The 41,772-nt window shown below is 37.1% G+C and carries 38 protein-coding genes, 3 tRNA genes, 1 rRNA gene and 1 riboswitch; of the genes, 37 read left to right on the top strand and 5 right to left on the bottom strand.

Features of this window, described 5'->3' with window-relative positions:
* The first annotated feature begins 63 nt into the window (after window positions 1-63).
* The 11 genes from rrf to MF646_RS20510 all read left to right on the top strand — a co-directional run bounded on the left by rrf (window position 64) and on the right by MF646_RS20510 (window position 9,718).
* A 5S ribosomal RNA gene (gene rrf, locus MF646_RS20560) occupies window positions 64-179 on the top strand.
* Window positions 180-800: 621 nt separating this feature from the next.
* On the top strand, window positions 801-1,832 hold the full coding sequence (locus MF646_RS20555; protein ID WP_250098377.1) for an alcohol dehydrogenase catalytic domain-containing protein: 1,032 nt from the start codon (window positions 801-803) through the stop codon (window positions 1,830-1,832).
* Between the two features lie 73 nt (window positions 1,833-1,905).
* Window positions 1,906-2,316: a VOC family protein gene (locus MF646_RS20550; RefSeq protein ID WP_250098376.1), complete on the top strand. Its 411-nt coding sequence runs from the start codon at window positions 1,906-1,908 to the stop codon at window positions 2,314-2,316.
* Between the two features lie 239 nt (window positions 2,317-2,555).
* Window positions 2,556-3,584, top strand: a complete 1,029-nt coding sequence (locus MF646_RS20545; RefSeq protein ID WP_250098375.1) for a DctP family TRAP transporter solute-binding subunit — start codon at window positions 2,556-2,558, stop codon at window positions 3,582-3,584.
* Window positions 3,585-3,706: 122 nt separating this feature from the next.
* Window positions 3,707-4,180, top strand: coding sequence for a TRAP transporter small permease (locus tag MF646_RS20540; RefSeq protein ID WP_250098374.1), 474 nt, complete (start codon window positions 3,707-3,709; stop codon window positions 4,178-4,180).
* Window positions 4,181-4,287: 107 nt separating this feature from the next.
* A complete protein-coding gene (locus MF646_RS20535; RefSeq protein WP_250098373.1) occupies window positions 4,288-5,568 on the top strand; it encodes a TRAP transporter large permease in 1,281 nt (426 codons plus the stop codon).
* Window positions 5,569-5,662: 94 nt separating this feature from the next.
* Window positions 5,663-6,406 (top strand): MBL fold metallo-hydrolase, encoded by a 744-nt coding sequence (locus tag MF646_RS20530; RefSeq protein WP_250098372.1) that lies wholly within the window; start codon window positions 5,663-5,665, stop codon window positions 6,404-6,406.
* 91 nt (window positions 6,407-6,497) lie between these two features.
* Window positions 6,498-7,199: a GntR family transcriptional regulator gene (locus tag MF646_RS20525; protein ID WP_250098371.1), complete on the top strand. Its 702-nt coding sequence runs from the start codon at window positions 6,498-6,500 to the stop codon at window positions 7,197-7,199.
* 38 nt (window positions 7,200-7,237) lie between these two features.
* The gene (locus MF646_RS20520) at window positions 7,238-8,380 is read left to right on the top strand and encodes a mandelate racemase/muconate lactonizing enzyme family protein (RefSeq protein ID WP_250098370.1); all 1,143 of its coding nucleotides are present in this window, start codon (window positions 7,238-7,240) and stop codon (window positions 8,378-8,380) included.
* An 85-nt stretch (window positions 8,381-8,465) separates the two neighbouring features.
* Complete coding sequence (locus tag MF646_RS20515) at window positions 8,466-8,759, top strand: putative quinol monooxygenase (protein WP_250098369.1); 294 nt, start codon at window positions 8,466-8,468, stop codon at window positions 8,757-8,759.
* A 53-nt stretch (window positions 8,760-8,812) separates the two neighbouring features.
* Window positions 8,813-9,718: an AEC family transporter gene (locus MF646_RS20510; protein ID WP_338035522.1), complete on the top strand. Its 906-nt coding sequence runs from the start codon at window positions 8,813-8,815 to the stop codon at window positions 9,716-9,718.
* Between the two features lie 113 nt (window positions 9,719-9,831).
* On the opposite strand, the gene MF646_RS20505 is transcribed toward MF646_RS20510, so the two are convergent.
* Window positions 9,832-10,827: a DUF3231 family protein gene (locus MF646_RS20505; RefSeq protein WP_250098367.1), complete on the bottom strand. Its 996-nt coding sequence runs from the start codon at window positions 10,825-10,827 to the stop codon at window positions 9,832-9,834.
* 586 nt (window positions 10,828-11,413) lie between these two features.
* On the opposite strand from MF646_RS20505, the gene MF646_RS20500 reads away from it, so the two are divergent.
* The 5 genes from MF646_RS20500 (at window position 11,414) to MF646_RS20480 (ending at window position 16,081) form a co-directional block, all read left to right on the top strand.
* Window positions 11,414-12,568, top strand: coding sequence for a Gfo/Idh/MocA family protein (locus MF646_RS20500; protein WP_250098366.1), 1,155 nt, complete (start codon window positions 11,414-11,416; stop codon window positions 12,566-12,568).
* Between the two features lie 400 nt (window positions 12,569-12,968).
* Window positions 12,969-13,547 (top strand): TetR/AcrR family transcriptional regulator, encoded by a 579-nt coding sequence (locus tag MF646_RS20495; protein ID WP_250098365.1) that lies wholly within the window; start codon window positions 12,969-12,971, stop codon window positions 13,545-13,547.
* Between the two features lie 62 nt (window positions 13,548-13,609).
* Complete coding sequence (locus MF646_RS20490) at window positions 13,610-14,551, top strand: SDR family NAD(P)-dependent oxidoreductase (protein WP_250098364.1); 942 nt, start codon at window positions 13,610-13,612, stop codon at window positions 14,549-14,551.
* Between the two features lie 148 nt (window positions 14,552-14,699).
* The gene (locus MF646_RS20485; protein WP_250098363.1) at window positions 14,700-15,476 is read left to right on the top strand and encodes a MerR family transcriptional regulator; all 777 of its coding nucleotides are present in this window, start codon (window positions 14,700-14,702) and stop codon (window positions 15,474-15,476) included.
* Between the two features lie 227 nt (window positions 15,477-15,703).
* Complete coding sequence (locus MF646_RS20480; protein ID WP_250098362.1) at window positions 15,704-16,081, top strand: DUF1761 domain-containing protein; 378 nt, start codon at window positions 15,704-15,706, stop codon at window positions 16,079-16,081.
* A gap of 165 nt (window positions 16,082-16,246) precedes the next feature.
* Here MF646_RS20480 and MF646_RS20475 read toward each other — a convergent pair whose 3' ends face one another.
* Both MF646_RS20475 and MF646_RS20470 read right to left on the bottom strand, forming a co-directional pair.
* Complete coding sequence (locus MF646_RS20475; RefSeq protein ID WP_250098361.1) at window positions 16,247-16,525, bottom strand: thiamine-binding protein; 279 nt, start codon at window positions 16,523-16,525, stop codon at window positions 16,247-16,249.
* A 229-nt stretch (window positions 16,526-16,754) separates the two neighbouring features.
* Entirely contained in the window at window positions 16,755-18,035 is a 1,281-nt protein-coding gene (locus MF646_RS20470; RefSeq protein WP_250098360.1) for an alpha/beta hydrolase, read from the bottom strand.
* 684 nt (window positions 18,036-18,719) lie between these two features.
* Here MF646_RS20470 and MF646_RS20465 point away from each other — a divergent pair.
* Window positions 18,720-19,946: a dicarboxylate/amino acid:cation symporter gene (locus tag MF646_RS20465; protein ID WP_250098359.1), complete on the top strand. Its 1,227-nt coding sequence runs from the start codon at window positions 18,720-18,722 to the stop codon at window positions 19,944-19,946.
* Between the two features lie 109 nt (window positions 19,947-20,055).
* On the opposite strand, the gene MF646_RS20460 is transcribed toward MF646_RS20465, so the two are convergent.
* A complete protein-coding gene (locus tag MF646_RS20460) occupies window positions 20,056-20,511 on the bottom strand; it encodes a DinB family protein (protein ID WP_250098358.1) in 456 nt (151 codons plus the stop codon).
* Between the two features lie 213 nt (window positions 20,512-20,724).
* On the opposite strand from MF646_RS20460, the gene MF646_RS20455 reads away from it, so the two are divergent.
* The 15 genes from MF646_RS20455 (at window position 20,725) to MF646_RS20385 (ending at window position 37,431) form a co-directional block, all read left to right on the top strand.
* Window positions 20,725-21,954: a Bcr/CflA family efflux MFS transporter gene (locus tag MF646_RS20455; RefSeq protein WP_250098357.1), complete on the top strand. Its 1,230-nt coding sequence runs from the start codon at window positions 20,725-20,727 to the stop codon at window positions 21,952-21,954.
* A 280-nt stretch (window positions 21,955-22,234) separates the two neighbouring features.
* The gene (locus MF646_RS20450) at window positions 22,235-22,663 is read left to right on the top strand and encodes a DUF4430 domain-containing protein (protein WP_250098356.1); all 429 of its coding nucleotides are present in this window, start codon (window positions 22,235-22,237) and stop codon (window positions 22,661-22,663) included.
* Between the two features lie 2 nt (window positions 22,664-22,665).
* Window positions 22,666-23,181: an ECF transporter S component gene (locus MF646_RS20445; RefSeq protein WP_250098355.1), complete on the top strand. Its 516-nt coding sequence runs from the start codon at window positions 22,666-22,668 to the stop codon at window positions 23,179-23,181.
* 410 nt (window positions 23,182-23,591) lie between these two features.
* A riboswitch (TPP riboswitch) is annotated at window positions 23,592-23,703 on the top strand.
* A gap of 63 nt (window positions 23,704-23,766) precedes the next feature.
* Window positions 23,767-24,540, top strand: coding sequence for an ABC transporter permease (locus MF646_RS20440; RefSeq protein ID WP_250098354.1), 774 nt, complete (start codon window positions 23,767-23,769; stop codon window positions 24,538-24,540).
* A gap of 26 nt (window positions 24,541-24,566) precedes the next feature.
* Complete coding sequence (locus MF646_RS20435; RefSeq protein ID WP_250098353.1) at window positions 24,567-25,598, top strand: ABC transporter substrate-binding protein; 1,032 nt, start codon at window positions 24,567-24,569, stop codon at window positions 25,596-25,598.
* A gap of 18 nt (window positions 25,599-25,616) precedes the next feature.
* A complete protein-coding gene (locus tag MF646_RS20430; protein WP_250098352.1) occupies window positions 25,617-26,360 on the top strand; it encodes an ABC transporter ATP-binding protein in 744 nt (247 codons plus the stop codon).
* A 24-nt stretch (window positions 26,361-26,384) separates the two neighbouring features.
* Window positions 26,385-27,053 (top strand): thiaminase II, encoded by a 669-nt coding sequence (tenA, locus tag MF646_RS20425; protein ID WP_250098351.1) that lies wholly within the window; start codon window positions 26,385-26,387, stop codon window positions 27,051-27,053.
* 170 nt (window positions 27,054-27,223) lie between these two features.
* Window positions 27,224-27,559, top strand: coding sequence for a hypothetical protein (locus MF646_RS20420; protein ID WP_250098350.1), 336 nt, complete (start codon window positions 27,224-27,226; stop codon window positions 27,557-27,559).
* Window positions 27,560-27,841: 282 nt separating this feature from the next.
* Window positions 27,842-30,076, top strand: a complete 2,235-nt coding sequence (locus MF646_RS20415; protein WP_250098349.1) for a sensor histidine kinase — start codon at window positions 27,842-27,844, stop codon at window positions 30,074-30,076.
* A gap of 383 nt (window positions 30,077-30,459) precedes the next feature.
* On the top strand, window positions 30,460-30,984 hold the full coding sequence (locus MF646_RS20410) for a DUF2179 domain-containing protein (RefSeq protein WP_250098348.1): 525 nt from the start codon (window positions 30,460-30,462) through the stop codon (window positions 30,982-30,984).
* A gap of 204 nt (window positions 30,985-31,188) precedes the next feature.
* The gene (locus MF646_RS20405; RefSeq protein ID WP_250098347.1) at window positions 31,189-32,493 is read left to right on the top strand and encodes a putative bifunctional diguanylate cyclase/phosphodiesterase; all 1,305 of its coding nucleotides are present in this window, start codon (window positions 31,189-31,191) and stop codon (window positions 32,491-32,493) included.
* A 333-nt stretch (window positions 32,494-32,826) separates the two neighbouring features.
* Window positions 32,827-34,122 (top strand): DUF2254 domain-containing protein, encoded by a 1,296-nt coding sequence (locus MF646_RS20400; RefSeq protein WP_250098346.1) that lies wholly within the window; start codon window positions 32,827-32,829, stop codon window positions 34,120-34,122.
* Window positions 34,123-34,283: 161 nt separating this feature from the next.
* Window positions 34,284-34,787: a MarR family winged helix-turn-helix transcriptional regulator gene (locus tag MF646_RS20395; protein ID WP_250098345.1), complete on the top strand. Its 504-nt coding sequence runs from the start codon at window positions 34,284-34,286 to the stop codon at window positions 34,785-34,787.
* A gap of 202 nt (window positions 34,788-34,989) precedes the next feature.
* The gene (locus MF646_RS20390) at window positions 34,990-35,466 is read left to right on the top strand and encodes a CBO0543 family protein (RefSeq protein WP_250098344.1); all 477 of its coding nucleotides are present in this window, start codon (window positions 34,990-34,992) and stop codon (window positions 35,464-35,466) included.
* A 153-nt stretch (window positions 35,467-35,619) separates the two neighbouring features.
* On the top strand, window positions 35,620-37,431 hold the full coding sequence (locus MF646_RS20385; RefSeq protein ID WP_250098343.1) for a LysM peptidoglycan-binding domain-containing protein: 1,812 nt from the start codon (window positions 35,620-35,622) through the stop codon (window positions 37,429-37,431).
* A 102-nt stretch (window positions 37,432-37,533) separates the two neighbouring features.
* On the opposite strand, the gene MF646_RS20380 is transcribed toward MF646_RS20385, so the two are convergent.
* Window positions 37,534-39,405 carry an ATP-binding protein gene (locus MF646_RS20380; RefSeq protein ID WP_250098342.1) on the bottom strand — a complete coding sequence of 624 codons (1,872 nt, stop codon included), beginning with the start codon at window positions 39,403-39,405 and terminating at the stop codon, window positions 37,534-37,536.
* Between the two features lie 213 nt (window positions 39,406-39,618).
* On the opposite strand from MF646_RS20380, the gene MF646_RS20375 reads away from it, so the two are divergent.
* The 5 genes from MF646_RS20375 (at window position 39,619) to MF646_RS20355 (ending at window position 41,625) form a co-directional block, all read left to right on the top strand.
* Window positions 39,619-40,362 carry a LytR/AlgR family response regulator transcription factor gene (locus MF646_RS20375; protein WP_250098341.1) on the top strand — a complete coding sequence of 248 codons (744 nt, stop codon included), beginning with the start codon at window positions 39,619-39,621 and terminating at the stop codon, window positions 40,360-40,362.
* A 205-nt stretch (window positions 40,363-40,567) separates the two neighbouring features.
* Window positions 40,568-40,942 (top strand): DNA-binding transcriptional response regulator, encoded by a 375-nt coding sequence (locus MF646_RS20370; protein ID WP_250098340.1) that lies wholly within the window; start codon window positions 40,568-40,570, stop codon window positions 40,940-40,942.
* A gap of 421 nt (window positions 40,943-41,363) precedes the next feature.
* A tRNA-Ala gene (locus MF646_RS20365) sits at window positions 41,364-41,439 on the top strand.
* Window positions 41,440-41,444: 5 nt separating this feature from the next.
* Window positions 41,445-41,518: transfer RNA gene (locus tag MF646_RS20360), tRNA-Ile, on the top strand.
* A 14-nt stretch (window positions 41,519-41,532) separates the two neighbouring features.
* Window positions 41,533-41,625 (top strand) — tRNA-Ser (locus MF646_RS20355).
* The last annotated feature ends 147 nt before the right edge of the window (window positions 41,626-41,772 follow it).

Raw genomic sequence — 41,772 nt, 5'->3', positions numbered from 1 at the left:
GATACGTTTCTATAAAGCATTATCTAGTTTTGAGAGAACCATTTAGGTATTTTCTCAAAATAGTCTGGTGGCGATAGCGAAGAGGTCACACCCGTTCCCATGCCGAACACGGTCGTTAAGCTCTTCAGCGCCGATGGTAGTTGGGGGATTCCCCCTGTGAGAGTAGGACGTTGCCAGGCACCCCAAAGCATTCCGTTGAGGAATGCTTTTTTATGTGCATAAATAGTAGAGGGGTGCTGAAGAGCTCTGTTCCGAAGGAACAGAATCTTCCTCGAATGGGCCGATGGTTACTACGTGAGTATACTTCTCTGAAAAAACATCATGTCCCCCTGTGAGACGAACCCTTTCTCTTCGTAACACAACGTGAGTTACTTCTTAGAACAACTCCATGAGTAATCATCCCCGTAGAAGAGAAAGGGTGAGCCAGGACGTTGCCAGGCAGGGCACGCTAAGCATGGAAATAGATGTGATGGTATCCAAGCTGCATGTTAGTAGAACGCCCGAAGGAGCAACATCTTCTCCGAGTAGGCCGATGGTTACATCGTGAAAAGGCACCCTGAAACTACTCCATGTCCCCCTGTAAAATAAATATTGACAATTTTGAGAAAATTAATTAATATTTAATCAACGGCAAAATAAACTGTCGACAGTTTAACAATCGACGAATTACAACGCAGCTTTCATCCTAGCACTTTACCTCACAAAGTTCACACCTCAGAAAAAAATACCAGTACTCTATTTCTTTGAAATCACATCATAGTGTTTCCGACCACAATAGTTGTTCAAAAAGGGGGAATAAAATGAAAGCGTTAACAAAGAGTGAAAAAGCACCCGGAGCAAGTATGCAAACTAAGGTTATGCCAGAGCCAAGGGCCAATGAAGTATTAGTCCAAGTGAAAATTACTGCTATCTGTGGTACAGATATTCATATTTTTAACTGGAACGATTGGGCTGCAGGTTTGGGAATTGAGCAAGGAAATGTTATGGGACACGAATGTGTAGCAGAGGTAGTTAAACTTGGAGAAGGAGTAACTTCGCTCTCAGTAGGGGATCGAGTTTGTATTGAAACTCATATTCCGTGCCGAGATTGTAGGTTGTGCCATAATGGGAATATGCATATTTGTGAGAATGAGACGATCTTCAGTGTTCACACTAATGGATGTTTTGCTGACTACGCTGTTGTTCCTGCAATATGTGCTCGCAAGGTCCCTGAATCTATTCCTGATGAAATAGCATCAATTATGGAGCCTGTCGGAGTTGGGGTACACGCAGCTCAAATTGGCGACGTTAAAGGGAAAAATGTAGTTGTTTTAGGAGCAGGACCAATTGGGTTGTTTTCTGCATGCGCTAGCTTAGCTTTAGGAGCAAAGCAGGTTACTATTAGTGATATAAAAGATACAAGATTAGAAGTAGCTTCCTTATGTGGGGATTTTCAATTGTGGAATCCTCTGAAAACATCTGCATATTCTCTATTTGACACTTCGGCCTCTGCGTCAGGACCTGAAGTTATTATTGAGACCACAGGAAGCAATAGGGCGGTATCTGACATACTACCGTACTTACGTAAAAAGGGAACAATGGTTATGGTTGGTCTGTTTCCTGGTGATGTATCCTTAAACTTTTCTCAAGACATTATTTTCAAAGAAGTGACGATTAAAGGAGTTCACGGTCGTATTATGTGGGACACTTGGGAACTTATGGAAAAGTTGATTCAAAATGATAAATTAAATGTTCAACCAGCAATTACTCACCGTTTCAAGCTAGAAGAGTATGAAGAGGCTTTTCGAATTGCAGCTAGTGGTGAGGGGACAAAAGTTTTGTTACGACCTTAACGGTTTTCATTGATTTTGGTTCTTAAAAATAATTTAGACTAAAGTATTTAAATTTCAAGGAGAGTGGAATTAAATGAAAATAACATTACATCACGGGAATTTTAGTACTTCTAATATTGATAAAATGGCAGATTTTTATATAAAAGTTCTTGGTTTAAAGGATAAAAATGAGATTGGCGATTCTAGGATTACAAACCAATATGGTGGAAACGTCCGTTTTTTAACAGCTGAGGAAGGGGAAGCGGAGCTTCACATTGCCAAAAATGAACCTAATCTACCTTTTACTACAGGTCATTTTGTTAATCCGCTTCTAAAAGGTCATCTTGCGTTCCGTGTCGATGATATAGAAGAAATAAAAAGTCGACTGAAAGAGAATGAAATTCCTTTTGCTGATTATGGAGAGTGGTCAATTAAGGGATGGTATCAGATCTTTTTCCACGATCCGGATGGTAACGTTATAGAAGTATCACAGATTGATAATTAATTATTAGTTTAATCTAGAGGAACAGCCTTCATCCCATTTAGGAGCTATTTCATGTTTGAGTCATGTGAAATAAAAACTGTTAACCAACTAATCTAACAGTTCTTAAGGGGTGAAGGTTTTGTTCAATAAAAATCTAATAGCGTTTTCATTAAAAAAGAGAAGCTTCAGTCATTCACATAGTTACGAGGTTCTCGGTATGATTGAAATTAAATAAAGGGGAAAATAGGGAGGTCAATAAGTTGAGAAAAATTCTAAATTCTATCATGCTGTCAGCAGTCGTTGTACTTGGCTTAGTTGCTTGTGGAAATGGTGGTAGTGAAAATACTTCTACTAACGCTAACAATTCCGGAGATAGTAATGTCAGTCAGGATATCTATAACGTTAGGTTTGCCCATGTTGGAAATACAGAAAGTTACTTTCATAAACTTGCAGAAAAGTGGAAAGAGCTTGTTGAAGAAAATTCCGAAGGTAGAATTGAAGTTGATATATATCCAGGTGGTCAATTAGGTCATGATAGACAGTTAGTCGAAAGTTTACCAACTAATAATATCCAAGTTGTTATTACCGGTGGTACACTTCCTATTCTTGACACTAGATTCTCTGTAGTAGATATGCCATATATTTTTACAGATACAGAAGACGCACGTTCAAAGCTTGGTGGCGACCTTGGGAATGCATTGTTTGATTTGTTACCAGATCACAAGATTAAAGGGTTGGCATGGGGAGAGAATGGTTTTAAAAACGTTACGAACTCCGTAAGGCCTATTCATTCACCAGATGATTTAAAAGGATTAAAGATAAGAGTAGCAGAAAACCAAGTCCACATAGATTCTATGGAAGCCCTTGGGGTAAACGTTGTTCCGATGCCCTTTACAGAGCTATTCACTGCACTTGAGCAGAAAGTAGTAGATGGTCAAGAAAATCCAGTTGGACTAATCCACAGCTCTAAGTTTCAGGAAGTTCAGAGTTACTTAAGTCTAACCGAACATTTTTATAATACAGGTGCGTTACTTATGAGTCTTGATTTCTATGAAGGACTTCCAGATGATCTACAGAAGGTTGTTGATGAAGCTTCACTTGTTGCACGCGATTATCAGTATGAAATTATCGATCATGATATAGAAGAAAGTCTGAAGAAATTGGAAGAAGAAGGAATGGAAATTGTTAGAGAAATAAACAAAGAGCCTTTTATAGAGCTTACCCAATCTGTTTATGAAAAATATGGAGATCAAATTGGAGAAGAATTACTTGAGTTAGCGAGACAATAAACCCTATTTTGGGGAAGTGTCTAACAACATTTCCCCATCTTCTTTATAAAACCTTGATCCCCTTTCTACCTTCTAGTAATGAATAATTCGTAAGGAATTTTTTCTTCGAAAGGAGAGTGTTTATGCTTAAGAAATTTTCAATATTGAATAAGGTTCTAAACTACTCGATGGCTACTTGTATGGCACTGATTGCCATCCTTGTATTTATGAACGTAATATTACGATATTTTAACCTTGGTATTACTTGGGCAGAAGAAATATCTCAATTCTTATTTGTTTGGCTCGTTTTTCTCGGAGCGGTTATAGCTTTAGTAGACAATCAACATTTACGTATAGACTTCTTAACGAAAAGGTTACCTACAAATCTTAGAAGAGGGGTAGCCATTCTTGTCAACCTTATTATCCTTTATATACTGTGGATCATTTTAGCTGGGAGCTGGAAACTTACTATATTAAATATGAATATGAGGGCACCTGTTTCTGGTTTACCCTATTCATATTTGTATGGAGTAGGTATTGTAATGAGTCTTGGTATGGCAATCGTCATTATTATGAACATTTACAAAGCTATTTTTCAAAAGGATTCATTTTCCTAACGGTAGTGATTAGTAGTGTAGTACACCGATTTATTCAAACATTTTTTTACCACCCCTTTAAAATGTGATGTTTCACATGATTTAAAAAGGATACGGAGGTGACAGATGTGTCAACGGCAATTTTTCTTATTACGCTTTTAGGTTCGATCTTATTAGGGATTCCGGTAGCATTTGCCTTGTTAGTCAGTGGAATTAGTTTGATGTTTTTCCTCGATATTATGGATACACAAAATGTCGCTCGAAGTCTGATAAATGGTGCTGGTAGTTTTACACTGTTGGCTGTTCCTTTCTTTATTCTAGCAGGTCAATTAATGAACTACGGTGGGATATCAAACCGAATTGTGAATTTCGCCCTTGCTCTTTTTGGTCATGTGCGTGGAGGATTAGGATATGTTGCTATTTTAGGTAGTATTCTTTTTGCCGGTTTGTCTGGATCTGCTGTAGCTGATACTGCCGCACTTGGAGCTATCTTAATTCCAATGATGGTAAAAGCAGGTTATGATCGGAATCGGTCAACAGGATTAATTGCCGGAGGAGGAATTATTGCCCCGATTATACCTCCGAGTATACCAATGATTATATTTGGGGTAACGAGTGGGGTATCTATTTTACAACTGTTTATGGCTGGGATTGTCCCGGGGCTTATGTTAGGTTTAGGCTTAGCTGTCGCTTGGTCGATTATGGTTCGCAAGGATAAGGTAGATGTCCTGCCGCGAAAGTCAATGAAAGAAATTTTAAAAGCTACTCAACAAGCAGTTTGGGCATTATTTTTACCTGTGATTATTATTGTTGGTTTACGTGGAGGGGTTTTTACACCTACTGAAGCAGGGGTGATCGCCTCGTTCTATGCTCTGTTTGTTGGGGCGATCATTTATCGAGAGTTAAAAATGCCAGAGCTATATAAAGCTTTAATTGAAACTGTAAAAATAACAAGTGTCGTAATGTTTCTTTATACGGGTGCGATGGTGTTAGGTTGGGGAATGACCGTAGCGAATATTCCTTCTGCCATTGCAGGATTACTTGAACCTTTCAGTGACAACCAGTTCTTACTACTCTTGCTAATTGTCTTATTTACATTGCTAATTGGTACAGCTATGGATTTAACAGCTATTATTTTAATTTTAACACCTATCCTAATGCCAATCATTCAAATGGCGGGCATTGACCCAGTCTATTTCGGGGTAGTATTTATACTTGCTGCTTGTCTAGGCATGCTAACGCCTCCGGTTGGAACTGTATTAGTAGTGGCAAGTGGAGTTGGAAAAATATCCATGGAGAATATGTTACGAGGTGTCTGGCCGTTCTTACTTGTCCACATCATTGTCTTATTGTTACTAATTTTGTTCCCTGCAATTGTTACCGTCCCGTTGGAATGGCTTATGAAATAGTTAACTCTAGTATATTTAGATAATCGAAATGTTACGTTAAAAATTGGTAAAAAGGTGATAAAATGGTTTAGGAAGATGGAGGTGGCATATATTTTTGAAAAAAAAAGAAAATATTAAAGGTTCGAAGATCATTCCCTTATTTTTTGGGTTTCCTGCAGCTTCCAGTAGAGGGGCATTAGGCTGGAGTAGCATTTACCTTATTCAACTTAATGGTAAGAATTTTTTATTTGATACTGCTGGTTATAATGAGCGGTTAGTATTATTAGAGAAATTGAAAGCTTTAGGAATTTATAAGGAAGATATTAATGGTATTTTTTTAAGTCACCTGCATTTTGATCATGCTTTAAATTGGACACTTTTTCCAAAAGCAACGATCTATCTGAACAAAAAAGAATTGTATTATGGTCTTAACAGTAAAAGTGATGTATTTGTTCCTGATTTTCATCCTGAACAAATACAAAAGTGGCAAAGTCTTCATTTTGTGTTTGATGGTGAAGAAGTGGACGGGATGACTATTCTACATGTACCTGGTCATACCCCAGGAATGATTGCACTTGATATTAATGGGAAGCTTTTAGTAAGCGATGCTATAAAAAATAGATGTGAACTCATACATGGGCCATTAGGAAATACGTGGAATAAAGAATTAGCCAAAAAGTCCATTCAAAAAATTAAGGATAGAGCTCAAGTCATTTATCCTGGTCATGATGTCCCTTTAATGAGAAAGAATGATCAATGGATAGCAATGGAAGAAGCGATAGAAACTATTTATCTTGGTAAAGATCTTGTTTCATCCCAACAAAAAAATCAAATTAAGATACAAGTTTATGAATGCTAGATTAACGTTTTGGTAGTGATTAAAATTCTTATTTTCCTAGAAATTCAGCTGTTTTTTTTAGCTGATCCAAGAATAAGGAAGAGGGGACAACATGGAAACGATGAATAATTCATTTTGGAAAGAAATTGGCCGTCCGAAAAGCCTTCGACAACAGGTTGCGGACCAAATTATCAATGCCTTATCTCAAGGTCTTTTGGAACCAGGGAAACGAATTGTGGAGGTGGAACTTGCACAAAACCTTGGAATTAGTAGGGCACCAATACGTGAAGCGCTAAGTCAGTTAGAACAAGAAGGCTTAGTTAAGACGATTCCATATAGAGGTACATTTGTGATGGATCTCAATCGCAAAGATGTTTGGGAACTATATACACTAAGAGCTACGTTAGAGGAATTTGCGATGAGGCAAGTCTTTGAACGAAACTTGGATGAAACGATAAATTCGCTTAGAGAAATTCATAAAGCAATGGGAGAAACAGTACACTCAAAAAATAAACTAGAGCTTGCTGAACTTGACTCTAGATTTCATGAAGTACTGGTCCGAGCTGCAGGCCATGAACAACTGTATCGTTCTTGGCACCCACTTCGTTATAAGCATGTGTTTTATACAATTACGATTGATCCCAATTACTCTAAGTCATTTGAGTTTGTCGTTGATGTTCACGAAGAATTAATTCGTGCTATGGAAAGTGGAGAACTAGAAAAAGCTTGTGAGGAAATTAAAAGCCACATAATAGACGCTGGAAAGTCACTACTGAGTCGCATTCAGGATACAGAAGGTGATGAAAAAGCATAACCATTTTGGAAAATCTATCATGTGAAAGGAAGTTATAAATGAAAATAACCAAAGTAATTTCACAATGGGTACGAATTCCTTTAGAAAATCCAGTAGGTTTCTCTATCAAAACGTTGAAGCACCGCGAACATTTAATGGTCCGTATACAAAGCGATGCAGGAATCGAAGGTGTGGGATTCTGTCTACAAGATACAAGTGCAAAGCCTGCAAAAGCTGTTGTAGATGAATTATTAGGTCCGATGTTAATTGGGGAAGATCCTAGGGATATAGCAAAACTATGGGATCGAATGTATTTTCAAACGGTTAGAGCAGGTCGGCGTGGAAATGTATTGGTCGCTTTATCTGCCATTGACATAGCCTTATGGGATCATCAAGCGAAAGCAGCAGGGATGCCATTACACAAATTGCTTGGATCTTTCAGGGATGAAGTACCATGTTATGCTTCGGGTGGTTACTATTACGAGGGTGCGGATATGTTTCCTAGACTCGAACAAGAAATTCGAAGTTATGTAAATTTAGGGTATAAGGCTATAAAAATTAAGGTCGGTCGTCTCGATGCAAGTACAGAAGCAAAAAGGGTGGCATTGACTCGAGACATTATCGGTCCAGATATAAAGCTTATGGTTGATGCCAATCAATCTTATTTGGATGTGAATGAGTGTATGGATCTTTGTAAACGGATTGAAGAACATGATATTACATTTTTTGAAGAACCAATGCCTATGGATATGATAGAAGGCTATAATCGCTTAAAAAGACAAACATCCATCCCGTTAGCTACTGGTGAAATTGGGGCAACCCGTTGGGAATTCCAAGAAATGATTAAGCAAGGATGTTTGGATTACGTTCAGCATGATGCAACACAGTGTGGGGGTGTTTCGGAATGGATGAAAATTACTACGTTAGCTGGGGCACAAGGTGTGACAGTTGCTCCACATTATTTCTGGGATGTTCACGTTCATCTTGCATGTGCTGCAAGAGAAGTAGCTTATGTTGAGAAGTTTATTGGAACAGATGTAACGAATTTTGATTTAGTGATTTCTAATCCATACCAACTCACACCTAGAGGAACATTAGCACCACCAAATAGCCTAGGGCTAGGAATTGAATGGGATGAAGAAGCAATTAAACATTATTTAATGGAAGAAAGCATAATAGATCAAACTACTGTAAGTGTATAACAGTTTTAATATACAAAGCTCTCAATATTAAAAACAGCCTGTTTATAAAAAAGACAACAGGCTGTATGAACGGAGCAAAGGGTTCATGGTTATTATTCACGCCTACCTACATGTCTTGTCTGACAAACGAATACAATTCTTAAATATGACTAATGAAATTGTGAAGTATTCTCGAGAAGAGGAAGGGAATATTAGTTATGAATTATTAGAATCAGCGAAGGACCCGAACCTATTCGTTCTAGTTGAAAAGTGGAAGGACGAAGGTTCACTGACGGTACACGAGGGATTTGAATACTTCAAAAAATATGTATCTAAAATCACTGATGTTTTGGCTGAACCAACAAAAGTGGAAGCATTTTATGCAGAACAAGTGAGATAAGAGAACTGTGAACCAGCAAATGCTGGTTTTCTTGAGTTGGGGGGTGTGAATCAATCATTCATTTTTTACTAATTATCCTTTCTGTTTTTTCCGTTTTTGCTCTTGGTTTTGTAATAGGGAAACGAGTACAACTAGATATTCGCTCCTTATCCTTTGTTGCTATTAACGTTTTTTTTCCTATTCTAGTGTTTCTCGCATTCTATGAGACCCCTTTAACAAGAAACCATTTAAATATTTTTATTGCTATTGGAAGTCTTTATATTCTTTTATATTTAAGTATCGTTATAATTTCTCGTCTAACGGGTAGCAGTAGGAAGAGAAAACATGCCATGGTCCTATCAGGTTTATTTATGAATGGTGGTAACTACGGAGTCCCTGTAGTTTTATTTGCATTAGGTCAAGATGGATATGTGTATGCGCTCATGATCATGGTAATGATGGATTTGGTAATGAACACTTTCGGCGTTTATATTGCTGCTAGTGGAGGGGACGATCATGTATCTTTTAAGAGTTCCCTTATTAAGACCATTAAGATGCCTGTTCTACTCGCAAGTTTTTTAGGGATTTTTTTTCAGGTTGCTGGTGTTCCATTACCTTACCTTCTTATAGACACAATGACCTTGTTATCTCAAGCAGCAATTCCTTTAATTATGATTGTTCTAGGTATACAGCTATCAACTATTAAAGCTAAGAAGATGGAGTGGACGCCTGTTGGTTTAGTGGCTGGACTTAGGCTTTTAATCTCTCCATTATTTATGATAGGAATTATTTCATTAATGGGCCTATTAGGTACAATGTTAGGAACCGTTCTCTTGATTATTTCAGCAATGCCTTCTGCTGCTAATACAACAATGTTTTCACTACAGTTTAATGTTGATCCTGATTTCGTTTCACTGTTAACATTGCTTACGACCACCTTAAGCTTGATTACCTTGCCTTTATTGTTTTTATTTCTTTAATTTACAAGCTGGGATTCACGTATAAATAAAAAATATCCGCTTTGTCAGTAGAATGTACGGACCTATATCCATGAAAAACAGTCCTATCTTACCTCAATGTAAGATAGGACTGATTAATGCTCTCGTTTAATTGTTTGAGGAGGTTCTTCTAACCAGCTGTTCTCAATCATGATGTTCACACCATTACTAGCGTAGGTTGCCACTTCTGCTGCTAAACGAACGTATGTAGTGCTTATATCTGTTCTTAAGCTAGCTGCTGCAGCTGTTGCATAGTTTGATGTACTTGACTGTATTAGCAGAGATGATTGAAACATAATTAGTTTCTCTGAGAATGGAGCTAAAGTTGAGTTGGAAACTTCAAGGTCAGATGGCATTGGGACTTGAACATCGTCTTTCGTTAAAATGGATGAGAATTCTTTTATATGTTTTTGGGCTATATCGACCCCTTTTAAGCAATATTCACGAACATTCTTAGGTTTAGCAACTTGAGCAAGACCCATTAAAAGAATTTGTCCGATTAAGTTTGTCTCTATATTGGCATAAACATGGGTGATCTCAATCACATTTACGGGTCTACGATTTATATTTAATAGACCACCTTTGTAATTCTTTTGATCAATAAAATCTACTTCAGCAGGAGTTGAAACATAAGGTGGTCTAACGAAAAGCCCCTTTGATAATAAAAGGTCCGCTGTTTTATTGTATAGATCTGTAGAGGATTGTATTGCTTGACTTAAAAATTCTCGGACGCTTGGTTTAGCGCTTGTTGCCAATGCAACCCCGTAAACAGACAGCCCAACTTTTGCCATGTTTTTAAGATAATACAAATAATACGTATCTGAATATAGGCGTGGAGCAGAGGGACTTACATCCTTATTTGAAAAACCAACTGGGATTGGCTGGTTATCTTCCTTAAGAATTTTTTCCGATTGGCTAAGGTTTTTTTCTGATATCTTAAGTGCATAGTCAACGATGGATTCAATTTCTGGGTCATCAACATTTTCTATAAAATACTTAAAAATACAGACCGACATGCTATTGTTTTGAAAACTACTCCAAAGTGCGGCAATTTCTGAAGACGTTAACCGAGTGTGGTGATTTTCATTCATCTAATGTCTCTCCTTATGTACAACATCTAATGATATAGTCTGGCTGTGTTTTACATATTTATTCTTTGCTTTGAGTGAAAGAATAAAATAAAGGAGATTATTCATATATAATTAAGTGTTAAAGGCGAAGAAAATAACACACAATTCATCGTTAGTGTTAAATAGAAAAAGCTTAGGGGATATTCCTCTAAACTTCTAAGTATCTACACTATGTAATCTTCTTTGAAGATCATTATTTTGATTAGAGGTAAGGGTCTGTCTAAAAAGTCGTAAAAGAGCTCTGTTCGCTAGTCGTTTAGAGAGGAGAAACCCACTTCTTTCAAGGCTTTTAAAAGATGTAGCGACTTTTTAGACAACCCCTCTTGTTGTTTAGGAGATTATAAAATACGAGTTATGGATAAGTGTTGGATAGAATATTTAATTAAAGGTTAGCGGCGGAAGTGTTTCAATTTTACTTTCAACACTGATGAAGTCTTGAAAATACAAAGTTAAGTCTTGATTTTATAAAGAGGTTTCTTCTTATTGTGAGCTATAATCTTCATAAAGATAGTTTTATTAAATGATTTATGTTACAGGAGGGATTCGTTTGAAACCGTTCAAAGTGGGGCTACTAGGTTGTGGTGATATAAGTGACATCTATTTTCAAGTATGTGAAACGCTTGATATTATTGAAATTACGGCTTGTGCAAGTCGTAATATTGAAAACGCCAACAGGAAAGCAGAGGAGTATAATATTCCAAAGGCTTGTACGATAGATGAATTAATTGCTGATCCTGACCTGGATATTATCTTGAACCTAACTATACCAGAGGTGCATGCAGAATATAACCTTGCAGCTCTTGAGGCAGGGAAGCATGTGTATACAGAAAAGCCTCTTGCATCCAATTTAGAAGACGCGAAAAAAATCATTGAGCTTGCAAAAGAAAAAGGGCTTCGTGTAGGATGTGCACCTGATACGTTTTTAGGCGGAAGACTCCAAACCGCTCGAAAAGTAATGGATGAGGGACTAATAGGTGAGATTGTAGGGGCAAGTGCATTTGTCGGGCATCGAGGTCCAGAATTATTTCATCCGAACCCAGATTTTTTCTATAAACCTGGAGGAGGTCCTCTTTTAGATATTGGTCCTTATTATATGACTGCACTCATTTCGTTGCTTGGTCCGATATCTAGTTGTTGTGGATATGCTAGAAGGACTTTTGAAGAGAGAGCGGTTCATACTGAGTCAAGGTTAGGGGAAACGATTGATGTAGAAGTTCCAACTCATATTTCTGGTAACTTTCAATTTGAAAATGGGGCCGTTGCAACGATTATGGCTAGTTTTGATGTTTGGGATTCTGAGCTACCAAGGATGGAAGTCTATGGGTCTAAGGGGACGTTACTCATTCCTGATGTCGACCCTCTTGACGGACCGAATCTCTTTGGGGGGCCTTTACTAGTTAGAACTAATGAAACATCACGTTGGCGTACGTTGCCAAGAAGTGAAAGTCCAAAGACATGGGAAGAAGTTCAGGTTACACATGGGTTTAATGAAGACTCTCGCGGATTAGGTCTTGCAGACATGGCGTATGCTATACGTGATCATCGACCGGAACGAGCCAGTGCTGAAATGGCTTATCACTCACTTGAGGCAATGATCGGCCTGCTAGAATCCTCTAGCAAAGGGAAGTTTTATACTCTTACCAGTACTTGTGAAAGGCCAAGTCCTTTGCCAGTAAATTTCCCTTCTAGTGAAAAAAGTTAGTCAATATCTATGGTGTAAAATAAAAGACAGCAAGAGCATTCGCATTTTGGGAATTGTTTTATTGTTCTTAACGTTATTAAAAGTTATCTTTGTATCAATTGAAGCCATTTCAATGATTGTAAGAGCTCTTTTATTTTAGTGTAGGGGGCTTTCTAGGTTTTTTATAAGAATTAAAGGTTCGCATTGGTGTCGAGCCTTTTAATTTTGGGGCTTGGATAGCAAATTAACGAGTTTGGACAGTAAATTGAACAGTTCCGACAGAAAATCCCTCAACTTGGACAGTAAGATTTTTTTATAATCGAAATATTGAAACATCAATTCCGGAAATTCCGCTTGAAATATCCATATCTTTACATTACAATCTTATTAACCGGTGGTTAATTAAGTTAAGGAGGAGACTATGTCACCCCGCAAACCAACTTCACAGGAACTTACGAAAGAAATGATCATAAATGAAGCACGAACTCAATTTGTTGAGAAGGACTTTCATCAAGTATCCATGCGTAGTATCGCTAGACAACTTGGTTGTAGTCATGGTGCGCTTTATTATCATTTTCAAAACAAAGCAGAACTATTTTATGCGGTGATAAAAGAATATTTTCAGAACTTGAATAAGCTGATGGAAGAATTTGTTGATGGTCCTGGTGAGCCTCAGGCTAAACTTCAAAGTATTTTTCTCCGCTTTATTGAGTTTGGCTTAAATAATCAAAGTCAGTATGAACTGATGTTTATGATGAGAAATAACGAGGTAGATGGATTATCGCAAGAAGCTGCAAATCTTTGTTATCAAAAATTCTCCCAGTCAGTTCAATCCTTATCAGATAAGCAATTAAAGATTAGTGAGATTTATTCAGCGTTTATTTCGTTACACGGTTTTGTATCTCATTATCGTGGATATGTAGCTAATTTTGAAGAAGCAAAAGACGTTGCTCACTTACACGTAATATTTATTGCTAAAGCTCTAAGTCAACCTTCTTGATGTTAGAGCATATATTTTTAGTATTATTGACCAGTGGTTAATTAAGAGGGGGTTAGGTGGGAATGAAAAAAGCATTAGTAGTTGGGGCAACAGGTGGAATGGGATATGCGTTAGTTCATGAGTTACTCTCAAGAGGGATTGAAGTAGTGGCCTTCTCAAGAGGAAAAGAAAAGCTCGAATCTCTTTATAAGAACCTATCCAATGTAACCATTTTTCCTGGGGATGCATTAAAACAAGGTGAATTAACGCGAGCAGCTAATGGTGTTGATGTAATGTTTCATTCCGTGAGCTTTCCATATCCAGATTGGGATGAAACTCATCTTCCTTGTATTGATGTTATGTTAGATGTGGCGAGAGCTAAAAAGGCAAAGATTGCATTGGTGGATAACGTCTACGCATATGGAAGACAAAACAAACAAATGGTGACCGAGCAGATGAAGAAGGAGCCGCATACGAAAAAAGGAAAAATAAGGTTAGAGATGGAAAGTCGATTGAAAGAAAGTGATGTGCCGACGTTGATTGTTCATATGCCTGATTTATATGGACCCAACTGTGGAAATACCATTCTCCACGAAACGCTTAAGTACGTCGTAAAAAATAAAAAAGCAAACTTCGTTGGAAGTAAGACCGTAGGCAGAGAATATCTCTACAACCTCGATGGAGCAAAAGCGATGGTTGAATTGGCACTTCGGGAAGAAACATACAATCAAAATTGGAACGTTCCGTCAACACATCCCATAACAGGGGAAGAGTTGATGACTATTATAAAAGACATCACAGGGTACAAAAAAGCGGTCAGGTCAGTATCAACTAATATGATTCGTATGATCGGTATTTTTTCACCTTTTATGAGGGAAATGGTGGAGATGATGTATTTAACTGAACAGCCAGTCATTCTTAGTGGTGAGAAATATGAAAAGGAAATAAACTCATTGCCTCGGACTCCATACAGAGAAGGCATCGAGGCGACGATAAATTGGATGAGGGAAAAGGAAACAAACTAGATTTTTTTGAGGGCATAAGCTTCTGGTCTATCCCTATGGTCAAATTCAGACCTTTTTGGGATAGACCGTTTTTTTATGAAAGTATAGTTTCTCTCTTGACCCTGACGTAATGTAAAGGTTTATGATAAGAATTGTCAGGGGGGAAGATATGGAATATACAGTTAAGAAATTGGCACAGCTCTCAGGGGTTAGTAGCCGTACACTTCGCTACTATGATCAAATTGGACTACTGAAGCCGGCAAGAATCAATTCTTCTGGTTATCGAATTTACGGGCAAAAAGAGGTAGACCGGCTGCAACAGATTTTGTTTTATCGCGAATTAGAAGTAAGTCTAGATGAGATTATTAACATAATTAATCAGCCAACCTTTAATCAAATCGCCGCATTAAAAGACCATTACAGCCATTTAGAAAAGAAACGTGCCCGTCTTGACACATTAATGGCGACGGTAGAGAAGACCATCATAAGTAAACAAGGAGGTAAGCCGGTGCCGGACAAAGAAAAATTTGAAGGCCTGAAAGAGAAGATGATTAAGGAAAACGAACACAAGTATGGGGAAGAAATTCGTAAAAAATATGGAGAAGATACTGTAAATAATAGCAATGCAAAATTAAGGGGCATGTCTCAAGAAGACTATGAGGCTATGACGAACTTAGGAACTGAAATTTTAGTGTTGCTTAAAAGAGCACATGAAACCCAAGACCCCGCATCCGATATTGCACAGGAGCTAGCTGCAAAGCACAAAGAGTGGCTTTTGTTTTCATGGCCTAGCTATTCCAAAGAAGCACATGCTGGTCTTGTAGAAATGTATGTGGCAGACGAACGCTTCACGGCTTTCTATGACAAGACAGTTAAAGGTGGAACGCAATTTTTGCGGGAGGCTGTTTTGATTTATTTAGGAATGGATAAAGAGGGAACGTCATGAATAACAGGCTGAGCGGAGTAATAGCAAATAAGGCGTTTTATGATCAAATCTCAGGATTTGGTCTTTTTCATTTAATGTTAGTTTAATTTGGGTAAGGAATCAGCAAAAAGGTCATCATTTGTGATAATATATTTCAAGTAATAGGAAAGGGATAAGAGTATTCAATAAAGTTATGACAAAATTACCTCTGACCTGTGATTCATAAAAAAGTGAAAGTAGGGATTTATGTGATATTAGCAGTCTTAACCGGAGTCATAATATACATGGTAAGTGGAATGATCTATTATTCTGTGTTAGGAAATCGATGGGTAGATCTATTAAATATTAAGCCCGAACAACCCAATTATGGGATGCTAACTTTGGTGACGTTATTCACCTCTATTGTAATGTATGGCGTTCTACATTTATCACAAGCGCAAACCTTAGTAGATGGAGCATTACTTGGTGGTGCAGTAGGGATCATAGTAGCTCTTGCCTATGCTAAAGACTTTATCTTTGGATTAGGAACAAATAGTAAAAAACCTACAACGATTTATTTGATCGCAGTAGGGTATCATTTCATTGCTCTTACAATCATTGGAACGGTTATGATGTTTTTTATTTAGTGATAGCTTTTATGGTGTGGTTCTTCTCGTTGCATAAGGGAGGGATAACGGACAATGCTAGCTGACGATAATGGTTTCGCGGCACAAAAAGTACGCTCGGGATTGAAGCTTATGTTATTCCCGAGCGTTTTTGTATGCAAATGTACTCTTAATTACTTGGTATCTCTAATACATTTTATCCTCTATCGCAACACCGCTTGGTTTATAATGCACCTTTATATTCGTAATGCATTCAGGTGCACCTCCAATAAATTGTGCTTCCTTAATTACTTCGAATACTTCTTCTAACTCTCCTTCAATTACGGTTTCCATTGGACCAATATGAAATTCAAGTCCTGATTCTTTCACTAAATTAAGTACTTCGGGGATTATTCCACCAGTATGCATATCTTTTCCATTGGGTAAAATTTGGAACCCGGCTGTAACAGTAGCCATTAAATTCATCCATCCCTTCTGTATCGTTATCGTTTTTATGTTTTATATTGCTTAACTGGTTTCCCGGAAGTAAATCTCTTGAGTGCCAGTATGGAGGTCAATGATCCTACTAGATTCGGTCACTTTTTAGATGGTGCATTATGACCAACTCCTTTCGTATATGTAATAGTCTTATACCCTATTTGTTTTTTGTAAAACGCTAATATAATTAGACCTCCCAAAGACATCTCTTTGGGAGTTATTGATGTTGATACATAAACCGTTCCATATAATACATAAATACTTGGTTGTAGTAGCCTGAGAAATATGTATTGCTCGCATGACCAGCAAGTGGAAGCAATATTAAAGCAGATTTCGATTTTTCGGAATAGGTTTGGTTGAATTTTTTTGATACAGATTGATCGACGAAACCATCGTGAGTTCCCTGGTAGATTAAAGCTGGCGGGCTATCTTCTTTCACTAAAAGGCTTGGGTCTATTATTTCCCTTGTTCCTTCTATACCAGCTTTTTTTGATAAACCGTTGGCTGGATAAACAGATATAATTCCTTTTATTGTAAGGTTTCGATTTAAGACGTTGTGTTGTCTATTTTTTGATCCTAGCCCAACAGCGTTCGCTATTTGTCCCCCTGAGGATCTTCCGGAGATAAACACAGAGTCTAAATTTGCTCCATATTCCTCATAGTGTTCTGCTAAATAGTCAGTAAAGATGCCAATATGACGAACCATGTCATCAACGGAAAAGCCGGCAACTTTATTTGCTGGTACTTCGAGAAATTCAAAAAGCCGTTCTTCGTTACTGAGACCATGCTGCACATCAAACACGACATAACCGAGGCTTGCAAAATGTTTATTTATTTGTGCTCTGTTTAAGTGACCTTTATCACCTGCTGTCCAAGCACCACCATGAATTCTAATTAATACTGTATGATTCCCAGGAAGTTCCTCAGCATGTTTAGGTGGCATATATGCATCAAAGTGAAGCCGAATCCCTTTATCAATACCAGTTGTTCCTTCAAAATAGAGAATGTCTTGTTTTACTTGATGATCCCCTGATGCTGCGCCAAAAAAATAATCAGGAAGCACAAAAGGAGTATCTGTGAAGTACTGCTTTTTCTCTGCTGGAATAATGTCGGCTGATTTGACTCCAAATGCTTTCATATAGTTAGATTCAACATTTTGGATAGTCGCTAGTGTTATCACTAAAGGTAAGCTGAAAATAACAGTTAATGAAAGCCCAATGATGATAACTGTTGCTTTCACGAATGCTTTCGTTTTTTTATGCAACATTTTTAATATGAGTATTGAAATAGTGAAAAAAATGATACTGATAAATAAAGAGGTTGTCGGAAGTACCATTTCAATTTTATCAGCGCTTCGTCCTGTAATTAATTGATACGCTAAATAAATTCCTAGTACTAAAAAAGCACTTAGTAAAATTTGAATGGTAATCCTCAGTGTACGGTTTATTTCATATGATGAAGCTTCGTCTGTCTTTTTGAAAGGTCGTAATTTCAACACTGCTAAAACCCCCCCAAGAACGAGTAGAGATAAAAGCAAAGTTATTGAAATAACACTGCGTGATGTTGTGTTCAAAACATCTTCAGACGCATTTCTATTCAGTAAAGGTAGGAGTAGCATTGAAATAATAGTAAGAACTAAATAAATATAATCTAAGCTTCTGTGTTTGGTGTGAAATAGCGTGGCAGTGACGTTTCCTAAAAGTGTAATGAGCAGGAGTACTCCATATATATTCCACAAGCTATGTGACGTCTTCGTTATGATGTAAATGAGGCCTAGTAAAATGGATGCGCAATTGGCGATGATTAATGCTCTTATGAAAAAGTGTAAATATTTATTGTTATGAATTGGGCTATTTACCATTTGGGTTCTCCTTATCGGAAGAGTGAAATATGTCTTAAAGTAGTTAGTGCTAAATTGATGAAGCGCCTTTTCATTTTTAGCTTCTTATTTATAATAAATACTCATTATTTCTATTCTAGAAAGTGTGGCGGAATTGCCTTAGCGTGTTTCGATAGAAAAGTTAAAGAGTTGGACAGTAACTGAGCGAGGTTAGAGATTACGTAAGATTATATTACAAATAAAGTTGACGTGACGTAAATAAAATGGAATCATAGTATTTGTCGAAAAAAACTGGCAGCATCTAATGAGAGTTACTACATCATGAAAGAGAGGAGTAGAAAAATGGGATTAACAAAAAAGATAATAATTGCACTTATCCTAGGGGTAGCTGTAGGGCTTGGATTTAATTTATTTGCTCCTGGAGCTTTTGTACCTTTAGACACTTATGTATTAACACCGTTAGGGCAAATTTTCTTAAAGCTTATTACAATGTTGGTGGTGCCACTTGTCTTCTTTTCGATTGTCCTTGGGACAGCTGGAATGGGTGATACGAAAAAACTTGGGCGTATCGGAATCAAGACGGTAGGGTTTTATTTAATTTCTACTGTTGTTGCACTATGTATCGCTTTTGGAGTAGCGTTAGCCATTCAGCCAGGACAAGAGGGATTAATGGGGACTGAAGAGGCCAATTTTGAAGCAACAGAGCCACCTCCGGTCATGGAGACATTATTAAACATCATTCCAACCAATCCAATTGATGCATTAGCAACAGGTCAAATGCTGCAAATCATTTTCTTTGCTATTTTTGTCGGTTTTGCTCTTGCACATCTTGGTGAAAAAACAAGTGGGATGTACAAATTGATGGAGCAAGGAAATGAAATTATGATGTTCCTTGTTACGATCGCGATGAAGCTTGCGCCATATGGAGCCTTTGGTCTAATTGCATCAGCCATTGGAAAATTAGGATTAGATGCATTATCTTCGATGGCGATGTACATGCTTTGTGTTGTGTTAGCGTTGATTCTTCATGTGACTGTTGTGTATTCGGGTGTCGTTTATGCCTTAGGAAAAATGAACCCACTACATTTCTTTAAAAACTTTGCACCAGCTATGACAGTGGCGTTTAGTACATCAAGTAGTAATGCAACGCTTCCGCTGTCCATGAAAACTGCTCAGGACAAATTAGGTGTGTCGAAGCCCGTATCTGGTTTTGTACAGCCGCTTGGAGCAACGATTAACATGGATGGTACGGCGATCATGCAAGCTGTTGCGACGGTGTTTATTGCGCAAGTATTTGCTGAGCCATTATCAGTAGGGGCGTTAGTGACCGTTGTGTTAACGGCCACACTTGCTAGTATCGGAACGGCTGGAGTCCCTGGAGTTGGGATGATCATGCTAGCCATGGTTTTACAATCTGTCGGATTGCCAGTTGAAGGAATTGCGCTCGTGTTAGCCGTGGATCGAATCCTTGATATGCTTCGTACAGCAGTTAACATTACTGGAGACGCAGCATGTGCTGTTTTTGTTGATCGTAGCGAAGGTGAAAAAGATAAGGTAGAAACAGCGTAAGAGTTGTTGAAAAAAACGTTATGATCGGTGATGCATTCACGATCATAACGCTTTTTTATAATGGCTAGACTAATTATTTTAGAGTAGAGGGTGTCATCTTAAGTAAATGTTATTTTCTTACAAACATTGGCAAGTCAGTGTGTCCCATTCCACGAACGTAAACAAATAAGCTTCCTTTGTGATTAATTTCGTGGTCTATAGCCAAATTAAGAATCTTTTCTGCAGGGAGTTTGATGCCTAGAACTGCAGTTAGGTCAATGACTTCGTTAAGATCTTCGTTAGATAATGACTCGATCATTTTCACAGATTCTTCAGTGTACAGCTCTGCAAGTAAAGATAAGTCAACATCTGCATATTCGTCATGGAGTGGCTTCGGAGGTTGTTTTGTAGCTGCTGAAATAAATTGATAGAAGGATGTTAGCATATGAACAACAAGTTCTTTAGCTGACATGGAAGTATCTGTTGGCTTGTAATCGTAATCGTCCTTACTAATCTTTTCTACTAATTCATTTGTTACAAGACGATGTGATAGAAAGTAATCTTTGTAATGAGTGCTTTTTGTCATGTGGATCCTCCCTCATATTATCTAATATCAATTTAAAGGTAAATTTTGTAAGTGTAATAGTCAAGAAAGAGGACTTTGCCCATTTGAAGTTCTGTTATTTGATCTTTGGTTTTTTTGTATTATACTTTGATAAGTCGACGTTACTTGTAAGATTCAAATTTATTACATAGGTTATGAGACTTTAGAAACTTTTAGGAAAGGTGCTTTTTGTTTATGTTACATAATCCAACGGGGAAAGAGCGGTTAGGGTTAGCTTTCTTACTCGGGATGCTTGCGGTATTAGGGCCACTTAATATTGATATGTATTTGCCAAGCTTTCCTGAGATTGCGGATGACTTAGGAGCTCGTGCCTCACTTGTTCAGCTTAGTTTAACTGCTTGTTTACTTGGTCTTGCAGCTGGTCAGGTCGTTGTCGGCCCAATTAGTGATGCACAGGGGAGAAAAAAACCGTTATTAATATCCATCTTTTTATTTGCGGTTTCATCCTTATTATGTGCGTTAGCTCCTAATATCGTTATTTTAGTAATAGCTCGCTTTTTACAAGGATTTACGGCAGCAGCTGGAGTAGTGATCTCACGTGCTGTAGTCCGTGATGTTTTCAGCGGACGTGAGTTAACGAAATTTTTTGCGCTGTTAATGGTCATCAATGCAGTTGCACCAATGGCAGCACCAATAGCTGGGGGAGCGATCCTGCTTATGCCTTTTGCTAACTGGAGTTCAATTTTTTACTTTTTAAGCTTGATTGGTCTTTTCATTGTATTGGTCGTAGCGCTCAAATTAAAGGAGACATTGCCCCCGGAAAAACGAATTCCTAGTACAGTTGTGCATTCTGTTCGGACAATGGGAAGCTTGTTTAAGGATCGATCTTTCATTGGGTATGCATTAACGGTAGGATTCATCCATGGCGGAAGTTTTGCTTATGTTGCTGGCACTCCTTTTGTGTATCAAGGGATTTATGATGTGTCTCCTCAGGTATTCAGCGTGTTGTTCGGCATTAATGGGCTTGCTATTATTTTGGGGAGCTTTACCATCGGGCGCTTAGGTGGAATTGTTCATGAAAGGAGTTTGTTACGTATTGCGGTAATCATCGCGGTAAGTGCTACTTCGTTCCTGTTAGTAATGACCATCGTTGAAGGACCACTGGCAACACTCGTCATTCCAATCTTTATTTATATGACTTCCATGGGGATGATCACAACGAGTACCTTTTCTTTGGCGATGCAAAATCAAGGCCACCGTGCGGGTAGCGCGAGTGCGGTATTAGGTACCCTTTCCTTGTTCCTCGGTTCAATGGTTTCCCCACTTGTTGGGATTAACGAAGCGACGGCAGTACCGATGGGAGCCATTTTGTTTTTTACTTCATTGCTTGGGGCTATTGCTTTTTTCAAGCTGACAAACAGGCAGCAGATTGAACCGGGTGTGAAAGTTAAGGTAGGAGGGTGATGCCAAATGGCTAGTCGCCTGGCCTATATGTCTTGGAGGGCACTGAAAGAGTCTTTTTTTAGCGGATTCGAGGAAGTAGCAATGGCTCCACACGTTGCGCGCTTGCTATGAGAAACCCACTCATAGCAGGCTTTAAGACAAAGCAACGGTTCCGCTCATTGCTTAAAGGCCACTGAAATAGGTCAAAACCGTACCTTTTTCAATGGCCTATATGTCTTGAATACATGCTTACAAGTAACGCGGACAAACTACTATTGATTCTAGTTTAGGAGGAATGAGAATGAGATATTTGTTTTCTATTTTATTTGCAGTTTTGCTCACGTTAACGGGATGTGGAGCAAACAATGAAACGGTGGAAGAACCGGTTCAAGATGAAGCTACTGAGGAAACACAAGAAGGGGCAGAGGGTGTTGAGGAATCCAATGCTACGATTGTGTTAAGTGAAGAAGATCCCGAAAATATTCTAAGTGAGGAAACGATATCGTTCGAACATGGACAAACGCTTATGGAAGTAATGGATGAGCATTATGACATTACAACGGCGTATGAAGGAGCGTTTATCTCAGGAATAAATGGAATTGAAGCAGATGATGAAACATCAAGTTATTGGCTCTATACGATAAATGGAGAAGAAGCATTAGTAGGAGCAGCTGAATACGAACTTGAACATGGAGACTTGATTCATTTTCATTACGCTTCGATTGAATAGGCATGTCAATTCGCCGAATTACGTTGCTAGCCATGCTCAGTGCTCTTTGTGTGGTAGGCCGAATGGCTTTTGCTCATATTCCTAATGTTCAACCGGTTACGTCCATTATTATAATCACAGCGATGTTTATGGGCCCGGTCAATGGCCTTATTCTAGGTTTTGTCAGTACGGTATTAACGAATATGACATTAGGAACAGGCATATGGACGTTTTGGCAAATCATTTCTTGGTCTGTGATTGGGCTTCTCTCTGGCTGGATGGGGAAAGCTCATACGAAGTGGGGCATACCTTTCCTTGTTCTCATTATGTACGCAGGATTTTGTGGTTATTTTTATGGATTTGTCATCTCGTTAAATATGCTGTTCATTAGCGATCGCTTTATCGCGTATTACTTAGCTGGGCTCCCATTTGACACAAACCATGCGATAGGGAATATGATTTTCTTTTCACTCCTTTATCCAGTCATGAGCAGGATTTTTGTTCATTATTTGAAGAAAGGTCCATTTTCATCGATATAATGAAGTGTGTTAGCTTAAAGGGGCTTTTGAAAAGCAAAATCTTTGTTACAGAGGGATAAAGATCAAAATATATTAATTGAGGCGAAGATCGTTACGGTTTTCGTCTTTTTTTTCAGGTTTCTTCGGAGAATTGGGCATTATGAAAGGCTTGTTCGTTGTTTTAGGAAAGGGGATTGGGTTTTCAAAAGAGGGATGAAGGCCTGATTGTTGTTCCAGGAAAAGGAATTGGGTCCTCATAAAGCAAATGAAAGCCCGTTCGTTGGTATAGCAAGGAGAAAAAGGTCTTCATTCATCCTGGAAAAGGATCTTGCTCTATTCTAACTAGGGGGAGGTAATTGCATTAAATAGTTTGAAAGACCTGAATATTGCACAAAGTCAAATTGTGTGATAAGCTTTGTTAGGAAAATTATGAAAAGTAATAGGGGAGCTATGAGGTTGGCTGAGAGGATATCCCGATGAAGATATCGACCCTTTAACCTGATCTGGGTAATGCCAGCGGAGGGATGTTTATTAGAATTACATGTTGACATGTAAAGTCTACACGCCTCTCTGGTGTGTAGACTTTTTTTGTGAAAGGAGGGTTTCATGGAACGTTTGCGTCAGTCGATCCGTTCAGTGGCTCCAGCGATCATCGCTATTATTATGTTTCTTGTCGTATGGGAAGTGGCTGTGTGGATTTGGGACGTTGAAAACTGGATCTTACCAGCGCCGAGCCTGATTGTTCTTACGTTATTTGACACGTGGCATCTATTACCGGAACATATTTGGATGACCACAAAAGAAGCGCTACTTGGTTTCTTATTAGGAATTATCGTTGCGTTAGTAATGGCTTTTATTTTAGATTTTTCATCGTTTTTACGTAAAAGTTTTTACCCGATTCTCTTATTCTCGCAAACGATTCCTATTATTGCGATTGCACCATTACTCATTATTTGGTTTGGGTATGGGATTTTGCCTAAAGTTCTTGTCGTTGCATTAGTCACTTTTTTTCCGGTAGTCGTTAGTGTTGTTGAGGGGCTGCAATCAAGTGATCGCGATATGATCCGGCTTGTTCGGTCGATGGGAGGATCGCACCTGCAGGTATTTTCTTCTGTTAGGTTCCCGCATGCATTACCTTATTTATTTACAGGGTTGAGAATTGGTGCTACATACAGTGTGCTGGCAGCAGTAATTTCTGAGTGGGTTGGTGCAAGTTCTGGGTTAGGAATTTATTTAATCAAAGCTCAAAGTTCGTTTGCGACAGACAGGGTCTTTGTTGTTATAGTGTTGATTTCACTTTTAAGCTGCCTTTTATTTTTAGTTGTTGTATTACTCGGCAGACTCATGATGCCGTGGAAACATAAGTCTCAAAAAAAATAAACGAATTAAGTTGAGGAGAGAATCTGATGTCAAAAAAGCTAAGTGCATTTTTGTTTTTCGTTATCATGCTTGTGTTAGTTGGTTGTAACCAAGCAGAAGAGTCAAGTCAAGGAGAAGTAGGTGAATCTGAAGCTTCAGAAGAGACACCAGTTGAATCTACAGAGTTAATGGAAGCAACGTTTATATTAGATTGGGTTCCTAACACAAATCATACGGGTATTTATGTTGCGAAAGAAAAAGGGTATTTTGAAGAGGAAGGGATTGATTTAACGATTATCGAACCAGCTATGGAAGGTGCCGTACCGGTTGTCGCAGCAGGGCAAGCTGATTTTGGGATTGGCTCTCAGACAGGCGTGACAATTGCTAGATCAACAGGCATTCCGATTGTTTCGATTGCAGCTGTCATTCAGGAGCACACATCTGGTTTTGCTTCTCCAGTTGAGAAAGACATTACATCACCAGAGGATTTTGAAGGAAAGACATATGGCGGATTTGGCGGAGCGGAAGAAGAGGCAATTTTAGATACGGTATTAAATCAGCATGAGGTTGATCCTTCTTCGGTAGATAATGTGATCGTTGGATCTGCTGACTTTTTTGCGAATACGAAAAGAGACATAGATTTTCAATGGATTTTTTATGGGTGGACAGGAATTGAAGCTGAAGTTCGTGGTGAGGACATTAATATGATTTACCTTAAAGATATTGATCCTGTTTTTAATTATTATTCTCCTATTATTTTTAGCAGTGAAGCTGTGATTGAAGAGCAGCCTGAGCTAGTTGAAAAGTTTGTAAGAGCTGTCTCGAAAGGATATGAGTTTGCGGTTGAGCAGCCATCAGAAGCTGCGGAAATTTTAATTGCTGCTAGCCCAGAAACAAATGAAGAGCTGATTCGCGCATCACAAGAGTGGTTAAGCCCACGTTACAAAGGTGAAGCAGAAAAATGGGGTATTCAAGAGGAGCATATTTGGAATGATTTTTCAAAGTGGATGCTTGAAGCAGGTTTGATTGAAACAGAAGTACCGACAGATGAAGCGATGACAAATACGTTCTTGCCTTAATGAAAGGTTGTAGTCATTATGGAAATCAACATTTGTAATCTCCATCATTCCTTTGACGGGGAACCGGTCATTAAAGGAGTTAACTTGTCACTTCAAAAAGGGGAATTTGTTTCGTTAATTGGACCAAGTGGCTGTGGCAAAAGTACCTTGTTTAATCTCATTACGGGCCTTGAAATTCCAGAAGAGGGAGAAATTTCATTTAACGGAGTGAATGTGATAGGGAAACGTGGGCATAGCAGTTATATGATGCAAAAGGATTTATTGTTCCCATGGAAAACCGTACTGGAAAATGTCCTTCTAGGTCCTAAAATAACAAGACACCAAACAGAACAAGCAAAAGAAGAGGCACTTTCTCTTTTTCCTCTGTTTGGGTTAGAAGAATATGAGCATCATTATCCGGGAGTTTTATCAGGGGGAATGAAGCAGAGGGCTGCGTTGCTACGAACGTTCTTGCATAAAAAGGAACTCATGCTATTAGATGAGCCATTTGGAGCGTTAGATGCATTAACTCGTGAGAAAATGCATAGTTGGCTTTTGCAAATATGGAGTCAAATGCAAAGGACAGTCTTATTTATTACACATAGTATTGATGAAGCAATCTTCTTATCAGACCGGATTTATGTGTTAGGACCACGTCCAACTGAAGTTATACTAGAAGTAAAGGTTCCATTGCCAAGACCGAGGAAAAAGGAAATGACTGTCACTCATGAATATGTAGAGTTAAAAAGGCAATTGATGAACGCGCTGTACGAAATGAACTAAATAAAATTGAAGAGGATGAACGAAATGAAATTTTCAGAACAACTTCGTAAAAAGGTAGACTCTATTTGGAATGCAAGCTTTGAGCATCCATTTGTTACGGGAGTAGCTGATGGTTCATTGCCAATTGAATGTTTCAATTATTATGTACAACAAGATTCCTTTTATCTTTCGAAATTTGCTCAAGTACAATCGATTGGGGCTGCGAAAGCACTGGACTTTCACACGACATCGCAAATGGCATTTCATGCTAAGTCCACCTTTGATGCAGAGCATATGCTACATGAAGGATTTGCCAAAGACTTAGGATTAGAAAAGAATAGCGAAGGTCATATGGCGGTTGAAGCAGCTCCAACGGCAGTAGCGTATACTAACCACTTGTTTTCTGTTGCGTATAAAGGCTCTTTAGGAGAAGTTATTGCTGCAATTCTCCCTTGTTATTGGTTGTATTGGGAAATTGGAGAAAAGTATAAAGGTTCTACCCCAGGACATCCTGTTTATCAAAAGTGGATTGATACATACGGTGACGAGTGGTTTGCAACGTTAGTAAAGGAACAAATAGACCGTTTGGATGAATGGGCAGAAAAAGCTTCAGATGAAGAAAAGCACCGTATGGAAGCTATTTTTGTTACAAGCAGTAAGTATGAGTATATGTTTTGGGAAATGTCTTATACGTTAGAAAAGTGGCCTGTGTAAGATGTAGTTATAATTATTATGGGTTATCGCAAAATGCGATAACCCTTTAACATATATATGACCAGGGTTTGTCGAGAGTGCTAATTCAGATTTAGATAAAGTTTCTCCTCATAAATAATGTAGAAATCAAAATAATAAAGTTAAATGAAGGAAGGGAGTTGAAAACCTAGATGATGAATTCTATGATCAATCATATTGGTTGGATAAGATCTGTATTTAATTGGGGAAGGAGAACACAGCAAATATTTGGAGATAGGCGCAACAACGGTGGCGGACTGATGTTCTCAATTTTAGGTATAGGAATTGGTGCGGCCGCTTACAGCCTTTTAACGAATCGTGAAAATGGGATACAACCATTGAAGCAACCGATTAGTAACTTTATGAAATACAATCAATTCCATATGATAAGAGGATCAGATCAAACAGCTATGGCAGAGTTTTCAGAAGAACTAACGGCTGAAACGCAAAAAAAGGCAGACGATATTGATTACGATGAGCTTTTTTAATGTATATGTTAGTTCGGCCCATAAGAAGTAGCTTAATGCTTTTTCATGGGCTATTAACTCTTCTTGTGACTATTACTATAAATTAGAATATATAGATTGAATGGCTTACATAATTTACATGGTTAAGCGTTTTTTTTGTGCATATTCTGACATATTGTTAGGTCTGAAATTGTAAATGTTTCCAATCTATCATTGTCTAATGCGTGATATAATTTAACATAGATAACTATAGTTATAGTTTAAGAGAAAGTTATAAGGCGAAGGCATGGGAAGGATTTTATAATGAAAGAGAAGAATGCTACGTTAAAAACCCTCTTTTTAGTTCGGGTTCTATTAGCGTGTCTAATTCTAGTTTTAGTATCGGGGGCTATTTTGCTCTATTTTACTAATCAGCAGATTATATCTGAAGTAAATAAGCAATCAACCATGACGGCTCAAAGTATAAAACGTGAAGTTGAAAACACGAACTTGGCAGCAACATCCTTAGAGCATCAAATTGATTTGAAATTAATTTCTTTTGCAAAACATGCAGCTGAGCGCTTAAAGGGAAAAAAGATAGAAGAAATTACAAATCAAGACTTGCTAGTGTTAAGAGAAGAGTTAGAATTAGCTGGCATTACGTTGTTTGCTAGAGAAGGAGATGATATTGTAGGTGTTCGATCAACCGACCCTCATGAGATAGGATTTAGTTTCAAGGAATATGGTTATTATGAAACGGTAGACACTCTTTTAAAGGGAGAGAAAGTTCATGTAGAGGGAGCTACTTTAGTTGATAACCATATTCTCGTTTTACCAGTTGCTCAGTCGGGATCACAACAGGGAGAACCCGTTTTTTTTAAATATGGTTATTATCACCCTCCTGGTTCTTCGTATATTATTAATCCTTATATAGAAGTAGATGAAGTTGAGAATTTACTAAACGAAGTAGGGCCTAGCTCTTCAATAGAACAGATGAAAACGAACAACCCATATTTGGATGAAGTCGCTATTCTAAATCCAAAAGTTTTCGTTGACCCATCATTAGAAGACCAATTGTATCCACCGCTAAAACAAATTGTTCATGGTACATATGATAATAAAAGTGAACAGGACCTTGATGTATTAAAAAATATGGTAATCAACCCTGAAAAAACTTCGTACATAGAAGAGATTAATGGAAAGAAATTGTATAAAGTATTTCTTCCTATTGGTCCTGAGCAAGTTATTTACACGGCTTTTGACTATGGGAAAATGAGTGCGCCACTTACTCGACAAGCTATTCTTATTATTGTGACAGGATCAATTTCAATACTTGTAATGTATCTCATAACTTCGCAATTTTTTAAGAGGATTTATCGTAGAATTGATGTTTTAGTAAGAGATGTAGGTCGTATTTCAAAAGGGGAGTATGGAGTAACGACTGCCTCGGACGAACAGTATGAATTTAATAAACTTACAGAAGAAGTTAACCAAATGTCTGTAAGTTTACAACAATCATTTGATAACCTTTCAAATGAAAAATTATATCGTGAACAGATACTAGCTTCGATTCCAATAGGTATTATTACAGTGCAAATCGAAAATAGTGAAATTGCATTAAATGGCAAGGCCAAAGAGATTACGAACTTAGATGAGGTGGAAATAAACAGGCTTTATAAAGATAAAGTGATTTCTCAAGTAAATGAAGAGTTTTGGGATTTGTTTTATTCTGAAGAATTTTTTCATACGAGAAAAGTATCATATCAGTTACCGGATCTATCATATGTACTATTGGTCTCCCAATCGCCGCTTGTAGATGATAAAAAGAATGTTATTGGCAGAATTTTTTATTTTGTTGATGTGTCTGAAATTGATAGACTAGAGAAAAGAGTTCTTCGTACGGAAAAGTTAGCATTAGCTGGTGAATTAGCATCAAAAGCAGCGCATGAAATTAAAAACCCTTTATCGGTTATTCAAGGATTTATACAATTGATGAATAGTAATTTTTCAGAGAGAGAGCGAAGTAAGTACCATACGTTGCTTATTTTAAAGGAAATACAACGTATTAATAGCATAGCTCAAGATATGTTGATGCTAGCCAAACCTAATTTGAATAAGAAAAAGGCTAATCTAGCTGATGTTATTGAAGAAATTATGCCGTTTATTCATTCAAATTATTCGTCAAATATCTTCATTCGTTCTGAATTAGACTCCATTACATTGAATATTGATGTTGATCAAATGAAGCAAGTGTTTCTTAACCTCATTATCAATAGTATTCAGGCGATGGAAGAAAAAGGTGTGATTTCGATTTCTTCTGAGGTTGATCAGGATAAAATACACATCTTCATCAAAGATAATGGGAATGGCGTGCCTGAGGAGATTCAATCTAATTTGTTTGAGCCGTTTGTAAGTAGCAAAGAAACTGGAACGGGGCTTGGTTTGACTATTATTGAACGAATTATTACAAGTCATGAAGGAACGATACAGCTGCTCTCCTCTAACGAAGAAGGTGCTTGTTTTAAAATTACATTACCTTTGGGTTTTATAAAGGAATAATTTAGGTCATAAAAGATAGTACAAAGGCATTACGTTTAGGCGTTGATGTCTTTTTTTTGTGCTAGTAAATCTATATTTTATAAGGGTGAAATGAAAAGATTAGAGAGTTCTATTTTTATTTCCTCTTTTAAATAAAAGGGTGAATCTATGTTTTGTGATCTTATGATTAATGGTTTCGTGTTTTTGTAAGAAACAAAAGCCGGTTAATTACTGTTTTTGTAAGGTGAAACACCTACGCTTACAACGTATGTATTCACCTGGGTATGGTTAAAGAGAAGGTGTTTTTTTATTGGGAAACAGTACTAAATGCCAGCTAATAAAATAATATTTTAGGAAGGTCTTATTTTTTGGTATTGGTAGTGGAACCAAAAGGAGGGGAGAACTTGAAGGAGATTTTATTAATTTTAATGCTTCAGTTAGTTTACGTCCCCATCTTTACACTCAGAACGATTTTTGTCGTGAAAGGAATGAGTGTTATTGCAGCGCAGCTTGCTGTGTTAGAAGGTTTGGTTTATGTATTTGGCTTATCCATTGTTTTATCTGGGAATCCATCTACGATTGCGATGGTTGTGTATGCTGTTGGCTTTGGTATAGGAATTTTACTTGGAGCATATGTGGAAAGAAAATTAGCAATTGGCTATACTTCTTTAATTGTGAATTTAGAGAAGAAAAATGAAGAGTTGATTTCGTTTTTAAGAAATGAAGGGTTTGGTGTTACTGTGTTTGAAGGGGAAGGAAAAGATAGTAAGCGTTACCAACTTGAACTGTTGACAAAAAGAAGTCGAGAAGATGAACTTATTTTATTAATAGAAGAATATGAACCGAAAGCCTTTATTATTTCTTATGAGCCAAGAAGATTTAAAGGAGGTTTCCTTGTAAAAGCAATGAAAAGAACGAGAAGAAAGTGATTCAAAAACAAGAACTAATGTGAACAATTTGAAAAAAGATAACAGACAAAACAGAGTGAACTTAAAAAGATCGGTTTTCACCTTTTTAATTCACTCTGTTATCTTTTTTTTTGGCTAGGTTATGATAAAAGCTTGTCAGAATAGGGACAAAGTGATTACATAGAACTATAATGAAATAACGACTGCTAAAATTGGGATGATTAAATGGAAAAACAAAACCCCTTAGATAAAATGGGATTAATAGATGAAATAACAGGTTTTCCAACTGAACGTTTGCTATACGATCGGTTATATATGAACTTGTCTTACTGTGATCGTTTTAAAACAGCTACAGCTGTATGTTACGTTAGATTGTCTCAGCCTAATGTTGAAACGAATGTTCTTAGTTTTTTATGTAAACAAGTAGCCGAACGTTTAAAAACAAGTATAAGGGATATAGATACCGCTTCATTTTTATCCGAGACAGACATTGTCATTTTACTAACCGATGTAACAGAACATGAATGTAACTTAATTGTTGAAAGAATTATTGGTACTTTGTCTGGAGCATATACGTATAGCAATAATCAATTTATATTAGAAACGAGCATAGGGGTCTGTATATATCCTTATGATTATAAGAATAGTGATGATTTGATAATGGTAGCAAAATCTCAAATGTACGAAGCTTTAGAACTTGGAGTGAACAAGTACAAATTATATAAAGGGAAAATTAACGAGTCTGTTTATCGAAAGATGGTGATTGAAGTTGATTTGCCTCATGCTTTAAGAGACGGTAGTTTTTATATTGAATATCAACCACAAGTGGGGAGGAAGGAAAGGAAAGTACTAGGGGTAGAGACTTTGATACGGTGGAAGCATTCGAAGCTAGGCAATATCAAACCTGGTGAATTCCTTCCTTTAGCTGAAAAAATAGGACTGGCCAATGATATTTTTATTTGGGTTTTTAAAGAAGTCTGTCATCATGTAAAACAAATGGCGCCTGACAATCAGGATATTTACTTTTCCGTAAATCTTTCTGTTAATCAGCTTTTAATGGAGAACTTTGAAAGGATTGTCTTAGAAATCATTGATGAAGCAAACATCAATGAGTCACATTTTATTTTTGAGGTTACAGAGAATATTCGTATTTATAATCGAGAAGATGTCCAAACAAAATTACAGTTTTTACGGAACAGTGGTTGTCAAATTGCGTTAGATGATTTTGGTAATGGGTATTTTTCTTTTTCTGACTTTGTCGACCTGCCAATTGATCATATTAAATTGGATAAAAAGTTTATTACTAGCTTAATGAAAAATAATAAATTAATGAGCGTCATTATTCCAATTAGACAGATGGCCCATAACCTTGGATTTAAGCTCGTTGTTGAAGGGATTGAAGATGAAGGGCAATTTGCCGATTGGGAAAAATTAGGTGTGGATATCTTTCAGGGGTATCTTTTTAGTGAACCGGTGACCTTTGATAAGTTGGATTTAGTTATTTCTAGATTAAATAAAACTCTTAATTAATGAATTCATCTAAAACATTGTTTACTGGGCAACCGATTAATGGTTGTCCAATTTTTTTATGTGAACTGAAAAAAATTTTTCACAAAAAAAGACGCCCGATAGGGACGTCTTTTGTGCGTATTGCTGCGAGAGACAGCACTCCACATTGTGCATTGCCTAAAAAGGCGCGTCAATCTCGTCTTATGCAAATTAGCTCATCGCTAGATTAGTATATCATTGTTTCTGATGAAAGAGAAGCTGATTTATTCTCCAGTTTTTACTAAGTAACTATGATAACTTCTCAAAATTTGGATATAGTAAGGGCATAATCTTAATGAAAGAGGTGGGGGTTCTTTGTTTTATAACCTAATTTTGAAGGTTAAAAAGAACATTTGGTTACTCCCTAGTGCCTATTGTTTGGTTGCTTCTTTACTTGCAATGATCGTTATTTGGTTAGATACGGTTCATGGGCAGAAAATTGAAACGGCGATACCACCGACTTTATTAATTAGTGTTGATTTGGCCCAGAATATATTAGGAATTCTTGCTGCTGCTTTGTTAACGATGATTGCGATTACGTTTTCGACCATTATGGTTGTGTTAACTACCTATTCGTCACAGTTTTCCCCTAGAACGCTTTCTGATTTCGTAACAAATCAAGTAACTATGAGGGTTCTTGGAGTTTATATGGGTGGATTCATGTATTCCATTCTTGCGTTACTTTTTATGCGAGAAGATTTGGAGCATGAGGTGATGGCTGGGACCGTTGGAGTGTTAATCTCCATTGTTTGTTTAGCTTTTTTTGCGTATTTTATTCATCATGTGGCTACATCGATTCAAGTTAATAAATTAATAAGCGAGCTAACTCGTCAGACATTAAAAACATCTCATGAGCGCTTAAAATCAAAAGTAAAAGGACAAGTCGTTTCGTTAACTAACGAAAAACCTGATATCTTATTAGAGAACTACATGGTTGAGGAAGTGAAGAGTCGTACGTTTGGTTATATTCAGTTAATCGAGTATAACCATTTATATAAACTAGCTAAGAAGCATGATCTTGTAATTGAAATTATCCCACCGATTGGGACGTTTGTTACAACGAATAAAGTATTGTTTAATCTGTATTATAAAGGGAAGAAACCAAGTGAAAACATCCATAAGTTCATTGAGTTAGGAAATGAACGAACGATTTTGCAGGATGTCGATTTCGGTATCCAGAAAATTGTCGAAGTCACACTCCGAGCATTATCACCAGGAATCAATGACCCTAATACAGCGATAGATGGCATTTTACATATTGGTAAGCTTCTAGGCACTGCATGCAAGCATGATGGCAGCTATATTCTTTACTCGGATTCTAAGCGGGTAAGAGTGTTTTCCCCTAAGATAACAATAGATGAACTGTTGTATGCAACATTTTATCAAATTTGTCATTTCGGACGTGATGATTTATCTATTATGCTTGCTACATATGAAGCGCTTATTATGATAGCAGAAGAAAATGATGAACTCATAAAGAAGAAAATTTGGGAATTTAGCAGGTATTTATACAAAAGCTTTAATAAAGAAGTGTGTCAAGAGTTAGACTTACAATATTTGAATGAAAAGATAGCGGATCTACGTGAGATCACGGTTGGCTATAAGGATTAGGGTCAATATGAATAGTGAAAATAGCCTATACATTTTGGGCTGTTTTTTCTTTTCATACTAACACGTTATATACTAGTAAGAGTTTAAAATGAAGTGTTTTGGAAATAATTGTATTTATTGGATCGTTTTATGGATGGTCGTTTCTGGTAGGGGGGAGATAGATGAACAAATGGAAAGAACAATTTGCAAATAGTTATTCACTATTTGCGCTGATACGGGGGCTTAATTTTGAAATTGAAAAGGACATACGAAGACAAGTAGAAAAAAGAAACTTGACGTTCCCTGGTTTTCGTATTCTTTGGATTTTATATTTTGATTCAAACTTAAGAATGTCAGATCTTACCTATTTAGCTCAAACCAACATATCGAATATATTTAGGCAATTAATAAAATTAAAAGAATCAGGTTTAGTTGTCGTGAATAGTGGAAATGATGCACGAACGAAAGAAGTTACTTTAACAGAAGAAGGAAGAAAAGTTGTTAAAAACTTTCTAGATGATAATGTTGCGAACTCAGATTTACAGATTGTTCATCTTATCGATAAAATTTCAAAAGATGATCAATCTAAACTAATGGAGGTTTTAACATTAATGAGTAATGAACTAGTCGGAGAGCAATTCAGTGAATTTGTTGTTAAATCATCATCTGATATTAAGTTTAACTAATGCTGTCAGATCTAGTTTTAGGTCTAGAGATAAATAATAAATGATTAAGTTGAGGGTTCTACAATTCCTCAACTTTTTTTATTTGCAATCGCAAATACTTTTGTCGATCCGTGTCATAATATAACTAAATTGATACTAATCAGAAAAAAATTAATTCTAGAGTTGCTTCATTCGTAATGTCCCATAAAGGAGGAAGTTTAAGATGTTTAATAAAAAAAGAGAAGATTCAATAGTTGCTGCATCATGCATTATTATAATGCTTCTCATATTTAGATATGTTCCTCGTCATAAAATGAGGGAAGCTCATGTGTCCTTTTTATTTCAACAGATCATGACATGGTTTTTTGGATTGTTAGTTGTAGAGAAAGGGTTAATTAAGTATCCATATCGTACTTTTTTTAAGAAATCAAACAAAACAAGTTTTGCCTTTGAGTTCTTTATTTATCCAGCAATAACTATTCTTTTTAATCTCTATTATCCAGAAAAAAGAAGCTATATAAGTAAAACTATCTATGTATTTAGTTATAGTGGTGTAATTACCTTAATAGAAACCTTCACAGAGAAATATACAGATCTAATAGAGTACAAAAACTGGAATCGGTATTGGAGTTTTATTAGCTTGTCATGTACATATTATGTATCGAGACTTTATTATAGGTGGTTTTTTTCAAAAGATTAAGGTCGTGGGCTACATAATAAAGTTGCACTTGTTATCTTTTGGACGAATCTTTGGTTGCTCAGGGGAATAGCATATAGGCATAAAGCTATGAATTGAACTTATTTTCCCTTGAGTAAATTATGAAAAAGGGTATTTGATTCGGAGGGGGTAATAATGCAAGTTTTTTACACGGTTCGTCCTGGGGATACACTGTATAATATTGCTATGCGGTGGGAGCTTCCGGTTATATCTCTGATTGCCGCAAACAATATTAATCCGCCGTATATGATTTATGTGGGACAGCAGCTTTCTGTTCCTCCTGGGGTGAATGTCGTTCGAGTAAAGCCTGAGGATTCGGTTTTTACCATTGCGCAATTTTTCGGTGTTCCTCAAGAAGTGATTATCGAAGTGAACCGTCTTGTTCCTCCTTATCACATTCAAGTCGGTCAATTGATAAAAGTTCCTCCTGGTAACCCCTTTTATGTTGTTCAACCCGGGGATACTCTATTTCATATTGCTAGGCGGTTTAACGTAATTACAGGAGAGCGTATCAATTATGAAGTAATAAGACAAGTGAACCAACTCCCGAGTTATGATTTGTTTCTAGGGATGAGGTTGATCATTCCGTATGCGTCTCCAGGAGATCGGGGAATGATTGCTTATGTAACGAATCGTGGGGGAGAATTCGATTTGTGGTTATATAATCCACTTGATGGTGCGAGTATACAACTTACAAACGGGATAGGGGCAACATTTTCTACACCTTATTGGTCACCAGATAGTCGGAAAATTGCTTTTGTTGGAGTAGGTGGAGTGATTTATGTTGTAGATTTGCTCGGAGCAGGAATTGCTCAAATAGATCAGGTTGAGACTGGTGTTTTATTAAGTTGGTCACCAGATAGTCAAAAAATCGTTTATACAAAGCAGAATAAGATTGTTTTGTACGATGTGATTAATCATCAAGCAGAAAGAATAGATGAGAGTGGTGTGACTGATGCTCAGTGGTTTCCAAGCGGAGTGGAGTTACTTTTTCAAGCACCTGATCAAGAAGGATTCAGTCAGCTTTTTCGAATGCGAACGGATGGAACAAAAAGAAGGCAAATTACTGAAAACACGGGAGGCCGGCTCAATTATGTTCGCCTTTCCCCTGATGGAATGCATGCACTGTATACAACACCAGGAGTTAGTATCTCCATTATTTTTACAGTTGACCTTACAACTGGCAATGTAAATGAAATAAGGGGAGGGCCACTTGCGAAAAATTATTTTCCGTCATGGTCTCCTGATTCATTAACGATTGCCTACAGTGCAACAGCATTTGAGGATCGTGGCTATTTTTCCCTTATGCGAACATCGGGAAGGCGAGGGGAGGAGGACCAAACAAGAGCCATCTCTAATTGTTTTGCTACGCCTGTTACTTGGTCTCAAGATGGTAGGAAAGTGGTTTATCTTTCAGGATGTTATAACGAAGCGATGGCCAATGAAATGTGGGTTATCGACGTATTCCATCCTGTCCCTATTAAGCTAGTAGAAGGAGCTAGTATTGCATCGATCCAATGGTCGCCTGCACCTATTCCTTCTGCCAAAAAGACATATATGAATAATGTTTATAAGATTTACTTTCAATACCCAGCCGATTGGCAAAGAGTAGATGATGTTCGATATGAAGGGCCAGATGGTTTCTTCCAGGTTTCCGCGTTATTCTCAGAGGAACCGATTCATCAAGTGTGTCAAAGCGAAGCATTTCATCAACTAGCCCCATATGGTTCAGATCCTCGAATCATCCATACACAAATTCAAAATCAAGGAGCATGCTTTATATATCCATCGGACGATCAACCCGCTGAGATGAGAGGCCAAGCTGCTTTGATTGTCCAGTATCCAATGAAGATACACATTGAAGGAGCATATTACAATTACTTTGTTTTGTGGGCGGATAAGGGGCATATAGATGAAATTGGTTCGACATTGAGCTTCTTGATGTGAAGTGACATAGGAAGTGAAGGAAGATTAGGTGTCAACTTAGTTTAAGGAGGTTGCTTGCAAGTTCTTAAACTTGGGCAACCCTTTATAGTTTACTAGTTTATCTTAACCATTATGTCGCAAAACCAAATCCCGTAGCTTCTCTAAATGAACAGGCTTCGTTAAATAGCTTTGACAGCCTTTCTCTAACGATAGATCAATAGTTGACTCGAGCGCTTCAGCACTTATAACGATTACAGGAATCGATTTTGTCAGTGGGTGGCATTTTAAATTGTCTAACACCTCTAGTCCATTCATATCTGGTAAGTGGAGATCTAATAGGATTAATTCAGGCTGAACCTCAATTGCCTTATGATACCCAGATTTACCTGTCGCTTCACTGTAAAGTTCGACTTCTGTAATGATGTGTAACATTGACGACATTAAGTCAACATTATCTAGGTTATCTTCAATATAAAGAATTTTCATTTTAGGTGTTGCTGGAAGTGCGTTTGTGGCGAAAGGAGATTCAGAAATATCTGTTGTTTCTTTTTTTGCAACAAACCCTTTAAATGAAACCCAAAAGCTTGAACCGATTCCTTCTTTACTTCTGACACCGTACGTACCATCCATTTTCGTCGTAAGCTGCGCGACAATAGCAAGTCCAATTCCTGTTCCTTTCCATTTGCTCATCGTCCGTTTGCTTCGATAAAAAGGCTCAAAAATAAGGGTAAGCTCATTACTAGGAATGCCAATCCCTGTATCCTCTACATTAATAATTACTTGATCTTTAACGTGATCATGATCTAAAGATATAGATATGTGACCATTTGATTGCGTATATTTGACCGCATTCGTAATCAAATTAGTTAGTACTTGGGTTAATCGTAGACGATCGGCTTCGATGTACATCTGGTCGTCGATATCGTCTACTTTTATGATTTGATTCGAATGGGTGATATCGAAAATAGATTTGATGCATTGATCGATAAAGCTTCTTGCATGAATGCATTCTTTGTTGATGCTTACTTTTCCAGCCTCAATGGCAGAAAAATCAAGGATTTCTTCAATTAACTTTAATAAATTATTAGATGCATCGTATATTTTTTGGATATTTGACTGAATACGCGGATCGTTCGTCTCTAAAAGTGATATTTGTGAGTAGCCTTGAATGATATTCAGCGGTGTCCGCAAGTCATGACTCATTTGTGATAGAAAAGTCGTTTTCATTGCATTTGCTTTTTCTGCATTTCTTTTTGCTATGCGAAGGTCTTGCTCCCTTTCCTTTTGACTAGCTTTCTCTTTCACTAATTGATGATTTCTTCTCTTTAATTCTTGGTTTTCCATTTCGATCTTTTTTAGCTTTAATTGTTCGGTAGGAGAGATATTTACTACATACTTCTTATTGTAAAAAGGAGATTTCTCAATTTTTTCATCGACCATAAAATATCCGTGTACTTTTAGCATTTCATTTTGTATATAGGAAGGAGTTTCGAGCGCATTATACGCACAAACGGATATAACCTTTTCACTATTTAAAAATTCATCACAGGAGCATTCGTACTTTCTCAATTCAGAAACGAGAGCGTTTTGCGCTAACACTTGTCCCCAGATCCGTGTCGTTCGATGTTGTTCGACTGCAGGTTTTAACAGCTTAACAAGGTTCTCATAGCAGTGATCAGCTTGAAATTGATTGTTCGTTGAATAGTGTTTAGAATGACAAATGTATGTGATTTGTTTTAGAGCGTCTTCTGAATATCCTTCTAGTAACAGATTATTGTTGATTTGATCGAAAAACGTTTGATCTTCAAATAGAACGATTCGGTGCCCTTTATTGAGGCCCTCCATAATGTAGGAGGTGGCGTTCTGTGTATATAATAAATGATCATTAAACATATATAGGATATGTGCGCCGCTTTCTATCATGCTACTATTTGTGAGTTCTTTTAAAGTGAAAGGTTCAGTTAAGTCAACAGATGTAAGTTCAGTACGCTTCATAAATAAGTCATCCTCCGTAGATACCAGTCTTTTCTAGTTCCATAGCAGTCATTGTTCCTATAACATATAAAATAGGAAAATCGATAATTTGTAAATGAAGATTCATGAGTTGGATAAATTTACTAGATGTTTTGTTATAACTATTCGTCATTAAATTATGGTAGCGGTGACATTTACAATATTTAAAAATAAGGTAAGTTGAAAGAGGTCATTATGAGGACATATAAAATAGCAATTGTTGAGGATCATAAAGATTCTAGAGAGATCATCAATCGATTTATTAGCTACTTGCCCAATATGGAAGTTGTCTATGAAGGACAGAACGGTCAAGAATTACTAGATTTTATTTTGGACCGAGAACATACGGTAGATATTGTTCTTGTTGATATAAACATGCCAAGGTTAAATGGTATGGAAGCAACTAAACTTTGTAAACAAAACAAGCCTAATCTTAAAGTCATTTTTATAACAGGATATGAGGAATATGCAGTAGAGGCATTTGCTGTATCTGCCGTTGATTATATCGTTAAGCCTATTTCTCAGCAGAGATTATATGAAGCTCTTCAGAAAGCAGTTAATTTCATTACTCTGGAAGAAGAGCGGACGAATATTCCTGTCAATCACTCTCTAGATACGAATAAGCTTATTATAAAGAAAGGTCGTGCAACCTTTTATCTTCCTATAGAATTAATTTTCTTTATTGAGAAGACAGGGAAACAAACGACTATACATACTAAAAATGGTGTTTATGAGACGAGTGAGTCTTTAGACTCCATTGAAAAAGATTTAAATCAATCTTCCTTCTACCGTACCCATCGTTCATATCTTGTTAACCTTAACCATGTTCTTAGTATTGAGACGTATGGTAAGACCTATATAGCCCACTTTGCTAATTATCATCAATCTGCTCATATATCAAAATTGAAAATAAGTGAAGTACAAAAGCTTATTCAATAGGCTTTGTAGTTATAAAGGCCTGCAAGTAAGCTGTCCTTTAATTTGTACTGAAAAGGAAATAATAGAGGTTGGATAGGAGTAACTTTGTCTTGAGAGGGGAGAAAAGAAGCTTAGAAGGGTATTGGCTACAATAGACATTCACTGCAACGTTTCGATAAACTTGTTACCTGTATAATACGGAAAAAATAATAGGTGGTTAATCGAGATGAAAGCAAAAAAAATACTTGTATTTCAAGAGTATCAAACTTTAAATGTATTAATAGAAGCTATCCTTTCTGAAGAGGGGTATAAAAATGTTTATACTCTTGAAAATCCGAATTTTGTAATATCTACATATCACGATATTCAGCCAGATGTGTTTTTTTGTGAAATCGATTTAGAATATCAATTGGAGATGTTTATAGATTTAATTCTTAGTGAAGATAGAGAAGAAGTGTTGTCAAAATTTGTTTGCATTATTAGCAATGGAAACATTGAAATGGAAAAAGCCACTCAGAGACTTGGAGTAGAAAATTTTCTTAAAAAGCCCGGCTTTGTTATTGAGGACATTAGGGATATGGTTAATAAAAGGTCAAAGTGATTAACAACATCATATATATTAAAGATAACTTAAATAAAATAATTAGAACTTCAACGTCAAATAGACTTTTTTCTTCTATATATTAAGTGGGGGATTTAATAATTGTTTATTGTTATCTTTGAAAAAACGTAATGTTGGTGTTTTTTTGACTTGAAAATGTTGTGATTACAAATTTTTTGTGGTAAATTAATAAACCTAGTCGCAAAATAAATTTTGAAATATATGTTGCGTAGAATCATAAGTCATGGTATATTATTTCTTGTCGCTACGATGATGTCGTTGAGATGATTTGGCTGCAAGGGTTGGATATTTTGAAAGATTTTAAAATGACTGTTGTTGTTCGACATTCGATTTAAAATTTTTACGTAAAATACTTGCGCGGAATATAAATTTGTGATATAGTCTTAATTGTTAAGTGATTGGGGCCTTAGCTCAGCTGGGAGAGCGCCTGCCTTGCACGCAGGAGGTCAGCGGTTCGATCCCGCTAGGCTCCACCAACCTTGGACCTTTAGCTCAGTTGGTTAGAGCAGTCGGCTCATAACCGATCGGTCGTAGGTTCGAGTCCTACAGGGTCCATGTGATACTATTGCGGAGGAATACCCAAGTCCGGCTGAAGGGATCGGTCTTGAAAACCGACAGGCGGGTTAAACCGCGCGGGGGTTCGAATCCCTCTTCCTCCGCCATGTATAGTAAATGTATCGACGCGGGGTGGAGCAACGAGCAATATATCGTTGAAACGCTACGAGTAACATTGACGCATTAAACGTCTTAGAGATACGAGTAGAGGAAAATGTCTTCCTTCTTTAAAAAGCATCGTCATTTGACTATGT

The sequence above is a fragment of the Halalkalibacter alkaliphilus genome (genome assembly GCF_023555415.1).
GTDB classification, from domain to species: Bacteria; Bacillota; Bacilli; order Bacillales; family Bacillaceae_D; genus Halalkalibacter; species Halalkalibacter alkaliphilus.
Note: the sequence above shows the minus strand (reverse complement) of the source record. Positions and strands in the feature narration are given on the sequence as shown.

Bases quoted from the DNA above. Each gene is read 5' to 3' on its own strand.
- MF646_RS20555 (WP_250098377.1), top strand. From the start codon at position 801: ATGAAAGCGTTAACAAAGAGTGAAAAAGCACCCGGAGCAAGTATGCAA.
- MF646_RS20550 (WP_250098376.1), top strand. From the start codon at position 1,906: ATGAAAATAACATTACATCACGGGAATTTTAGTACTTCTAATATTGAT.
- MF646_RS20540 (WP_250098374.1), top strand. From the start codon at position 3,707: ATGCTTAAGAAATTTTCAATATTGAATAAGGTTCTAAACTACTCGATG.
- MF646_RS20525 (WP_250098371.1), top strand. From the start codon at position 6,498: ATGGAAACGATGAATAATTCATTTTGGAAAGAAATTGGCCGTCCGAAA.
- MF646_RS20520 (WP_250098370.1), top strand. From the start codon at position 7,238: ATGAAAATAACCAAAGTAATTTCACAATGGGTACGAATTCCTTTAGAA.
- MF646_RS20515 (WP_250098369.1), top strand. From the start codon at position 8,466: ATGGTTATTATTCACGCCTACCTACATGTCTTGTCTGACAAACGAATA.
- MF646_RS20505 (WP_250098367.1), bottom strand. From the start codon at position 10,827: ATGAATGAAAATCACCACACTCGGTTAACGTCTTCAGAAATTGCCGCA.
- MF646_RS20495 (WP_250098365.1), top strand. From the start codon at position 12,969: ATGTCACCCCGCAAACCAACTTCACAGGAACTTACGAAAGAAATGATC.
- MF646_RS20490 (WP_250098364.1), top strand. From the start codon at position 13,610: ATGAAAAAAGCATTAGTAGTTGGGGCAACAGGTGGAATGGGATATGCG.
- MF646_RS20485 (WP_250098363.1), top strand. From the start codon at position 14,700: ATGGAATATACAGTTAAGAAATTGGCACAGCTCTCAGGGGTTAGTAGC.
- MF646_RS20475 (WP_250098361.1), bottom strand. From the start codon at position 16,525: ATGAATTTAATGGCTACTGTTACAGCCGGGTTCCAAATTTTACCCAAT.
- MF646_RS20465 (WP_250098359.1), top strand. From the start codon at position 18,720: ATGGGATTAACAAAAAAGATAATAATTGCACTTATCCTAGGGGTAGCT.
- MF646_RS20460 (WP_250098358.1), bottom strand. From the start codon at position 20,511: ATGACAAAAAGCACTCATTACAAAGATTACTTTCTATCACATCGTCTT.
- MF646_RS20455 (WP_250098357.1), top strand. From the start codon at position 20,725: ATGTTACATAATCCAACGGGGAAAGAGCGGTTAGGGTTAGCTTTCTTA.
- MF646_RS20450 (WP_250098356.1), top strand. From the start codon at position 22,235: ATGAGATATTTGTTTTCTATTTTATTTGCAGTTTTGCTCACGTTAACG.
- MF646_RS20445 (WP_250098355.1), top strand. From the start codon at position 22,666: ATGTCAATTCGCCGAATTACGTTGCTAGCCATGCTCAGTGCTCTTTGT.
- MF646_RS20440 (WP_250098354.1), top strand. From the start codon at position 23,767: ATGGAACGTTTGCGTCAGTCGATCCGTTCAGTGGCTCCAGCGATCATC.
- MF646_RS20435 (WP_250098353.1), top strand. From the start codon at position 24,567: ATGTCAAAAAAGCTAAGTGCATTTTTGTTTTTCGTTATCATGCTTGTG.
- MF646_RS20430 (WP_250098352.1), top strand. From the start codon at position 25,617: ATGGAAATCAACATTTGTAATCTCCATCATTCCTTTGACGGGGAACCG.
- tenA (WP_250098351.1), top strand. From the start codon at position 26,385: ATGAAATTTTCAGAACAACTTCGTAAAAAGGTAGACTCTATTTGGAAT.
- MF646_RS20420 (WP_250098350.1), top strand. From the start codon at position 27,224: ATGATGAATTCTATGATCAATCATATTGGTTGGATAAGATCTGTATTT.
- MF646_RS20415 (WP_250098349.1), top strand. From the start codon at position 27,842: ATGAAAGAGAAGAATGCTACGTTAAAAACCCTCTTTTTAGTTCGGGTT.
- MF646_RS20405 (WP_250098347.1), top strand. From the start codon at position 31,189: ATGGAAAAACAAAACCCCTTAGATAAAATGGGATTAATAGATGAAATA.
- MF646_RS20395 (WP_250098345.1), top strand. From the start codon at position 34,284: ATGAACAAATGGAAAGAACAATTTGCAAATAGTTATTCACTATTTGCG.
- MF646_RS20390 (WP_250098344.1), top strand. From the start codon at position 34,990: ATGTTTAATAAAAAAAGAGAAGATTCAATAGTTGCTGCATCATGCATT.
- MF646_RS20385 (WP_250098343.1), top strand. From the start codon at position 35,620: ATGCAAGTTTTTTACACGGTTCGTCCTGGGGATACACTGTATAATATT.
- MF646_RS20380 (WP_250098342.1), bottom strand. From the start codon at position 39,405: ATGAAGCGTACTGAACTTACATCTGTTGACTTAACTGAACCTTTCACT.
- MF646_RS20375 (WP_250098341.1), top strand. From the start codon at position 39,619: ATGAGGACATATAAAATAGCAATTGTTGAGGATCATAAAGATTCTAGA.
- MF646_RS20370 (WP_250098340.1), top strand. From the start codon at position 40,568: ATGAAAGCAAAAAAAATACTTGTATTTCAAGAGTATCAAACTTTAAAT.